Annotated in this window: 52 protein-coding genes and 2 pseudogenes (2 of these 54 cut by a window edge); 19 read left to right on the top strand and 35 right to left on the bottom strand. The window is 60.2% G+C overall.

Going from position 1 to position 57671, the window contains the following annotated elements:
• The 5 genes from secA2 to FME68_RS01550 all read left to right on the top strand — a co-directional run.
• Positions 1-230: the final stretch of an accessory Sec system translocase SecA2 gene (gene secA2, locus FME68_RS01570; protein WP_158395647.1), read on the top strand. It extends 2062 nt beyond the left edge of the window; 230 of the gene's 2292 nt are visible here — the last part of the coding sequence; the start codon falls outside the window, past its left edge; it ends in the stop codon at positions 228-230.
• A gap of 86 nt (positions 231-316) precedes the next feature.
• Positions 317-748: an oxoglutarate dehydrogenase inhibitor Odhl gene (gene odhI / locus FME68_RS01565; RefSeq protein WP_010186533.1), complete on the top strand. Its 432-nt coding sequence runs from the start codon at positions 317-319 to the stop codon at positions 746-748.
• A gap of 118 nt (positions 749-866) precedes the next feature.
• Positions 867-1613 (top strand): transcriptional regulator FtsR, encoded by a 747-nt coding sequence (gene ftsR / locus FME68_RS01560; RefSeq protein ID WP_046649387.1) that lies wholly within the window; start codon positions 867-869, stop codon positions 1611-1613.
• Positions 1614-1673: 60 nt separating this feature from the next.
• Positions 1674-2270, top strand: a complete 597-nt coding sequence (locus tag FME68_RS01555; protein WP_158395526.1) for a bifunctional nuclease domain-containing protein — start codon at positions 1674-1676, stop codon at positions 2268-2270.
• A gap of 314 nt (positions 2271-2584) precedes the next feature.
• Positions 2585-3145: a MerR family transcriptional regulator gene (locus FME68_RS01550; protein WP_158395643.1), complete on the top strand. Its 561-nt coding sequence runs from the start codon at positions 2585-2587 to the stop codon at positions 3143-3145.
• 127 nt (positions 3146-3272) lie between these two features.
• Here the strand turns inward: FME68_RS01550 and FME68_RS01545 are convergent, their stop codons facing one another.
• From FME68_RS01545 to FME68_RS01535, 3 genes are read right to left on the bottom strand one after another with little or no spacing between them, the layout of a single operon-like run.
• Positions 3273-4109 carry a VWA domain-containing protein gene (locus FME68_RS01545; protein ID WP_158395524.1) on the bottom strand — a complete coding sequence of 279 codons (837 nt, stop codon included), beginning with the start codon at positions 4107-4109 and terminating at the stop codon, positions 3273-3275.
• A 56-nt stretch (positions 4110-4165) separates the two neighbouring features.
• Positions 4166-5020, bottom strand: coding sequence for a 3-methyladenine DNA glycosylase (locus FME68_RS01540; RefSeq protein WP_158395522.1), 855 nt, complete (start codon positions 5018-5020; stop codon positions 4166-4168).
• Entirely contained in the window at positions 5017-6330 is a 1314-nt protein-coding gene (locus FME68_RS01535; protein WP_158395520.1) for a DEAD/DEAH box helicase, read from the bottom strand. Before FME68_RS01535 ends, FME68_RS01540 begins: the two co-directional genes overlap by 4 nt.
• A gap of 247 nt (positions 6331-6577) precedes the next feature.
• Here FME68_RS01535 and FME68_RS01530 point away from each other — a divergent pair, with 247 nt between their 5' ends.
• A complete protein-coding gene (locus FME68_RS01530) occupies positions 6578-7249 on the top strand; it encodes a hypothetical protein (protein ID WP_158395518.1) in 672 nt (223 codons plus the stop codon).
• 193 nt (positions 7250-7442) lie between these two features.
• Here the strand turns inward: FME68_RS01530 and FME68_RS01525 are convergent, their stop codons facing one another.
• Positions 7443-8549, bottom strand: a complete 1107-nt coding sequence (locus FME68_RS01525; protein ID WP_158395516.1) for an HNH endonuclease signature motif containing protein — start codon at positions 8547-8549, stop codon at positions 7443-7445.
• A 114-nt stretch (positions 8550-8663) separates the two neighbouring features.
• Positions 8664-10121 carry an NADP-dependent phosphogluconate dehydrogenase gene (gene gnd / locus FME68_RS01520; RefSeq protein WP_158395514.1) on the bottom strand — a complete coding sequence of 486 codons (1458 nt, stop codon included), beginning with the start codon at positions 10119-10121 and terminating at the stop codon, positions 8664-8666.
• A gap of 43 nt (positions 10122-10164) precedes the next feature.
• On the opposite strand from gnd, the gene FME68_RS01515 reads away from it, so the two are divergent.
• Positions 10165-10611, top strand: coding sequence for a PaaI family thioesterase (locus FME68_RS01515; RefSeq protein WP_070517782.1), 447 nt, complete (start codon positions 10165-10167; stop codon positions 10609-10611).
• A 3-nt stretch (positions 10612-10614) separates the two neighbouring features.
• Here the strand turns inward: FME68_RS01515 and corA are convergent, their stop codons facing one another.
• Positions 10615-11688, bottom strand: coding sequence for a magnesium/cobalt transporter CorA (corA, locus tag FME68_RS01510; protein ID WP_070512755.1), 1074 nt, complete (start codon positions 11686-11688; stop codon positions 10615-10617).
• Between the two features lie 83 nt (positions 11689-11771).
• Between corA and FME68_RS01505 the strand changes: the two genes are divergently transcribed.
• Positions 11772-12374, top strand: coding sequence for a class I SAM-dependent methyltransferase (locus FME68_RS01505; RefSeq protein WP_158395512.1), 603 nt, complete (start codon positions 11772-11774; stop codon positions 12372-12374).
• On the opposite strand, the gene thiD is transcribed toward FME68_RS01505, so the two are convergent.
• Both thiD and FME68_RS01495 read right to left on the bottom strand, forming a co-directional pair.
• Positions 12371-13207 carry a bifunctional hydroxymethylpyrimidine kinase/phosphomethylpyrimidine kinase gene (thiD, locus tag FME68_RS01500; protein WP_328287676.1) on the bottom strand — a complete coding sequence of 279 codons (837 nt, stop codon included), beginning with the start codon at positions 13205-13207 and terminating at the stop codon, positions 12371-12373. The two genes, FME68_RS01505 and thiD, sit on opposite strands and share 4 nt — an antisense overlap.
• Before the next feature lie 97 nt (positions 13208-13304).
• Complete coding sequence (locus FME68_RS01495; RefSeq protein ID WP_049154653.1) at positions 13305-14648, bottom strand: NAD(P)/FAD-dependent oxidoreductase; 1344 nt, start codon at positions 14646-14648, stop codon at positions 13305-13307.
• A 186-nt stretch (positions 14649-14834) separates the two neighbouring features.
• On the opposite strand from FME68_RS01495, the gene FME68_RS01490 reads away from it, so the two are divergent.
• The 6 genes from FME68_RS01490 (at position 14835) to FME68_RS01465 (ending at position 21626) form a co-directional block, all read left to right on the top strand.
• Positions 14835-16127, top strand: a complete 1293-nt coding sequence (locus FME68_RS01490; protein ID WP_328287675.1) for a class I SAM-dependent methyltransferase — start codon at positions 14835-14837, stop codon at positions 16125-16127.
• 56 nt (positions 16128-16183) lie between these two features.
• A complete protein-coding gene (locus FME68_RS01485; protein WP_158395510.1) occupies positions 16184-16906 on the top strand; it encodes a glycerophosphodiester phosphodiesterase in 723 nt (240 codons plus the stop codon).
• A gap of 234 nt (positions 16907-17140) precedes the next feature.
• Positions 17141-18115, top strand: coding sequence for a carbohydrate ABC transporter permease (locus FME68_RS01480; protein WP_046649375.1), 975 nt, complete (start codon positions 17141-17143; stop codon positions 18113-18115).
• The gene (locus tag FME68_RS01475) at positions 18116-19087 is read left to right on the top strand and encodes a carbohydrate ABC transporter permease (protein WP_070681336.1); all 972 of its coding nucleotides are present in this window, start codon (positions 18116-18118) and stop codon (positions 19085-19087) included. It begins immediately after the preceding gene.
• 71 nt (positions 19088-19158) lie between these two features.
• Positions 19159-20469, top strand: coding sequence for an ABC transporter substrate-binding protein (locus FME68_RS01470; protein WP_158395508.1), 1311 nt, complete (start codon positions 19159-19161; stop codon positions 20467-20469).
• Positions 20470-20495: 26 nt separating this feature from the next.
• Positions 20496-21626: an ABC transporter ATP-binding protein gene (locus tag FME68_RS01465; protein WP_158395505.1), complete on the top strand. Its 1131-nt coding sequence runs from the start codon at positions 20496-20498 to the stop codon at positions 21624-21626.
• Between the two features lie 70 nt (positions 21627-21696).
• On the opposite strand, the gene FME68_RS01460 is transcribed toward FME68_RS01465, so the two are convergent.
• Entirely contained in the window at positions 21697-24618 is a 2922-nt protein-coding gene (locus FME68_RS01460; RefSeq protein WP_158395503.1) for an FAD-binding and (Fe-S)-binding domain-containing protein, read from the bottom strand.
• 109 nt (positions 24619-24727) lie between these two features.
• On the opposite strand from FME68_RS01460, the gene FME68_RS01455 reads away from it, so the two are divergent.
• On the top strand, positions 24728-25705 hold the full coding sequence (locus FME68_RS01455; RefSeq protein WP_158395501.1) for a bile acid:sodium symporter family protein: 978 nt from the start codon (positions 24728-24730) through the stop codon (positions 25703-25705).
• A 262-nt stretch (positions 25706-25967) separates the two neighbouring features.
• On the opposite strand, the gene FME68_RS01450 is transcribed toward FME68_RS01455, so the two are convergent.
• From FME68_RS01450 to FME68_RS13140, 3 genes are all read right to left on the bottom strand, one after another.
• Positions 25968-27335 (bottom strand): MFS transporter, encoded by a 1368-nt coding sequence (locus FME68_RS01450; protein WP_158395498.1) that lies wholly within the window; start codon positions 27333-27335, stop codon positions 25968-25970.
• 817 nt (positions 27336-28152) lie between these two features.
• Complete coding sequence (locus tag FME68_RS01445; protein WP_158395496.1) at positions 28153-28851, bottom strand: YceI family protein; 699 nt, start codon at positions 28849-28851, stop codon at positions 28153-28155.
• Positions 28852-28854: 3 nt separating this feature from the next.
• Positions 28855-29214: a hypothetical protein gene (locus tag FME68_RS13140; RefSeq protein ID WP_046649171.1), complete on the bottom strand. Its 360-nt coding sequence runs from the start codon at positions 29212-29214 to the stop codon at positions 28855-28857.
• 131 nt (positions 29215-29345) lie between these two features.
• Here FME68_RS13140 and FME68_RS01440 point away from each other — a divergent pair, with 131 nt between their 5' ends.
• Positions 29346-29729, top strand: coding sequence for an RNA polymerase-binding protein RbpA (locus tag FME68_RS01440; RefSeq protein ID WP_158395494.1), 384 nt, complete (start codon positions 29346-29348; stop codon positions 29727-29729).
• Between the two features lie 103 nt (positions 29730-29832).
• On the opposite strand, the gene musI is transcribed toward FME68_RS01440, so the two are convergent.
• From musI to FME68_RS01395, 9 genes and pseudogenes are all read right to left on the bottom strand, one after another.
• Positions 29833-30474 carry an ABC transport system MusEFGK2I component MusI gene (musI, locus tag FME68_RS01435; RefSeq protein WP_071410129.1) on the bottom strand — a complete coding sequence of 214 codons (642 nt, stop codon included), beginning with the start codon at positions 30472-30474 and terminating at the stop codon, positions 29833-29835.
• Between the two features lie 24 nt (positions 30475-30498).
• The gene (locus tag FME68_RS01430; RefSeq protein ID WP_049154663.1) at positions 30499-31413 is read right to left on the bottom strand and encodes a carbohydrate ABC transporter permease; all 915 of its coding nucleotides are present in this window, start codon (positions 31411-31413) and stop codon (positions 30499-30501) included.
• Positions 31414-31416: 3 nt separating this feature from the next.
• Positions 31417-32262 (bottom strand): carbohydrate ABC transporter permease, encoded by an 846-nt coding sequence (locus FME68_RS01425; protein ID WP_144013207.1) that lies wholly within the window; start codon positions 32260-32262, stop codon positions 31417-31419.
• Between the two features lie 80 nt (positions 32263-32342).
• Positions 32343-33674, bottom strand: a complete 1332-nt coding sequence (locus FME68_RS01420; RefSeq protein WP_070517788.1) for an ABC transporter substrate-binding protein — start codon at positions 33672-33674, stop codon at positions 32343-32345.
• Between the two features lie 364 nt (positions 33675-34038).
• Positions 34039-35282 (bottom strand): annotated as a pseudogene (locus FME68_RS01415) (DUF4032 domain-containing protein).
• Positions 35283-35366: 84 nt separating this feature from the next.
• Positions 35367-36497: an ABC transporter ATP-binding protein gene (locus FME68_RS01410; RefSeq protein WP_049157728.1), complete on the bottom strand. Its 1131-nt coding sequence runs from the start codon at positions 36495-36497 to the stop codon at positions 35367-35369.
• A gap of 179 nt (positions 36498-36676) precedes the next feature.
• A complete protein-coding gene (locus tag FME68_RS01405; protein WP_144013203.1) occupies positions 36677-37552 on the bottom strand; it encodes a polyprenol monophosphomannose synthase in 876 nt (291 codons plus the stop codon).
• A gap of 15 nt (positions 37553-37567) precedes the next feature.
• Positions 37568-39067, bottom strand: a complete 1500-nt coding sequence (lnt, locus tag FME68_RS01400; protein WP_328287674.1) for an apolipoprotein N-acyltransferase — start codon at positions 39065-39067, stop codon at positions 37568-37570.
• On the bottom strand, positions 39067-39648 hold the full coding sequence (locus tag FME68_RS01395; protein ID WP_195914074.1) for an FxsA family protein: 582 nt from the start codon (positions 39646-39648) through the stop codon (positions 39067-39069). Before FME68_RS01395 ends, lnt begins: the two co-directional genes overlap by 1 nt.
• 70 nt (positions 39649-39718) lie before the next feature.
• Here FME68_RS01395 and FME68_RS01390 point away from each other — a divergent pair, with 70 nt between their 5' ends.
• A complete protein-coding gene (locus FME68_RS01390) occupies positions 39719-40435 on the top strand; it encodes a ferredoxin-like domain-containing protein (RefSeq protein WP_230308839.1) in 717 nt (238 codons plus the stop codon).
• A 118-nt stretch (positions 40436-40553) separates the two neighbouring features.
• Here the strand turns inward: FME68_RS01390 and FME68_RS01385 are convergent, their stop codons facing one another.
• The gene (locus FME68_RS01385) at positions 40554-41309 is read right to left on the bottom strand and encodes an SDR family oxidoreductase (protein ID WP_158395492.1); all 756 of its coding nucleotides are present in this window, start codon (positions 41307-41309) and stop codon (positions 40554-40556) included.
• The gene (locus FME68_RS01380; RefSeq protein ID WP_049157716.1) at positions 41309-42424 is read right to left on the bottom strand and encodes a M24 family metallopeptidase; all 1116 of its coding nucleotides are present in this window, start codon (positions 42422-42424) and stop codon (positions 41309-41311) included. Before FME68_RS01380 ends, FME68_RS01385 begins: the two co-directional genes overlap by 1 nt.
• A gap of 45 nt (positions 42425-42469) precedes the next feature.
• On the opposite strand from FME68_RS01380, the gene FME68_RS01375 reads away from it, so the two are divergent.
• The gene (locus tag FME68_RS01375) at positions 42470-43099 is read left to right on the top strand and encodes a trypsin-like peptidase domain-containing protein (protein ID WP_328287673.1); all 630 of its coding nucleotides are present in this window, start codon (positions 42470-42472) and stop codon (positions 43097-43099) included.
• A 9-nt stretch (positions 43100-43108) separates the two neighbouring features.
• Here FME68_RS01375 and FME68_RS01370 read toward each other — a convergent pair.
• From FME68_RS01370 to FME68_RS01320, 11 genes and pseudogenes are all read right to left on the bottom strand, one after another.
• A pseudogene (locus FME68_RS01370) lies at positions 43109-45921 on the bottom strand (DEAD/DEAH box helicase).
• A gap of 97 nt (positions 45922-46018) precedes the next feature.
• Positions 46019-47008, bottom strand: a complete 990-nt coding sequence (tatC, locus tag FME68_RS01365; RefSeq protein ID WP_070547434.1) for a twin-arginine translocase subunit TatC — start codon at positions 47006-47008, stop codon at positions 46019-46021.
• A gap of 190 nt (positions 47009-47198) precedes the next feature.
• Positions 47199-47462 (bottom strand): Sec-independent protein translocase subunit TatA, encoded by a 264-nt coding sequence (tatA, locus tag FME68_RS01360; RefSeq protein ID WP_046649155.1) that lies wholly within the window; start codon positions 47460-47462, stop codon positions 47199-47201.
• A gap of 83 nt (positions 47463-47545) precedes the next feature.
• Positions 47546-48511, bottom strand: coding sequence for a helix-turn-helix transcriptional regulator (locus tag FME68_RS01355; RefSeq protein ID WP_158395489.1), 966 nt, complete (start codon positions 48509-48511; stop codon positions 47546-47548).
• Positions 48504-49520, bottom strand: a complete 1017-nt coding sequence (locus FME68_RS01350) for a helix-turn-helix transcriptional regulator (RefSeq protein WP_158395487.1) — start codon at positions 49518-49520, stop codon at positions 48504-48506. The genes FME68_RS01355 and FME68_RS01350 overlap by 8 nt, the downstream gene beginning before the upstream one ends.
• A gap of 31 nt (positions 49521-49551) precedes the next feature.
• A complete protein-coding gene (pafA, locus tag FME68_RS01345) occupies positions 49552-50934 on the bottom strand; it encodes a Pup--protein ligase (RefSeq protein ID WP_158395628.1) in 1383 nt (460 codons plus the stop codon).
• 47 nt (positions 50935-50981) lie between these two features.
• On the bottom strand, positions 50982-51173 hold the full coding sequence (locus FME68_RS01340; protein WP_010186632.1) for a ubiquitin-like protein Pup: 192 nt from the start codon (positions 51171-51173) through the stop codon (positions 50982-50984).
• Between the two features lie 36 nt (positions 51174-51209).
• A complete protein-coding gene (gene dop, locus FME68_RS01335) occupies positions 51210-52754 on the bottom strand; it encodes a depupylase/deamidase Dop (protein ID WP_158395484.1) in 1545 nt (514 codons plus the stop codon).
• A 2-nt stretch (positions 52755-52756) separates the two neighbouring features.
• Positions 52757-54325 (bottom strand): proteasome ATPase, encoded by a 1569-nt coding sequence (gene arc, locus FME68_RS01330; protein WP_158395482.1) that lies wholly within the window; start codon positions 54323-54325, stop codon positions 52757-52759.
• A 46-nt stretch (positions 54326-54371) separates the two neighbouring features.
• On the bottom strand, positions 54372-55208 hold the full coding sequence (locus FME68_RS01325; protein WP_049157698.1) for a tRNA (adenine-N1)-methyltransferase: 837 nt from the start codon (positions 55206-55208) through the stop codon (positions 54372-54374).
• A gap of 37 nt (positions 55209-55245) precedes the next feature.
• Positions 55246-56508, bottom strand: a complete 1263-nt coding sequence (locus FME68_RS01320; protein WP_070511860.1) for a M18 family aminopeptidase — start codon at positions 56506-56508, stop codon at positions 55246-55248.
• 75 nt (positions 56509-56583) lie between these two features.
• Here FME68_RS01320 and FME68_RS01315 point away from each other — a divergent pair, with 75 nt between their 5' ends.
• Complete coding sequence (locus FME68_RS01315; RefSeq protein ID WP_046649148.1) at positions 56584-57387, top strand: RecB family exonuclease; 804 nt, start codon at positions 56584-56586, stop codon at positions 57385-57387.
• 27 nt (positions 57388-57414) lie between these two features.
• Here FME68_RS01315 and FME68_RS01310 read toward each other — a convergent pair whose 3' ends face one another.
• Positions 57415-57671 carry the 3' end of a formate--tetrahydrofolate ligase gene (locus tag FME68_RS01310; protein ID WP_158395480.1) on the bottom strand. Its footprint extends 1411 nt past the window's final position, so 257 of the gene's 1668 nt are visible here — the last part of the coding sequence; its start codon lies beyond the right edge, outside the window — the gene reads right to left on this strand; it ends in the stop codon at positions 57415-57417.

Genomic DNA, 57671 nt, shown 5'->3' with positions numbered 1-57671 from the left:
TCGATGAATACCATCGCATCGCGGTACGCGAATTCAAGGATTTGGCGCAGCGCGCGGTTGATGATGCCGTCGATACTTTTAAGACCGTGCTTGTTGATGCCGATGGTGCGCACCTAGAGGATCATGGACTGTCCCGCCCGAGTGCTACCTGGACTTATATGGTTTCCGATAATCCATTGTCTGGCGGGGGAAATTCCGTGCTCAAGGGGATAGGAAACATTTTCCGTTAATGTATTTGTGGAGAGGCGACTCGCGCGCGCAGCGGAGTCGCTAATATGGAATGAGTCAACATCGATCCGACCCTTCGGAGGTAAAAATGAGCGAGAATACCGGAACGCCGGAACCGCAGGCAGAGACTACTTCTGTCTTCCGCGCTGATCTTCTTAAGGAGATGGAAAACGGCACCGCGGCGGGTTCCGACGCCTCCGTTGCTGGTGCTGAGAACCTGGCTGAAGGCCAGGCCCTGCTCGTCGTGAAGCGAGGCCCGAATGCTGGCGCGCGCTTCTTGCTTGATCAGCCGACCACCACCGCCGGCCGCCACCCGGAAGCGGACATCTTCCTCGATGACGTCACCGTCTCCCGCCGCCACGCAGAATTCCGCGCCAAGGACGGCCAGTTCGAGGTCGTGGACGTCGGATCGCTCAATGGCACCTACGTCAATCGCGAGCCGCGCAATGCGCAGGTACTGGAAGTAGGCGACGAAATCCAGATTGGTAAGTTCCGCCTCGTCTTCATCGCCCCTAAATAGGGCAGTACCCGTCAGCAAGGACGAAGCGGGGGTACGAGGGGAGCAGCCGGTCTTGCTTCCTCACTGTGCCTGCCCTTTGTCAAAGTGAATCCGCGTAGAAAGCAGTAGTAGTCCCATCGTGAGCGCTCAGAAGTCCACCGCAGCTGCAGCAACAGCATCTTCGGCGGCCAAGAAGACCAAGCAAAAGCCCATGTCTATTGGCGTAACGCTGAAGCACGTGCAGAAGCAGTTCCCGGACGTGACGGTGTCGAAGATTCGCTTTTTGGAATCTGAGGGTCTGATTACTCCGGAACGCACCGCGAAGGGCTACCGCCGCTACTACCAGAAGGATCTTGACCGTCTGCGCTACATTCTGACCGCGCAGCGCGACCACTACACGCCGCTCAAGGTTATTCGTGAGCAGCTGGAGGCGATGGATTCGGGGCAAGTCACCGCCATTGTCTCCTCCCAGGCTGAGGCACTGATCAGTGCCGAGCAGCTGCGAGCACCAGTGGTGACAAGGCTTACCGACGCCGACGTGGCCGACCAAGCCGGGACCACGCAGGAAAACATTGCGGAGCTGGTCTCGGTGGGGCTCATTAAGCCGGATCCGGCGGGATTCTTTGACACGGATGACGTGTCTATCGTGTCGGCGGCTGTCGCCTTAGAGTCCTTCGGCTTTGAGGCACGGCAATTGAAGTCGCTGCGCAATGCCGCCCGCCGGCAGGCAGACATGATTTCACAGGTGGCTTCACCGGTGGCGCATTCGAAGTCTGATACGGCCCCGCAGCAGGCAGAAGAGCTCTCGCAGCAGATGGCGGCGCTTGTTCTGTCCCTTCATGGAACGCTGGTCAAGACTGAGCTGCGGGACGAGTTCCGCCCTTAGCGGATTAGAGGCTGCTCTGTTAATCGCCACGCGTGAGGAAAGTGTGGAAAAGTGGGTGCCATGACTGCAGAAGTATTGAAATTTTTAGGAATCCACCCCGTCGGCCCCGAGAATAACCTGTGCGCCCTCTTTTACTGGGAAGAGGCAGACCGGCACGTACCTGTGTGGGTCTCGCCTATTGATGGAGCCCGCGTTCTCCAGGTGCTGGAGAGCCATTACAACGCGCGGCCTAGTACCTATGAACTCTTGATTGCCTTCGCCGACCAGCTTGACGGGATCGAGCATATTTGTGTCTCCGAGTACCACAAGGGCGCTTTCATGGTCGACGTGGTCGACGGAACAGGTGAGGAACACGACGCCCGCATCTGTGACGCCCTCGTCCTAGCAGATCACTACGGGGTGCCCATCCGGTTTGAGAAGGAGGTGCTCGAGGAGGTCGCTGTTTACATTAGCGATGAAGACCTTAAGGAGTACTACGGTCTCGAGCGCGAGGCTAAGTCCCCAGAGACCTTCCCGGAGAAGAGGTCGCGCGATTTTCAAGAGATGGCGGCCCGGCAGAAAGCTCAGGAAGACGATGACTTTGAGCAGATGATGCGTGATTCCGGCATTTCCGAAGAAGATTTGCTTGGGGGCGACTCGCCGGAAGATGAAGACTAAGGCCCGCGCATCCGGCTGAACGACGTACGTAGAAAGGTAGCGGTCGGCTCGGCATACTTACCAGCACAACAGACTAGACACAGCGGCTCCGTTTCTGGGTGCCGCTTTTCTTGTCATCAGCGATTTTTTAATGACACGCGTGTGACTAATGATGACAAAGTGACCAAAGAAGTCTAAAGTTCTACTAGAGGTTTACGAAGGGCGACCCTTGACGTGGTCGCTGACGTGGCCTTTAATAGAAAAATAGAACTCCCCTCAAACATCACTGGAGTAATTACGTGAGCAGTAAAAACAACCGCACCGAGTCCCGCGCCCTGCCGCTCGATGACGCCGCATCGAACGGCTACGTCCAGGAATCCCTCTTCGACGTCGGACCGGACGAGGAGCTGGGTTACCGCGTGCCCATCGCGTGTCAGGTAGCCGGCATTACCTACCGTCAGCTGGATTACTGGGCACGCACCGACCTGGTCAAGCCCTCTATCCGCACCGCGCGTGGTTCTGGCTCCCAGCGTCTGTACTCTTTTAAGGACGTATTGGTGCTCAAGATTGTCAAGCGCCTTCTAGACACCGGTATTTCTCTGCAGAACATTCGCCTCGCCGTGGAATCCCTGCGGGATCGCGGCGTTAATGACTTGGCGGAGCTCACGCTTGTCTCCGACGGCACCACGGTCTATGAGTGCCGGTCCAACGATGAAGTCATCGACCTCCTCGCCGGAGGCCAAGGCGTATTCGGTATCGCCGTACCTGGCATCCTTAAGGAGCTCTCCGGTACCATCACGTCCTTCCCGGCCGAGCGCGTCGTGGAGGAAGAAGAGACTGACATCGTTATTGGCCTCGACGAGCTCGCTGCTCGCCGCAAGCGCAAGAGCTCTTAAACTCGCGCCACTCGCCGCCGCGTCTTTCCTGCACTGCTGCTCACGTCAGTGTCCTGGGGAAAGATGCGGCGGCTTTCTGCGCTCTGGGAGTGCACCCCGCGGACTCGCTTTACACGAGAGCCCGCGTCTAGCGTGCGCCGACTGCGGCCGAGATGGCCGTTGCATTGTCCTGGGCATCGGATGGATCTGCGACCGTGCTGTAGGAATCAGCCAGCTTTTCGAGTTCAGCATCCTTCTCGCCGTTACCCACGTGCACCACGCTCAAGCTCACTCCTTCGCCGCGGGCATTCTTTACGGCTTCGGCGAAGGCAGCATCATCCATATCTTGCTGCGTGCCGGTGGTCACGAGCACGACGCGCGTGTCCTTGCCGCTTTCAGCCACTTGGTCGGTGGCGTTATCCAGCGCGGCAACCACAGCGCTGCGGGTTTGCGGAACGCCACCCGTGCCAAACATACCTACGGCATAGGCAACGTTATCGGCATCCCCATACGACAGGTTTTGGCGGTAACCCACGGTTGCCGAGGCGGAAAGAGGAGAGGAGTAGTTCCAAAGGCCCACCTGGCTTCCCTCCCTGTCGGCTGCCGACGCCGCCTCAGCTACACCCTGGCTTACCGCATCGAAATATGGCGTGAGGTTCTCGGACGTATCCAAGAGGAACAAAGTATTCGGCGCAACCTGTGCCTCTGCGGCCTTTTCCTCCGAGCTGGGGGCGGCCGACGTCGATTCGGTGTCCTTCGCCGTTTCCGACGACGCAGGCGCGGCCGAGGTTGTCGCCTCTGCAGTAGAGGTCTCCTCCGTCTTAGCTGTAGTTGATTCTGCCGCCACCGTTTCACCGGAATCGGAATCGTTTCCGCGGAAGAGGAAGAACCCTCCGATAACCAGCGCCAGCACCGCTAAAACGGCCACGATGATGACCCACGGTGCAAATGCGTAGTTATTCTTTCCATCCGAGTGCCGGGCCATCTCTTTCCTTCCGCGCTGGGTTCGCGGGGCGGCACAGCGCGCCCCGACGGGTCACATCAATGGTTCTTCATTGTAGCGGGCAGTGCGGCGCGAATTTGGGAGACAAGCCGCGCGCGCAGGGGCTCGGCGACGTCGGCAAGCGCGCGTTGGCGACGCACGTACTCGGACTTTCCTTCCGCCGTTTCGATGGGGACGACCCCAAACCCCCACTCGCGGCAATCGTAGGGTGAAGCTTCCATATCAAGTGTGCGTGCTGCCACGGCTAGCCGGAAGGTGTCGAGGAACAAATCACCCGGTACCAATGGCCCCAATTTCCACGCCCATTTATACAAATCCATAGTCGCATGGACGCAGCCAGCCTGGTCGTTCTCCGGTTGCCCTTCGCGAGTCAGCACCGTGAGGTTGAGCGGGCGCGCGGGCTCAGTGAAGAAGCGGAAAGCATCGTAATGCGTGCACTTGATGCGGTGCCTATCGACGACCTCATTCGTCCCCTCCGCCCCTAACCGCAGCGGCAAGTCATGGCGAGGAGAATCGGTGTGGTAGACCATGGCCCATTCGTGCAGGCCAAAGCAATCGAATTGGGTAGGGTTATGCGCGGTCTTTTCTAGCAGATTCAGGATGTAACGAACGGTGCTACCGCGGCGTGCGAGGAAGGCCTCAGTGTCCACCGTGACGCCCTCATCAGTGCGGTGGTAGTAGTTCCACTCAACATGCGGGGCCTCGCCGGCCAGAGTCACACCGACGCCTGGGTGCCAACGGCGCAGGTGTGACGGGCGGACGGGGTAGTACTCGAAAAGGAAGTCGTAGACAGGGTGATACGAGCCCGGGTGGCGGTAGCGGGTGAGATACTCGTTGGCCGCCTCCTCGTGCATGGTCATCCGGGTTTGCCAGGTTTTAGGCTGGAGAATCATCTCTGACCTGCGTTGCCCCGTCGGCGGCGCTGGTTACGGCTACCCGATCGCCGCCGCGAAGGCTGCCGTTCGGACTGACTCTGTGGCTTCTTCTTTGATGGTTGCTGGTGTGGTGGGCCGAGCGGCTCGCCCTTGGGCTTGCGAGCTCCCGTCATCTGGGCAAGCTCGGGACTGCTGGCTGGGTTGGCGCGGTCACTGATGTCGAGGTCGGTGTGCGCAACCCCGGCCTTCGCGATGAGCTTTGCCACCTCATCGCGTTGCTCGTCGGTGACGAGCGTGACTACGGTGCCGGAGTCGCCTCCGCGTGCAGTACGGCCCGAGCGGTGCAGATAGGCCTTGTGTTCAGCTGGCGGATCGACGTGGACGACAAGGGAGACGTCGGCGATGTCGATACCGCGGGCAGCGATATCGGTGGCGACGAGTACCGGAACGCTGCCGTCTGCGAAGCCCTCGATGGCCTTGGTACGTGAGCCCTGGCCCTTATCGCCGTGCAAGGGCAGCGCGTTGATTCCGACGCGGCGCAGCTTTTTGGCCTGCCTGTCGACGCCATGTTTAGTGCGCATAAACATGATGGTCTTGCCTTTGCGGGCACCCAGGCGCAGGACGACATCGTTGCGGGCCTCGCGGGTGCCGATGAAGATAAGGTGGTGTTCCATCGTGTCGACGGCTGCCTCGACGGGGGCGGTGGAGTGGGTGACGGGGGCGTGCATGAACTGGTTGACCAGCTTGTTGACTTCGCCGTCGAGGGTGGCGGAGAAGAGCAAACGTTGACCATCGACCGGCGTGAGCTTGAGCAGCTTGCGTACCTGGGGGAGGAAACCCATGTCCGCCATCTGGTCCGCCTCGTCGAGGGCGGTGATAGTGACGTGGTTGAAGAAGAGCTTGCCCTGGTCGATGAGGTCCTGGGCGCGTCCCGGTGTGGCAACGAGCAGGTCAACCGGGCGGGCAAGCGAGCGAATGTGGTTGTTGATGTTGACGCCCCCGACGACTGCCAGTACCCGCAGCCCCAATGCCGCCGCGGGTTCGTCTAAGCGCTGCTGGATCTGGGTTGCCAGCTCGCGCGTCGGTGCTAGGACCAGCCCGCGCGGGTGGGCCGGGCGCGACACCCCGGACTCCGCCAATCGGGCCAGCATAGGGAGACCAAACGTAAAGGTCTTTCCCGAGCCTGTGGGGCCACGTCCGAGGACGTCCTTGCCAGCGAGGGCGTCGGGAATAGCGGCTTCTTGGATAGGGAAGGGGGTCGTGATGCCCTGTTTGTCTAAGATACGAACAACATCGCGGGGGAGGCCGAGTTCGGCGAAAGTAGTCATCGGGTAAAAAGTCTAGTGCTCGGGCCTGCCAGACCGAAAAGCATCACAGTTACCGGTGGGGATTAGGCCTCGCATCCTGCATTTTTAGGGTTTGTGTGACGTGGTTCTCTGTTAAATTGAGCGACATGACGAATCCATTCGACAACTCTCAATCTCAGTCTCCTCCCCGCGGTTTGGCCAGAACCCGCACCACGTTCAACCTGGGCACAACCAAGCGCCTCCCGGTTTTAATGGGCAAGGCCAAGGGATGCCGCAACCGCCACAGAAGAAGCCCGGTTCGAAGAAAGTGTTGTGGATTGTTCTAGTAATAATCCTCGGTCTTATTCTGGTTACAGGGCTCGCTCTTGTGGCGGCGTTTTCTGCTTTTAAGGACTTTGCCGCTGGATTGGAAGATGGGCCAGGAGAGGTCGCTGCCTCTGATGCCGGCTATTGGGAGCGCACGATTGACGTCGATGATGTTGACGCTATCCGAGAGTCCGAGGTGCCAGCGTCTGTTCCTACACCTCTGGCTGAGCTGACGTCCGAGTGTTACGAAGATTCGTCCTATTTCGGTGTGTCAGCAGATCAGGGCTACGACGCGCAGTGGGTCCCGACGATTTCCTGCCTCTATGGGGCCGACGGTGAGTTTGTGGCTCAGTACACCGAGAATCAGGGAGCGATTCAGGACGCGGAGCGCGTGGGGCTGCAGGAGTCCGTTGTGGATTACACATCCGCGCGCGGTTCCCAGATCGCAATTTTTGGCCAGGATGAGGAATTCGTCATGGTGGAAGTGCTCGAGGGTCGTAACGCGGTCATTGAGTACGTGATGGGTGGTTACGACCCGGACGAGGTGGTGACCAACTACGGCGACCTTGCCAGCTATCTGGTAAACGCGGGGATCCTCGACGAGACTCCGGGGCCACCGCCGGTCGACGCCTAGTTATACGCCTATGCTTGACGACGTCCCCGCCTCACACTCACCCAGAATCGCCGCTGTGCCTAATGGGCGGCCGTCGTTGTGTGGGATCGCCGATGTCCCCGTCAGCATGTTTTGTCTGACGGGGTCTTCTATCGGGAGCGCCTTTGTTGCAGGTTACCGGCGCTTTTACTCGTTTGTGTTTGGTGGCTGAGTGTTAGCTGCTGTCGGGTGGTGGGTCCGGTGGCTGGGCTGGCGCTGTGGCTGCTTTTTCGGCGTTGAGTCTGGCGACTGCTTCTTGGTATTCCGGCATTTCCGTGATTGGTGTACCCCAGGGTGGGATGAAACTAACCCCGGTATTCAGTCGGTACATGTAGCCGCGCCCGGTGGGTTTTAAAGGGTCATCATCGTTAATACCGTTGTGGTAGGCGCACAAGAAGGTCAAGTTCTTAATGTTGGTGTAGCCACCAGCCTGCCAGGGGATGAGGTGATGGATTTGGCAGTAATCAGCTGGCTTATTACACCCAGGCCTAGAACACGTCTGAAACTCAGCGTGCAGGGTAAGGCGTTGGTTGAAGTTTGCCCCGCGGGATAGCCGCCAGGTGTTAATAGGCCCTTCGACAGGGTGGACGATGGTGGCGTAGCCTATTTCGGCAAACTTGTGGGTTAAGAATTCTGCCCCGGTCATGCGCGCACCGTTGGTGAGGTTGAGTTCTATTTCGTCGCCGTCACCGTTGATGATCTGGTCCAACTCATTCAGTGTGACGATGACTTGGGTGCGCACCGCTGGCTTAGTACCGGTGGCTTGGTTGAAGAAGACGTCGTTGGCGGCTTGAAGTAGGTCGGTGTTGGTGGATTCTAGGACTGCGCGCATGTTGGCAATCGTGGTGGCATCGTCAGTAATGGAGAGCGTGTTGGGCCCTTCGGATCTGTAGGTGATGCGCACGCCTGGTTTGGCGGTTCTTTTGCGTTTGAGTTCTTTAAGCCGTGCGGTGGCGACCTGGCGGATGCGGTGTGCGGGTGTGGCGGCGAGTTTTGCGCGGAGGTTCCAGGCGTCGAGGGTTTTCTTGATTTTTGAAACGTAGGTTTCAATCAGTGTGAGGGTGCTCAGGCTGTGGCGTTGTTTGAGTGCGGACGCGCGGGCTTTGCGTTGTTTGCCGGTGTAGCGGGTGGGGCCGAAGTACACCTGGTGCAGGCCTGCGAGTTCGGTGGCGTCGGCTGGGTCGGCGCCGAGCGTGCGGAGCTCGTCGGGTGTGCCAGGTATGTTTTCCACCAGCGCAATCCCCGAGTTGCGGAGGCGGAGGTAGGTTTCGATATCCCCCATGGGCACGAAGATTAAACCAGCACTCCCGACCCCGCAACCGGAGGAACAAAACTCCTGGTTAGAGGGGTAGTGGGGCTGGTACGAGAAAAGCCCCTCAGGTGAGGGGCTTGGCAACTACATCTCGGTGAGTGAGCGGTCACCCGACCATTCGATGTGGAAGGTGCCCTCGCGGTCCACGCGCTTGAAGGTGTGGGCGCCGAAGAAATCGCGCTGGCCCTGAATCAAGGCCGCAGGGAGGCGCTCGGCGCGCAGGCTGTCGTAGTAGGACAAAGAAGAAGCAAACACGGGTACCGGCAGCCCCAGCTGGGTGGCAGCCACAACGACGCGACGCCACGGGTCAATCAGGTTTTCCAGCTCACCCTTGAAATACGGGTCCAGAATGAGGGCCGGCAGGTCGGCGTCATTGTCATAAGCCTCACGGATACGGTCGAGGAACTTCGCGCGAATGATGCAGCCGCCACGCCAGATGGTGGCCAAGTCGCGTGGGTCGACGTTCCAGCCGAACTCGTCCGAACCAGCCTTGATCTCATCAAAGCCCTGAGAATAGGCAATGAGCTTTGCGGCATAGAGTGCACGGCGAACGTCCTCGACGAACTCCGCCTTGTCCACGTTGAGCTCGGTGATCGTACCGGAGGGCAGCTGCCCCTCTTGGGCGGCAGCGCGCTGCGCGGTGGCCGAGGAGAGCGCACGCGCGAACACGGATTCCGCAATGCCGGTGATGGGGACGCCAAGATCGAGGCCGTTAATGGCGGTCCAGCGGCCGGTGCCCTTCTGGCCGGCGGCGTCCACGATGACGTCGACAAGCGGGGCGCCAGTGTCAGGATCGGTTTGCGCCAGCACCTCGGCGGTGATCTCAATGAGGTAGGAGTCCAGGTCGCCGGCATTCCACTCGCGGAAGACCTCAGCGATTTCAGCCGGTTCCATGCCCGCGCCATAGCGAAGGAGCTGGTAGGCCTCGCCGATGACCTGCATGTCGGCGTACTCAATGCCGTTGTGCACCATCTTCACGAAGTGCCCCGCACCATCCGGGCCGATGTGAGTGACACACGGCGTGCCGTCCACCTCAGCAGCGATGGACTCCAGGATCGGCCCCAGAGTTTCCCAGGACTCGGCCGGGCCGCCGGGCATGATGGATGGGCCGTTGAGCGCGCCCTCCTCGCCACCGGAGATACCAGCGCCGACGAAGTGACGACCCTTAGCTGCGACCTCCTTCTCGCGGCGAATGGTGTCCGTGAACAAGGCATTGCCACCGTCGATGATGATGTCGCCCTCATCCATGGCCTCGGTGAGCTGGTTAATGACGGCGTCGGTAGCCGCGCCCGCCTGCACCATGATGATTGCCTTACGCGGGCGCTCCAGGGAGGCCACGAAGTCCTCAACGGTCTCGGAAGGGATGAAGGCTCCTTCATCGCCATGCTCGCTGATGAGCGCGCGCGTCTTCTCCGGACTGCGGTTGTAGACCGCGACGGTATTTCCGTTGCGGGCAAAGTTGCGCGCGAGGTTGGAGCCCATGACGGCCAGGCCCACAACACCAATCTGAGCGAGATCTGTCTTTTCAGCAGTTTGAGTCATGTCAACCATCCTACGTCACCGAAATCCACTAACCTGGTGTGGTATGAAACACTCTGAAATCTTCGAAAAGCTCGTCGCAGTATCCCAAACACGGCCGCTTAACGCCGAGGAACTGCAGCTCATCAATTCTCACCCGCAGGGCCTAGCCGGGCTCATCGGTTTGCGTTTCACGCGCATTTCCGCTGATGAGATTCGCTCCGAGGTTGACGTTGTTCCGGATCACCACCAGCCCTGGGGCGTGGCGAATGGAGGGCTTTTCTGCACGATTACGGAGTCCACCGCATCTGTGGGCAGCCTCATCCTCGCGGGCAAGCCGGTTGTGGGCGTGAACAACAACACAGATTTCCTCAAGCCCGTTGCCGAAGGCACCGTCACGGCTGTCGCTACGCCGCTGTACAAGGGCCGCCGCACGCAGCTGTGGGAAGTGAAAATCAGCCAGGGCGATGTACTCCTCGCTGCTTCCACGTTGCGCACCATGGTGGTGCAATAATCCCTACAACCAGTTGTTGCGCCGGAACCACCACCACATTCCGGCCACCACCAAGATCATGAGGCCAATTGCCCCGTAATAGCCCCATGCGAAATGCAGCTCCGGCATGATGTCGAAGTTCATTCCATAGATACCTGCTACAAGTGTTGGCGCTGCCCACATGCCAACCACCGCGGAGATCGTGCGCATGTCGGAGTTCTGCTGCATGCTGATCTTGGCCACGGAGGCGTCGATAAGCGAGGTCAAGCGCTCATCGAACCCCGACACGTGGTCCTGGACCACCAGCTGGTGGTCGTTGACGTCGCGGATATAGGAGCGAATCGTCTTCGGAATGAGATCCTTGTGGTCCGCTACCATCGCCCGCAACGCTGGGGAAAGCGGCACGATCGCGTGCTTCATCTCCAAGATTTCGCGCTTGAACATGTAGATACGGTCGATGTTGGGCAGCGAATTCGGAGTGAAGATTTCTTCTTCTAATTCGTCGACCTCGATGGCGATGAGGCGGCAAATCTCCGAATAGCGGTCCACCATCATGTCCAGGATCTTCCACGCCAGCGAAATAGGACCCTGCTCGACGAGGTCTTGCTCATCCTGGATCACATAGGCGAGATTGGGCAGCTTGGCGGAGTGGCGCACCGTGATAATGAACGTGGCGCCAATGATCATCTGGATTTCACCAGTGGAGATGATTTGGCGCTTATCGGCGACCTCGTCGTGGTCGCGGTAGTTCACCGACCGTGCCACCACGAAGAGCTGGTCGTCGTAGCGCTCCAGCTTGGGACGCTGGTGCGCCTGGACGACGTCCTCGACGATGAGCTCGTGGATGCGGAATTCAGCCGCTACCTTCGTCATCTGAGATTCGAGCGGCTCGTGCAGGCCTACCCACACGAAGCCGCGGCCGTATTCTTCCACGGTTTGCAGCGCGCTGTGCGGGGTAAACTCACCGGGCAGCGCCTCGCCGTCGATGAACACTCGGCAGTGCTCAATGGCACGCTCGACAGGCACGGAAAAACTCGGCGTATTATTGTCCGAAGTGTTTTTCTTGCGTGGCTTGAATGGTGACGGTACAGATGGCATCGTGTCTCAGCCTCCTTCGCTTCGTATAGGCGTTTTATCAGAGCGGCTAAATCTTACACCTCTAAAGGCCTATACTCGTTGTCATGCCTACCTGGAAAGAAGTTACTGCTGCGAACCCCGCCCATTCCCACAACTTTGCACGGAAATGGAAGACGCTTCGCGCCCAGGGCAAGGATATCGACGGGGAAGCCCGGCTTATCGACGCCATGAGTGAACGCCACTCCCGCGTCCTCGACGCCGGCTGCGGTTCCGGACGGCTCGGCGGCGAGTTGGCCAAGCGCGGGCATACCGTAGTGGGCGTGGACGTCGACCCGATTTTGATTGAGCACGCGGTGAATGATTATCCGGAGGCCCGCTGGGAGGTAGGTGACCTTTCGGAAGAGGAAATCCCGGAGGGCAACTTCGACATCGCCGTGGCTGCGGGCAACGTCATGACTTTTATCGCCAACGAAGGGCGCGAGGCGGCCCTGCGCAACGTGTTTAACGCGCTTCGCCCCGGCGGCCGCTTCGTCGTCGGTTTCGGCGAGGGCCGCGGCTGGGGTTTCGAGGAGTTCCTCGAACTGGCCCGCGTGGTGGGCTACCGAGTGGACTTCATTTTCTCCTCGTGGGACATGAAGGTCTTTAAGGAGAACTCCACCTTCATGGTGGCCGTGTTGACTCGTCCTGGCGCGGATCTGCTGGGCTAGCTTTGTGCCTCCGCGGCTAGGCGCCGGAGCCGGTGGCCGTGGTCAACGGGCCCGTGCCCGTGTCCGACGTGAAGCGCATCGGCATGTTTAATCGCCTCGTGGAGCCACTCGGTGGCCCATACCAGTGCCTCGTCGAGGGATTCGCCCGCGCCTAAACGCGCCGCTAGGGCTGAGGACAGGGAACAGCCGGTGCCGTGCGTGTTCTTTGTATCAATCCGCGGGCAGGGCACGCGCGTGATATCGCCGGAGGGACTTACGGTCGCGTTATCGGCCTGGGCACCATCGAGGTGACCGCCCTTGACTACGACCCACGTGTCGTTTTCGTGGGCCCATTTAGTTGCGACAGAGAGAGCATCATCAAAGGTGCGCGGCTCTGCTACTCCAGCGAGGACCGCTAGCTCAGGTAGGTTCGGCGTGACCACGGTCGCGCGGCGCGCCAGCTCCCGTACGGCGCGCTCCGCTTCCGGCTCGAGCAGGCGGTCACCGCTGGAGGCGACCATGACCGGATCACAGACAACCGGCACTCCCGCGGGGAGGGAAGCGATGAAGTCGCTCACCGTTTCGGTGATAGCGACGGATCCCAGCATGCCGATCTTGACGGCGTCGATAGTCACGTCGTCCTTGACGCTTGCCAGCTGCTCACGCAGAAAATCCACCGGTGGGGTGTGGATAGCCCGCACGCCCTGCGTATTCTGCGCAACCAGGGCGGTCACCACGGCCATTCCATAGGCCCCAGCGGCCTCGAAGGACTTGAGGTCGGCGTGAATACCAGCGCCGCCCGTCGGATCGGTGCCGGCGATGCTGAGGACACGGGGCAGCGCAGGTTGGCTCACGGTTTCTCCTTAAGCTTGGCTATTCTTTCGTCCACCGTACATGGCAAAAGAAAAAGGAGAGAGGAAATTTCCTCTCTCCTTTTAAGACGCGTAAGACCTAGTGGAGGTCGCGGTCAATCACGTTGCGAGCAACGCGCTGCTGCTGGGTGATTTCCAGGTTACCGCGGTCGCGCGAGAAGGCGTTGAGCAGCCAGTGCAGCGCCACGAGGGTACGGCTGCGGAAGCCAACGATGTAGAAGATGTGCAGTCCGAGCCAGGAAATCCAGGCCGGGAAGCCAGCGAACTCGGTCTTGCCCAGCTTGACCACTGCGTTGAAGCGGGAAATGACGGCCATGGAGCCCTTGTCGAAGTACTCAAACGGCTCGGCCTCGTTAGCGGTGGACTCCTCATCAATCTTGGCCTCGATGAGCTTGCCCACGTGGTTGCCACCCTGGATGGCCACCTGGGCCACACCCGGAAGGCGGTTGAGGGAAATCATGTCGCCGACAATGTAGACGTTCTTGTACTCACCAACCGTGAGGTCCTCGTTTACGGAGACGCGACCGGCCCGGTCTGCCTCCACGCCTGCCTGGTCGGCAATAAGCTTGCCCAGCGGGGAAGCGGCGACACCTGCAGACCAGATCTTGGTCGCAGCCTCGATGGTGACCTCTTCCTCGGTCTTCATGTTCTTGTAGGTGACGGCGTCAGCGGTGACGTCGGTAACCATGGCGTTGAGGCGCACGTCAACGCCCAGCTTCTCCAGGGTGCGCTGAGCCTTGCGGCCGAGGCGCTTGCCAAACGGAGGAAGCACCTGCGGCGCACCATCCAGGAGGTAAATCTTGGCGGAGGAGGAACCAAAGTTGGAGTAGGTGCCAGCGAAGGTGCGCTGGGCCAGCTCCGCGATCTGGCCGGTGAGCTCAACGCCAGTCGGGCCGGCGCCGACGATGACGAAGGTCAGCAGCTTTTCACGCTTGGCAGGATCCTCTTCCAACTCAGCCTTCTCGAAGGCGGAGATGATGCGGGAGCGGATCTCGAGGGCGTCGTCAAGCGTCTTCATGCCCGGCGCGTGCTCGGCAAAGTGGTCGTTGCCGAAGTAGGACTGGCCAGCGCCGGCGGCGACGATGAGGGAGTCGTAGCCGTAGGTGCGAACAGCGCCGTCAAGTTCTGCGGAGACGGTCTGTTCCTTGATATTGATGTCAGTGACTTCGCCGTTGACGAAGTTGACGTTGTCCTGATGGCGCAGGAGCTGACGCGTGGACGGGGCGATTTCGCCGGCGGAAATGACGCCGGTGGCTACCTGGTAGAGCATCGGCTGGAAGAGGTGGTGGTTCTTCTTGTCGATGAGGGTGATCTCAACATCCGCGTTCTTGAGCTTCTTAACGGCGTTGATGCCGCCGAAGCCGGCACCGATAACAACGACGTGGTGGCGGCCGTTACTAGGACGGTGGGGAGTTTGCGCCATGGTGATTGAATACCTTCCTGAAGAAAGCTTGATTATTTTACCCGAGTCAGTCTAAACCTTTCTAGCGGTACATGCATACTTTATGGGTTATTAACTGGCTTTTTGGGCCGCGCCTCCACCTCTTCGTGGCCCGCTCGTTTTAGTCTAAGAAAATACGTGTGTGCGATGAGGAAGGCTGGCTAGAGCGTGTATTCCCACTTGGCATCGATTGACGCTGCGACGTGGCCCGGCGTAGCAACCGTGCCCTCACCGCGTTTGCTGCGCTTTACGGGCGGCCGGACTGAAGCGGAGTTTGCGCAGGCCTGCGCCAAAGCAGGGGTGGAGCTGGAAGGCGAGGAGCCGGATCTGGCTGTGCTTCACGACGCCCTCTTTTCCCGCATCGCCGACTCGGGCTGGCTGGGCCTGGCTGAGTCTTATATGGCAGGGGAGTGGACGACGCCCGATTCCGATCGCTTGGTCAAGGTTCTCCTGCGGCTGTTGGGGGTGGGGTATCGGCCGAAAGCGAAGGAACTGGCGGTCGAGGCGTCGAGCCCCGGCGAGCTGCCCCTCGACGTGGTGAAGCTGTACGCGGGTGACTCCTTGAGCCATTCGGGCGGAATTTTCGCTAGCGGCGTTCCCACCACGGTGCGCGAGGCGGTCCGCAGCTATAGCGCGCGGGTGGGGAGCAAGGAACCCAAGGAGCACTTCGTCGATGTGACGAGCGTGACCGAGCCGACGCATACGGACCGCGAGGACTTGGGTGATGCACAGCGCCGCGCTGCACAGTGGCTTCTCGATGCCACCCGCACGGGCGCCGGCACACATCTTCTGGTGTACCCGGCGACTGGTCTGCAGGTAGCAGTACAAGCCGTAGCCCGGCGCGCCACAGTTGACGTCCTTACAGGCGACACAGAGCAGCAGGCGCTGTTCGACGAACAACTGCTTCTCGAAGGCGCCGCCGACTCTGTCCATGTGCAGGGCATCGAAACGGCGTTGCCCAATCCGAAGAAGTGGCGCGGGCGCTATGACGCGATTGTCAGCGTAGAGAAGTTAGAGACGCTATCGCCCCCCGAGCGCCGCCGCTACGTGCAGATGCTGGATCGCTCGCTGGTCAGCGGTGGGCGTGTGGCTGTGGCCTCGTTGTTCGCCACCGACGCGTTGACCCCGGCCGCTCGGTCCGCGATTCAGGTTTTGCGCGCCTATATTTGGCCCGGATTGGACTATCCGACGATCGAGGAGACACACCGACTCTTCGATAGGCGTTCCAACCTGCGCATCATCGCTCAGACCCACACCGGAAGCCACTACCTGGAAACGCTTCGCTACCAGCGCAGTTTCTTCGATGGGCGGCACCGCGAAGCTGCGGCAGCGGGCTTCGACCAGGTTTTCCGCCGCCTCTGGACTTTCCAGTTTGCGCTCCGTGAGGCGCTGCTCACCTTAGGAATGCTGGATGCCGTGCACGTGGTGGCGACGCACCGCAACCGCGGGGGCCGCCGTTAGCGGTCTACACTGGGCGGCGCCAAAAGCACAACCACTTTGCGGCCCGGAGGAAAAACATGGCAGACCGCACAGGAATTATCGCGCACCGAGGATATAACGGGTGGTTCCCGGAGAACACGTATCGTGCCTTCAAGGAGGCTCTCAAGCTTGATGTGGCCGGTGTGGAGTGCGACGTCAACCTGACCAAGGACGGGGAGGTAGTGGTTATCCACGACCAGACTGTGGACAGGACGTCGGATGGCACCGGCTCTGTCGGTGACATGACGTTGGAGGAGCTGCGCACACTCAACTTTGGTACCCACGAGGAGCCCCAACGCATCCTGCTTCTCGACGAACTTGTGGACCTCATCGAGTCATACCCCGGAAAGCAGCTGCTTATCGAGACGAAGCACCCGTCTCCTTTCGGGGCGCGACTCGAAGAGTCGGTGGCCGAAGTCCTGCGCAACCGACATCTCGATGCCGATCCACGGTTCAGCCTGATTTCCTTTAACCCTGAAGCAATTGCGCGATTCCGAAACCTATTGCCATCCCTGCGATCCTTTCTTCTTCTGGAACCGGATGCGGGGCTACCAGATTCTCTCGAGGACGCTTCGGGCTTCGGGCCTTCCATTCGCCAGGCGCGGTTGGACGCTGACTTCTTTGCAGGCGTCGACAGTCAGTCCTACGTATGGACGGTGAATTTACCGAAGGACATGGAGTGGTGCCTTAACAACGGGGTAGAGCTCATGGCAACGGACTTGCCAGAGCTAGCACTCGACGTTGTGCGCCCAGCGAGTTAGCGCCCAACTACGCCCGTAGCCGTAGTGTTCATGCCCGAAAAGGTCTAGCTGGAAAGATGGTGGCGCTTTCTTGCCCGGGAGTTTCTATGGAGTTCTTTCTCCCGTGCTTTGTGTGACGTTCCCCACGCACAGGGAGCGCTTTTGGGGGCTAGGCCCCTGGAATTTTCTTTTTGTTTATTCAATCAAAACGTTGAGTAAACCTTCTGTTTACCGCCTTGGTCTAGTTTCTTCTGCATGGCAAAAACCATCCCCGCGAGCGGGCGAACGGCTGCGATCCCTCCTGTCAACGAGAAGCCGATCGTCTCCGAGGAGTACGCGCGCCACCCACGCAAGCGAAAGCTTGACTGGCGCCAGATCGGCCTAGCGGCATTGCTGATTGGCCCGAACCTTCTCCTTCTCATTCTTTTCACCTATCGACCACTGGTCGATAACATCCGCATCTCTTTCTTTAACTGGAATATTTCATCGCCGACGATGACTTTCGTCGGCCTGCAGAACTACATCGACTGGTTCCAGGCGCCAGATACTGGACGCGTGGTGTTCAACACTGTCGTCTTCACCTTCTTCGCGGTGGTCGGTTCGATGGTTCTGGGGCTAGCGCTGGCATTGCTTCTGGATCAGAAACTGTTTGGCCGTGCGGCTGTGCGTTCAATGGTTTTCGCGCCCTATGTCATCGCTGGCGCGGCGATTGGCGTTGCCTTTCAGTTCGTCTTCGATCCTAACTACGGGCTCATTCAATACTTTTTGGGTCTTATCGGGGTCGATGTGCCGAACTTCTACCAGCAGCAGAACTGGGCACTGTTCATGATTACGGTGACCTACGTGTGGAAGAACGTGGGCTACGTTTTCGTCATTTATCTTGCTGCCTTGCAGGGGCGCCGCCGCGATCTCGATGAGGCCTCTGAGATTGACGGCACCCCGGCCGTGCGACATTTCTTCCGCGTGGTCCTGCCACAGCTTCGCGGTACCACGTTTTTCCTGTTAATCACTGTGCTGCTCAATTCCTTCCAGGTCTTCGACATCATCAACGCGATGACCGGCGGTGGACCATTTGGTTACGGAACCTCAACGATGGTTTTCCAGGTGTACCAAGAGACGTTCATCAACAACCGTGCCGGCTATGGCGCTGCCGTGGCCACCATCATGTTCCTCGTCGTGCTTGTCATTACGGTGCTGCAGATCAAGTTGCAGGAAAGGATGGATAAGTAAATGTCCGAAAAACGCGCGATTCCGGCTTCCATCAAGGTAGGGCTCCCGCAAGCAAAAGGAGAGCTGCCACCGGTTCCTGGTTCGCAGTCCCTCGCAGCACCAGTCATCACCGAGACCCAGCGCAAGCGTAAAGGTGAGCCGGTTGATCACGGTCATCCAGCAACGAAGGTCGTCGGCTACATTGCCTTGGTATTGACAGTGCTGATGATTATGGTTCCGCTGTACTTCATCTTCATCACCAGCTTTAAGTCTTTCCAGGATGTGTATTCGGATCCGATTTCCTTCTGGCCTAATCCTTTTAAGGCAGAAAACTATTCCTATGTCTGGCAGACTTCTGGCTTTTCGAGCTACCTGAGAAACTCCATCATCATCACGCTGATTCTCACGGTGGTGGAGGTAGTCCTCGGAGTGCTGACTGCCTATGCCTTCGCATTCATTCGCTTCCCCGGCCGGAATCTGCTGTTCTTGCTCATCATCGCCTCGTTGATGGTGCCCAACCAGATCACCATTATTTCCAATTACTCGCTGGTTGCGTCATGGGGTTGGAGAGACACCTACGCTGGAGTCATCATCCCGTTGGCGGGCGTGGCGTTCGGTGCCTTCCTCATGCGCAATCACTTCCAATCATTGCCGCCGGAGATTCTCGAGGCCGCGCGCATGGACGGGGCAGGATTCTTCACAACCTTGTTCCGAGTGGTCCTGCCCATGTCGTGGCCAACGCTGTCCGCGTTCGTCCTGATCACCGTGGTCAATGAGTGGAACCAATACCTGTGGCCTTTCCTGATTACGGATACACCGGCTGCAGCCACCCTTCCGGTGGGCCTGACCCGCTTGCAGGATGCGGAAGGCGTGACCAACTGGGCGCCGGTGATGGCCGGCACAGTGCTGACAACCCTGCCCATGATCATCATCTTCCTCATACTCCAGAAGCCGATGATTAAGGGCCTGACTGCTGGAGCAGTCAAGGGCTAGCCTGCCTGCTATCCCGACGCCCAACTCGAACAAGTCCCCTGAACTCTTCACTTCTCAAGGAGAACCTCCCCATGTCTCGTAAGATTTCTACTCGCATTGTTGCCGCTTGCGCGGCACTTCTCACAACTATGTCCTTGACCGCCTGTGCAGGTGGTTCGACCACCGCAGGGAACGACTCAAAGGACGGCGGAGACGCCAACACCATCACCTTCTGGTCCAACCACCCGGGTTCTTCCCGTGACATAGAGCAAGAGCTCATTGATGAGTTCGAGAAGGAGAACCCAGATCTGAAGGTCGAACTGGTTACCGCAGGTTCCAACTACGAGGAAGTTGCACAGCGCTTCAACGCTGCCCTCGCAGGTGGCGACCTTCCCGACGTCCTCGTTGCTTCTGACGTCACGTGGTTCAACTTCGCGCTGAATGAGGCCACGACGCCGCTCGATGAGCTGTGGGAGATGAACGACATTGACTATGAGAGCTACGTCGACACCCTGCGCGAAGACTACAACTACAAGGACAAGCACTACGGCGTTCCGTACTCCCGATCCACGAACCTGATGTACTGGAACACCGATGACCTCAAGGCAGCTGGACTTCCTACCGACCGTGGCCCGAAGGACTGGGAAGAATTCGACGAGTGGGCCACCAAGATCAAGGACAAGCTCGACAAGCCGGCCGTCACCGTTCCGGATGGATCCAACTACCTCGACTGGTACTTCCAAGGCATGATTTGGGCCTTCGGTGGCTCTTACTCTGATGAGTGGGAACCGAACTTTACGTCGAAGGAGTCCATCGAGGCTGGCAAGTTCTTGCAGGACCAGGTCAAGGCCGGTCACATCGAAATCTCCACTGACCCGACCGTAGCCTTCGGCTCTGGCAAGGCCTCTGGACTGCTGGAGTCCACCGGTTCCCTGGGCGGGCTGAAGGAGACGGCGACGATTCCATTCATCACCACCTACCTGCCAGGTCCTGGTCCTTCGGCAGCCACCGGTGGTGCTGGTCTGGCAGTGCCGGCTGGAATCTCTGACGAGCGCAAGGTTAACGCGGTCAAGTTCATTGACTTCCTGACGAACACCGAGAACACGATCAAGTTCTCCCAGAAGACGGGCTACATGCCGGTGCGCAAGGACGCCCTGGATGATCCGGAGGAGAAGAAGTTCTTGGAGGAGAACCCGAACGCCCAGACGGCAATCGAGCAGCTCAACGAGAACACCAAGCCGCAGGATTACGCTCGTGTCTTCGTGCCGGGCGGCGGACAGCGCATCGGTGGCGTTCTTGACCGCATCACTGTGGGCAATGAGGATGTGGAGTCCGCATTCGGCGACCTGCAGAAGGAGACGCAGAGCGTTATCGACCGCGACATCACCCCGAAGCTCAAGTAACACTTCGGATCGTTTGAAAGGACACCATGGCTACTGTTGAATTCCGTCAGGCTTCCAGGATTTATGACCCGAAGAAGCCACCGGCGGTCAGCCGCATTAACCTCGATATCAAGGACGGCGAGTTTCTCGTACTCGTCGGACCGTCTGGTTGCGGCAAGTCCACGACATTGCGCATGCTTGCTGGCCTTGAGCCAATCGACGAAGGCCAGATCTTCATCGACGGGGCCGACGTTACCGAGACCCGCTCGCGGGACCGCGATGTAGCCATGGTGTTCCAGTCCTATGCGCTGTACCCCAACATGACAGCACGTCAGAATATGGCGTTTGCATTGCAAAATGCCAAGGTGGATAAGGCAACCATCGAAGAGCGCGTGAGCTTCGCTGCGAAAATGCTGGAGCTGGAGGACCTTATCGATCGCAAGCCCTCCGCAATGTCGGGTGGCCAGCGCCAGCGTGTGGCCATGGGGCGGGCTATCGTGCGCCAGCCCAAAGTCTTTCTCATGGATGAGCCCCTCTCCAACCTGGATGCGAAGCTCCGCGTATCCACGCGTGCGCAGATCCTTCAACTGCAGCGCGAGCTCAACGCCACCACGGTCTATGTCACCCACGACCAAACTGAGGCAATGACCATGGGTGATCGCGTGTGTGTCCTCAAACAGGGCATTATTCAGCAAGTCGCCCCGCCTAAAACACTGTATGAGAACCCCGGTAACTCCTTCGTCGCGACGTTCATCGGTTCGCCGGCTATGACTCTCATCGACAACGTCCCCTTCGTTGACGGTCGCGTTGTCAGCGGCAAAGACCAGGCGCTGGACTACTACATGCCACAGGAACAGGCCGCGAAGGTGGGAGCGGATCACGTCCTCGTTGGTGTGCGCCCAGAGAACTGGGAAATCATCGGCGTCAACCAACGAGGTGAAGAGTATGGGATACCGGTTAGGGTCGATATTGTGGAGCACTTAGGCTCCGAGCTGTACGTTTATGGTGGCCGCGAAGAGTCGGCCAATGACGGGACCGTGGTCCGCGGTGACCGCATCACGGTGAAGGTGCCGCGCGGCATTGACGTGCACCAGGGCGACACGATCTACCTTCGCCCGATGAAGGGCGGGTGCGTGTTTTTCGCCCCGGACACCGAAATCAATTACGACTATCTCTAACCCGGCTCCACCACATCTGTTGCGCCGGTGGCAGAGCTCTCGCCGAGGAGTATTGCCACCGGCGCGTTGCTTATGGAGTGACGACCGGACGGGAGGCCCGCTCCAACAGCACTGCGATTGATTCATAGGTCCGCCCGGAGATCATCTCCAGGCCCATCTCGCAGGTGCGGTTATCGGAGACGAAGGCGTCGAAGTGCTCCGCGTCGAGAGAAGCGCGTTCTTCGCGCGTGGCGGACTCGACGAGCTCCGGGTGCAGCATGACGCGGTCACCGGCGGAGCCACAGCACATCGCGCCCTCCGGCACCTTCGCTGTGCCGCAGAGGTTCGCCAGGTCAACCAGGGCCTGGCTCATGCCCATGTGGTCAGTCGAGCAAGTTGGGTGGACTGCGATGGAGCCCATGTTTTTCACGATGGGCAGGTGCGGGGCGATTTCATCACGGAGCCATTCCACGACATCGAGGATGCGCAGATCCTCCCAAAGCTTGCGGTCGGCAGGGGAGATCACCTCAGGAACCGAATCGAGCAACCCGTGGGTGCAGCTGGCAGCATCAACCACGATGGGCAGCTGGCCATGCTCCGACCAGTGCCAGAGGTCGCGCACAATCTTTTGAGCTTGGTACTCAAACCCTTCCTTGTAGCCCTTGGAGGACCACGGTGTGCCACAGCAATCGCCGGCGACATCCTCGGGGATCCACACCGGCTGGCCAGCCCGGCGTCCGAGTTCCACGATGGCGCGCGGGAGGTCGACCGAATCCTTAGCCGCACCGGCTGGGCGGCCGAAGATGCGGTTGATGCAGGCAGGGAAGTAGAGCGCGCCAGCGCCCTCGCGCGGGGTTTCCGGCAGACGCGATGCGGCCTGCGGAAGCGGCCCCGGGACGGTGGGCAGCAAGTCGGGTGCTACCACGTTACGTGCCATGTTGGCGCCCAGCTCAAGGGGCTTGTGGGGAATCTTGTTGGCGGAGATGATGCCAGCGCGGGCAAGCTTTTCCACCAACTCCCAACGCTGTGCCGTCGTCAGTGCCACCTTCTCGCGGGCCGGGGTGGCCTGCTGGACGCGCAGCTGCTTCATCACTGCGCCGGTGTCGATGCTAATCGGGCAGGGGATAGAGCAGGTGCCGTCGGCGGCGCACATGTCGACGGCGTCGTACTGATACTCCTTCTGCAGCTGCGCCAAGACCTCCGAGCCTTCTTCCTGCCGGGCCATCTCGCGGCGCAGCACGATGCGCTGGCGCGGGGTCACCGTGGCGTGGCGGGAGGGGCAGACAGGCTCACAGAAACCGCATTCCACACACGGGTTGATCTCTTCCTCGACCTTGGGGAAAGACTTGAAGTTTCGCAGGTGGATGGTCCGGTCCCGGGTGAGCTTCACGTTCGGTGCCAGGATGCCCTTGGGATCAATCATGTTCTTGACCTCCCAGAACAGCTCGAAGGCCTCCGTGCCCCACTCGTGCTCCAGGAAGGGGGCCATGTTCACGCCGGTACCGTGCTCGGCCTTCATCGAGCCCTGGTACTTATCAATGACCAGCTCGGCTAAATCATCCAAGAACGCGGCATAGGATTCGCGCTCCTCCTCAACATCGAAGCGCGGGGTAAAGAAGAAGTGCAGGTTGCCAAAAGCAGCGTGACCCATAACCGATTCCGGGTAACCATACTTGGCCTGCAAGTCCAACAGGTCCGCTGCGGCTTCGCCAACCTGAGAAGGCGGGAAGCAGACATCCTCGGTGATGTACGCCGTGCCGTTCGGACGGTCCGCGCCCAGCAGGCCGTAGAGACCATTGCGTAGCTCCCACGCTCCGCGCATACCTTCTGCGGTGGTGAGGAATTCGAGGGGGCGCAGTAGTGGGGCGTCGGCAAGCACGGTGCGTAGGCGATCCATGGCCTTGTCCAAGTCTGCCTCGTCGCTGCCGCCGACCTCGACGAGGAGTGCTGCGGCGTCATCATCGAGGTTGCGCCAGGACTCGGGGGCGTGGGAGTAGTGCTCGGCCGAGCGGCGCATGACCGGGGCAACCAGAAGCTCGCAGGCTTCCGCGCCGGTCTCCATGATGGGGTGCACGTAGTTTGCGGCATCGCGGAGGTTGGGCAGCTCGACCCAGGTCGTGGCCTTCACGCGCGGAAGCTTCACCGTGCGGATGACGGATTCCGTGATGGCACCGAAGATGCCCTCGGAGCCGATGAGGAGGCGCTTGAGAATGTGCACGGGTTCGTCTTCATCGAGGAAGGCATCAATTCGCAGTCCATTGGTGTTGCGAATAGAGAACTTAGTGCGCAGGAACTTCACCATCTCGGTGTTGGCGCGCAGCTTATCGCGGAAGGCCAGCAGATCGGCGTGGAGCTTCGGCTCCTGCTTGCGGAAGGCCTCGTCCCCACGAGACGTATCCACGATGGTGCCAGAAGGCAAGACGAAGATCAGCTCTTCGATGCTGTGGTAGCTATCGCGTTCCAAGGAGCAGCGCATGCCGCCGGAGTTATCGGCCAGCACGCCACCGATGGTGCACACGGACGTGGATCCCGGGTCTGGCCCCAGCATGAAGCCATGGCGGGAGAGTACTGCTTGGGCATCGCCCAAGATGACGCCGGGGCGCGACCACAGCTTGCGGCCTTCCTCGCGCACTTCCATGCCGCCGAAGTGGGTTTTGACATCGACGAGGATGTCATCGCCCATGGCCTGGCCGTTCAGCGACGTTCCTGCTGCGCGGAAAGTCATGTGGCGATCGTGGGTATCGCAGTACTTCATGAGCGCAGCGAGGTCCGCTGCGTTGCGCGGGGAAACCACGATGTTCGGGATGGATCGGTAGGGACCGGCATCGGAGGAGAAGCGCACGAGGTCGCTGAGTCGGCCGTGCACGTTTTCTGCGCCGACGATGGCTTCCATGTCCGCAACCAGCTCGGCGGGGGAGCCGTGGCGGTAGCGCTCGGAAACGGCGTCGGCCTGGCTGGTAGCGCCGGCCGGGCGTGAGAAACGAGAGGAATCGGGGCTTAGTAGCTTGGACATATATCTAATCTATCGCTTGACAGTAAATCTCGACCAAACCGGGTACGTGAGGTTCATCATATGGGATACTCAATTCATATAGTGAGACACATTTTGGAAAGGAAACACTATGACGAACCCGCGCACAGAAGGGGAGACCGGCGAGAAACTCGCCGTCTACATATTCCCCATCGTTATTGTTGCCTGCGCCATTGTCGCCTTTTTGAGCCCCAGCACCTTCGATCCGGTGGGGCAGTACACCTCGCAATTGCTCATGGTCATCATGTTTTCCATGGGGCTTACCCTGACGATTCCGGACCTGGCCCTGGTGGCGAAGCGCCCATTGCCCATCTTTTTGGGCGTTATCTGTCAATTTGCCATCATGCCGACGAGCGCCGTGCTCGTGGCTAAACTGCTAGGGCTTTCCGACGCCGCCACCGTCGGCCTCATCCTTCTCGGGTCTGTGCCCGGCGGTACGGCCTCCAACGTGATGGCCTACCTGGCCAAGGGCGATGTGGCGCTGTCGGTGGCGATGACCTCGGTATCCACGCTGGTCTCGCCGATCATGACGCCGTTGCTCATGCTGTGGCTGGCGGGGCAAACCGCGGAGGTCGACGGCGCCGGCATGATGTGGTCGCTGGTTCAGACGGTGCTTATCCCCGTGGGCCTGGGACTTCTCTTGCGCGTTATTGCCAGCAAGGCGGTGGACAAGATTCTTCCGGCTTTGCCGTGGGTAGCCATCGCCGGCATTGGCGGTGTGGTCATGGCGGTGGTGTCGAAATCTCAGGATAAGTTGGTCACCGTTGGTCTCGTGGTCTTTATCGGCGTGGCTATCCAGAACCTCATCGGCTTCCTTTTTGGCTACTACTTAGCCAAGCTGGCGCGTGAGCGCGAGGCTGCGGCGCGAACTACGGCAATCGAGGTGGCAACGCAGAACTCTGGCCTTGCCTCCGCACTGGCGCTGCAATTCTTCACTCCGGAGGCGGCGCTGCCGGGCGTCGTGGCCGCGGTGTGGGCAAACGTCACTGGTGCACTCTTCTCCGCCATCGTGCGTCGCAAGCCCATCGACGACGCGGTGGAATCCGGTAAAACGGCCGTTTCTGTGTAGCAGGTTACCCATCCGGGCAACGAGCTCCGTATAGGTGGTTGGCACATGTTTGCCGGCCACCTGTTTTTTATTTGTGCATCCCTGGAAGTGCATTCATGCAGGTGGTCGTCGTCAAGCGCCCAGGCAGTGCTTTGCGACGACCAGCGAGTCTGTACTTCTAGGTCTGCACTTTTGGAAGTAACGGGGCACGGCGCGACAAAAATCTCCCCGCCCCTCGGTGAGCAGCACCGGGGGAGACGGGGAGATGCTTGTGTCTGAAAACCTAAACCTGGGAAAGCTCCTGGTCCTTCAGCTCCTGCATCATGAGGATAGCGATGAGGGAGATGAAGCAGACAAGGATGAGGTAATAGCCCACGTAGCTCACGTTAAAGGCGCTGACCAGCCACGTAGCGATGAACGGGGCCACGGCGGCACCTAGGATAGAGGAGACGTTGTACGCGATGCCGGAACCGGTGTAGCGGACGTTAGTGGGGAAGAGCTCTGGCAAGACAGCCGACATGGGGCCGAAGATGAGGCCCATGATGAACATGCCGACGAGCAAGAAGCCGAGGACCGAGTTGCGGTCAGCGTGTTCGATGCCGAGGAAGAAGGGGAAGCTGAAACCGAAGGCAATCATGATGAGTGAAGTCACGACCAAGATCGGCTTGCGGCCATACCTATCCGACAGCATGGAAGAAACAGGAATGCCGATGATGAACATGAAGATGGAGATCAGCTGGATCTCCAGGAATTCCAGGTAGGGGATTCCCAACCCCAGCCCCTGGGATTTATCGCCGATACCGTAGGAGAGAATCCAGGTGGTGACTAGGTAGAACAGCGTGTAGCAGGAGACCATGACGAAGGTACCGATGATCATCGGCTTCCAGGCAGTGCGGAAAGCCTCCACCATGGGGGTCTTGACCTTCTTGCCTTCGTCTACTGCCTGCTGGAAGACAGGGGTTTCCTCCAAGCGCAGGCGGACGTAGAGGCCAATGAGGACCATGACAGCGGAGGCGAGGAAGGGCAAGCGCCAGCCCCATTCCATGAAGGTGCCGGTCGTGTCGCCGCGGGAGTAATCCATGGTGGCAACCAGGGTCAGGAAGAAGCCATTGGCGAGCAAGAACCCGAAAGGTGCGCCGAACTGCGGCCACATGGCGGCGGAAGCGCGCTTGCCTTCCTCGGCGGTCTCGGAAGCCAGCAAAGCTGCACCGGACCATTCGCCGCCCAAGCCCAAACCCTGGCAGAAGCGCATCAGGGCCAACAGGGCCGGTGCGATAATGCCCGCGGTCTGGTACGTGGGGAGGACGCCGATGATGAAGGTAGCAATGCCCATCGTCAGGAGTGCACCCACGAGGGTGGCCTTGCGGCCGATGCGATCGCCAAAGTGTCCAAAGAGCACTGAGCCCAGTGGCCGGGCGATGAAAGCCAGGCCGAAGGTGGCAAAGGACTGGAGCAAAGCAACGGTGGGGTCCTCGGTCTTCGGGAAGAAGAGGAAAGGAAAGACGGCTACGGCTGCCGTGGCATAAATATAGAAGTCATAGAACTCAATGGTCGTGCCAATAGTCGATGCCACGGCCACACGCACGCGGTCACGTTTTGTGAGTTTTGGGGTTGCGCCCGGTGTCGGCGGCTTGGTTTTGACTGCGGTCATGTGGGAAGCGCCCTCCTTGATGATTTCAATAGATTGATTGGTTGTGCGGGAAACATTACCGTCCCATAGATTGAAATCCAACTCTCACCACATGATAAATTCGCGAAAACTAGGGAGGGGTTGACATGTTGTGGTGCTGTGGCCGTGACAATTGGGCGGGGAGGGTGCGCAAATACACTCTGACATAATGTACATTATCGGACAACAACCTATGCTGCGGGAAGATATGACTTAGCATCTCCCATCTCTGGGCTCGCATGGATCTACGCTCAGGCCTTGACGGCGCGACCCGTGCTGAGCCATGGGCGCCGGCGGAGTCATGCGTGCGTTGCGCGTACTCGACAGGCCTTTGATGCTTTGCTCCGAGTTGCCTGTCCCGTCCGCATCGCCGTTCCGAAAGTTCGAGCCTTCAGCTTATTTGGCGACTTCTTGGTTTGCCGCCTTCCGGGCGCTTTCCTGTGTGCCATGCGTTGCCTGAGGGTCGCTATGCGTGCGGGTGGGGATATTTGTGATGGCGCCTTTAGATCTGGGCTGATCTGCATCTCCCCAGCCGCCTTTGGAGCAACCCCTTTTAAGGCGCTATATAGTCACTGTTGCGTAATTGTGCTGCATTTAGGGAGCTCATCGGAAAGCTCTTTTAGCGCCGTTGGTAAGCCATCACCAGCTGCACGACGGTGAGAGCTACAAGCACTACAGAAAACGCTGCCAGAAGCTTCGTCCCCTGAAACCAGATGAAAATGCCGAACCCTGCGAGCACTACAAGACGCACCCACAGGACAGGAATAAGATACCGATAATTCATGACTAACCGTGCGCGCTACTTCTCGAGGGTAACGCGAACGTTAACGTCGCCGACCTCAGAGATCTTCGCGGCGATCATCTCCGGTGCCTCGACGCCGAAATCGAGGCGATTTATCGGAATATCGCCGCCCAAGATAATGGTGTCACCATCGCGGACCACCTGGAAGTCCTGCGTCACGCTCTTGGTCTCGCCGTGGATGGTCAGGTCACCAGTCAGCGGGACGGTGACCAGTGAGCCGTCGTCAGGCACGGCGGAGACATCTGCCGGCTCGGTCAACGTGAAGGTCGACTCTGGGTACTTTGTTACCTCAAAGAGCTTCGACTTCATGTTCTGATCGCGCACCTTCTTGTCCGTGGTCAGGCTCGCCATGTCCACGGTGATGCTGGCTTCCTCAACGACGCCGCCCTTGATGGTTGCCTGGCCTGTGACATGCTTGGTGGAGCCAGACGTCGTGCGCTTATCCGCCGGCAGGATTTCGTCGATGGTAAACCCGGCTGAGGTGTAGTTATAGGCCGAACCTTGCACCACGTGCCATTCGCCATCAACGTCCGTCGTTGCGGGATGGACCTTATCCGCGTTGATCGGCTCGGTTTTTACACCGCGACCCATGATCACCGAAAACGCTAGCGGCCCTAGGGCCAGTGCAGACGAGGCCAGAATCAGGACCACGAAGATACTGACAACCAGTTTGCGGTTACCTAATACGGATTTCATGTACTATCTCAATTCCTCAAGCTTACGAGCTAGTGCGACCAGTTCGGCACACAGCTGTTCCATCTCTTCAGCACTGGCGCTTTCCGACGCCGCCGTGGCCACGTCCTCGGCACAGCACCGGAGCTCAAAGAGACCGTCGCGGAGACGGTCCGCCTTGTCTGGAGTTAGGATGACAGCGTCCACGGGAATGGATGTCCCGACCACGTTGTGGCGCTGCTCGTATGCTCGTTGCTTGCACGAGGGCGAACAGAACTTGCGTGGCCTTCCCCGCCCGCCTTGTGCGATCTCTTTGCCGCACCACTGGCAGGTTGCCGTCCGGTGCCTCGAGGGCTTGCCGGGCTGCGGATCCTGTGTACCAATCACCTCACTCACCTTAGCCCATTAACCCGAGGGTGGGAACAAAGGCCGTGGGCCATTCGTTATAATGATAGAACTTTGGGTGATATAGGTCGACCCTGATCCCTTCCCTCAACGCTTGAAAAGGATGATGTTGCATGGCAGATCGCGTACTCCGTGGCAGCCGCATGGGCGCAGTGAGCTACGAAACCGACCGCGACCACGACTTGGCCCCGCGCCAGATGGTGAAATACCGCACCGAGGACGGCGACATCTACGAGGTGCCCTTCGCCGATGACGCGGAAATTCCCGAGGAGTGGATGTGCAAGAACGGTAAGCTCGGCACCCTTGTTGAGGGCGAGGGCGTTGAGTCCAAGCCGGCGAAGCCGCCGCGGACCCACTGGGATATGCTGCGCGAGCGCCGCTCCATTGAGGAGCTGGATGAACTGCTGACTGAACGCATCGAAAGCCTGCGTTCGCGTCGTCGGGCGGCAGCCCGCCTGCTCAAGGAGCAGAAGGAACAGGAAGAAAACGAAGGCTAAAAAGCCTGCCGCGCGCCGGTCCCACGGTCAAGGGGTAGTAGCTCCACGAAAGTGGAAGCCACTACCCTATTCGTCGTTTTGGGCCCTAAAGGCGAACGTCGCGCTAAGCACTGGCGCCTTCGTGCGGCGCTGAATTAAGTTCCGGCCACTGGAGAACCAGCTCGGCAAGATAGACCGCTAGGGCCGGGCCCAATACCGCGAGGAAGAACGCATAGCCTCCCCACTGCGCCGGGAAAAAGAGCGGGAACAGCACCAAGAGTGCCGCCGGAGATACCGCCACTAGAGTACGCGGTAGGTGCGCTACCGCCTTCGTCATGGCGCCCGTGCACCGCTGGCTAAAGCTCAGCCCCGGGGCATCGAGGTGGAAGAACCACACGCTGATGCAGCCCAGCACGAGGAGCCCAGAAACCAGCGCGGCACGCAGAACGACGCCCATTGTCCCGAAACCGGCCTTCGCGATGATGGCGAATTCATAGGCAGCTAAGGCGCCCAGTGCCAGGCAGATAAGCCACCAGGCGGTATTTGTTCCGGGGCGGGTCAAAAGGCCCCGAACGAAGGCCGCGCCGCGGCGTGAACCTTCTTCGCGGACCATCTGTCCGGTCACCGCGTGGGCGGTGCGCAGAGACATTCCCCCAGTCACCACGGGAAAGCACGTGATAACGAGGAGAACGTTGACGATGACAAGGTCAGCGAAAAGGCTCAGGGCGGCGTAGAACTTCGATTCGGGGCCGAGCAAGCGATTCATGGTTCTTTAACCTATCGCACTTGATTAGCCCTTCACGGCACCGGCAGCCACACCTTCGATGATGTGCTTCTGCGTGGAGAAGTAGAAGATGACGATGGGGATGATGGCAAGGACCAACATGGCCATCATGGCACCCATGTCGCGGTTACCGTTGGAGCCGACGAAGGACTGGATGACCACCGGGATGGTCTTGTACCGAGTCGACAGACCAATGACCAAGTACGGCAGCAGGTAGTCGTTCCAAACCCACATGGCGTTGAGAATGGCCACGGTAATGGCCGTCGGCTTGAGCATGGGCCAGACGACGCGGAAGTAGTTTTGTAGCGGACCGCAGCCGTCGATCATCGCGGCTTCCTCGACATCCAAGGGGATCGACTTGACGAAGCCCGCAAACATAAACACCGACAGACCAGAACCGAAACCGAGGTAGAGCACCACGATGCCGATCGGGTTGTTGAGGTGGAGCATGTCTGCAATCTTGACCGTCGGGAACATGACCATCTGGAACGGGATAATCATGGACACCACGAAGAGGTAGTACAGAAGGTTTGTCCACCACGTCTTGACGCGCGTGATGTAGTAGGCGGTCATCGCGGAGAAGAACACGATGACGATGACGGACAGAATCGTGATGACGAAAGACCACAGGGTGGCTTCCAAGAAGCCCTGCTTGGTCAAGCCCACCATGAAGTTCTCGAAGCCGACCCAGGTTTCACCGATGGGAAGAGAGAAAGGATCGGAGGAGATAGCGAACTTGGACTTAAAGGAGTTAATGAAGATGAAGAGGATCGGCCCAAGGAAGACGATGGTGAAGAACACCAAGATGGCGTAGACCACGAACTTGGCGCCGCCAGACATCCGGGTCTTATTGTCCGAGGGAAGCTGGTGATCCTTCTTCTTCGAGGCCGGGACGGCCTGCGCTGAAGTGCTGGTAGTCATGACTTATGCCTCGATTTCCTTGGAGCGGGTCGCGCGCAGCTGGAAGTACGCGATGACGACCACGACGACGACGAAGATGACGGCCTTGGCCTGACCCACGCCCTCGACGTTCATACGGTTGAACAGCGTGTTAACGATGTTGAGCGCGACCATCTCAGTTTGTCCGCCGGGCGCGCCGTTGGTGAGCGCAAGGTTCTGGTCGAAGAGCTTGAACGAGTTCGACAAAGTCAGGAAGAGGCAGATAGTGATGGACGGCATGACCATCGGGATGGTGACATGGCGAAGCATCTCCCACTTGTTGACGCCGTCGAGCTCGGCTGCCTCGATGAGCTCAGGTGGGACATTCTGTAAGCCAGCGATGTAAATAATCATCATGTAGCCGATGAGCTGCCAGTTAAGCAGCATGATGAGGCCGGCGTATCCGAACTTCCAGTCCGCGCTGATGGTCGTGGCATAGTGCGAGAGCACGGCGTTGATCATGGTCTGCCAGGTATAGCCCAGCACGATGCCGCCGATGAGGTTCGGCATAAAGAAGACCGTGCGGAAAAAATTGGTTCCGCGAAGTTTGCGGGTCAGCATCCACGCCAAGAGGAAGGCGAAGACGTTGACGGTGATCACAGAAACGATGACCACGAGGACGGTGAAACCGAAGGCCGAGATGAAACCTTCGCGTTGGGAGAAAGCTTTGACGTAGTTGTCGATGCCAACCCACTTGGCGTTGGTGATGGTGGTGAACTTCGTAAAAGAGAGGAAGAATCCCACGATGAACGGCACCAAGAAGGCAATCATGAATGCCAGAAGGGTGGGCAAGACAAAGACTGGGAAGTACTTCTTCAGCGTTGCTTGCATGGTGGTGAAACCTTAATTTCAAGTGGTGCCACACGCTTCCTAGCGGGAAGGCGTGTGGCGAGGGGGTGGGGACTTAAGGCCTAGCCCCAGTTGGATTCCTTCTCAGCAGCCCAGTTGTCCTTGAACTGCTTGACGACGTCCTCCCACTTCAGAGTGCCGGAGGCGTACTGCGACAGGGCCTGGCCGAAGTCATCCTTGAACTGCTGGGACGGGAAGTACTGGAAGTTCCACGGGTAGGTGGTCAGATCCTTGTTAGCAATAGCTTCCGCGACCTGCTCAGCGAGGGGATCATTCGGGGTGTCCTCGGCGGTGTAGCTTTCGAACGGTGCGATGAAGCCAAGGTCCTTAACCACGTGCTCCTTGCCAGTCTCGGAGGTAAACAACCAGTCCACGAAGTCCTTGGTGGCCTTCTGGTCGACCTCGGAGGCCTCAGAGTTCACACCCAGGTAGTTCTCGGTACCGACGTTGATGCCGTAGTTTTCTTCGTCCGGCAGGCCCATGTACATCGGCAGGAACTTGATCTTGTCTTCCTTGACCACGTTTCCGGAGGTCTCAGCGATCTGGGACCATGCCCAGTTACCGTTCTGGACCATGGCGGCCTTGCCCTGCGCAAACTCAGCCATGGAGTCAGACACGGTCTTGGAGGGGGCCAGGGTCTTCGCCACGGTGGAATTATCCAGGTAGAGGTCGAAGAGGTTCTTGAATTCCTTGTTGTAGGAGAAGTCGATTTCGTTGGTGTCCTCGACATTCTTGTCCTGGTACTCCTGCCAGATAGGAGCATTAGCCAGGTGAGTCTGCCAACGCCAGTCTTCGCCGGAAGTCAGCGAGGTGGAGGCGAAGGCGCCCTCGATGCCAAGCTCATCCTTCTTGGCCTGCATGTCCTCGGCGACTTCCTTGAGCTTCTGGTAGCTCTTGATTTCGTCGGTGGACTTGATCTTCGCGCCGGAGGTGGCGATGTACTTGTCGAAGATCTCGTCGTTGTAGATGATGCCGAAGCCCTCGACGGCGAATGGAACGCCACGCACCTCGCCATCTTCGGTGGTCAGCGGCGGAATATCGTCGGTGAGCTGCTTGGCTACCTCAGTATCCGACATATCTGCCATGTAATCCTGCCAGGTGATGAAGCCAGCGGGGCCGTTGACCTGGAAGAGGGTCGGGGCTTCGTCCTTGCCAATTTCTGCCTTGAGGGTCTGCTCATAGGAGCCGGAGGCGGCAGTGACGACCTTGACCTTGACGCCGGTCTCTTCAGTGTAGGCCTTTGCGATCTCCTGGTATGCGGCGTCCTGTTCGGGCTTGAAGTTCAGGAAGTAAACATCGCCTTCCTCGTCGGTAGAGCCGGAGCACGCGACGAGACTAGCGGCGGCGAGCATAGAAGCCATGCTGATGGATGCGATGCGAGTAAGACGCTTCATGAGGTCCTCATCTTTCTTGATGAAAAGCGGGATGATGAGCCGAGATGGATATCCGGCTCGTATTCGGTTGTGTCTGGGATGCCTTCCGCGACGAAGGATTCTTCCCAGCGCCACCAAGTGCTTCATAGCGGTTTACAATCCAACTATGAACTGGTTAGCCTGTCTCCTACCTTAGTGAGGTATTCCACATAATCAAAAGAAAACGGGCTTAAAGCGCCCGATTGTGACTATATCCATATTCGGACATGAAATCTTTCCCCATTTAAGGGGCAATCGGGCTTAAACCATACAAATCAATATAATAATCAGCTGAGAGCCGCGTTTTCGATCTGTGGTTTTGGAGGCCACTGGGGCACGCAGGCGGTTATGACAAGTCTCCGTTTGCGGGCTGTGTGTGGAGAAGCCGCGCCTCGTCTCGGCGGGCGGGCAGCACGGACTCAAGGTAGGATGCCGTCGCCTCCGGAAGGGACACGTCCTCTCCCCTCTCTTGGGCAAGGAACCAGCGGTGGTCCACGATTTCGTGAAAAATCTGCGCGGGTTCGAGCTTCTGCAACATCTCTACGGGGACAGCGGCGATGGTCGGCTCGTACTCTTGCGTCATCCACAGGTGCGCGGCCTGGGTAAGCCCCACGTGGGCCCACATTCGACGGCTTGGTAGGCCTGGATGGAACCCAAGAGGCGCTGGGCCTGGTGCTCCTCGACGCTTAATCCCGTCAAACTCAATAACTGCGCGCGGTAGTGGCCGGGATCGACCACCACTGGGCGAATCCGCACCACGTGTTTCGAATCGTCCTTCGTGACCTTGAGCTCGCCTACATCGAAACCCAGCTGATTGAGGCGGTCAATCCGCTCGGAGACGCGCCAATACTCGCTGGCGTCCACGGATTCTTCTGCGGTCAGTTCCGTCCACAGCTCGAGGTAAGAGCTCTCGACCAGGCTGCCTAGGGCGATGACATCGATGGAGGAATCCAAGCATTCTCCTGCTTGCAGGTCCATGAGTTCACCGATGATGTTGACGCGGGCGATGTCGACGTCGTAAAGCCTGCGCGACTCGGAGAGATTGGGCTGGAACTCCCCCGTTTCGGCGTCGACAAGATAGGCCGAATAGGTCTCGGCGTCCCGCCGGAATAGGGTGTTCGACAGCGATACATCGCCCCAATAGAAGTTCAGCAGATGCATGCGCACGAGCAGCACTGACAGGGCCCGGATTAGCTTTTCTGCCTCGACTACCGTGAGGTGTCGCGAGAAGATCTCGCGGTACGGTAGGGAAAACTCCAGGTGCTCAGTGACCAGCGCTGCGGTGAGCTCTCCGTAGCTCTCTTTGGCTGGGTGTCTGCCGGTAATCACGGCAACGGGGCGCACACTGGGTGCGCCAAGACGCTGCAGTTCGCGCAGCATCTTGTACTCGTGGTGGGCGGTGCGCGCGCCGATTTCTTTGACCGCGACGATGCCGCGGTTAATCCCCACGAAACGCACGATGTGCCGGGAAATACCCCTAGGCAGGGCCGCGATGAGTTCAGCGGGCCACTGTTCCAGGGGCGTATCCCACGGCAGCGTCAGAAGTGCCGACGCGTACGTCGAGGAGGTGATACTCATAGACTCTTTCACGTCGAGTCACTCCACCTTCGTAGCTGAATTAATCCTGGCTCTATGCCTATCCGTACTGCTTGGCTCGCAGTAGCCGGGCGCGGGCTACGGCAGGCGCTTTCCAGTCGAGGCTGAGAAGTTGTGCTGGCCGCCTTCGACGATGCGTGCATAGAAAACGCTGCCCGGGGCGGGTGCGGTGTTCGGTGCGGAACGAACGACGATTTGGCCGGATTCGGGGACATCCTCGCTCGAGGAGCCGAGGTCACCTTCGCCCACCAACTTGCCGTAGAGGAAGGAATCAGAGCCAAGTTCCTCTACGAAGTCGAGCTTGATGGGAATGGAGTGGTCGGTGGATTCGCCCTCCGGAATGATCTCTAGGGCCTCCGGGCGGAAACCGATGGTGATGCGATCATTGTCCTCCGGGGTCATGGCCGCGATGGTTTCCGGGGACAGCTTGATGCGGGCGTGCCCCGAGGTAGCGTCACCATCCTTGACCGTAAAGGTACCGAGGTTCATGGCTGGGGAACCGATGAAGCCGGCGACGAAGACGTTGGCTGGGCGGTCGTAGAGCTCGCGGGGTGCGCCGACCTGCTGTAGGTAGCCGTCCTTGAGTACCGCGATGCGGTCACCCATGGTCAGTGCCTCGGTTTGGTCGTGGGTGACGTAGACGGTGGTGACCCCGAGCTTGCGCTGCAAAGCCGCGATCTGGGTACGCGTCTGCACACGCAGCTTGGCGTCGAGGTTGGACAGTGGCTCATCCATGAGGAAGACCTGGGGATTACGAACGATGGCGCGGCCCATGGCTACGCGCTGGCGCTGACCACCGGACAGGGCCTTCGGCTTGCGCTCCAAGAATTCGGTCAGACCCAAGGTAGCGGCGGCTTCATCGACGCGCTTGTTGATCTCGTCCTGGGATTTGCCTGCGATCTTCAGCGCAAAACCCATGTTCTCGCGCACGGTCATGTGCGGGTAGAGAGCATAGTTCTGGAAGACCATAGCGATGTCTCGGTCACGCGGTGCGACGTGGGTGACGTCCTTGTCGCCGATGAAGATGGCGCCGTCCGTGACGTTTTCCAAGCCGGCCAGCATGCGCAGCGTAGTGGATTTACCACAGCCGGATGGGCCGACCAAGACGAGGAACTCGCCGTCAGCGATTTCCAGGTTGAACTTCTTGACGGTGGGTTCTGTAGCTCCCGGATAGGTTAGGGATGCATCTTTGAACGTTACGGTTGCCATAGCAAACTCTCCTCCATCGGCAGGTACGTGCCGAACGATCCGTAGTGTGAGAATGAAGTGAAGCAAGTCACTGTGCACCGGATAAAGTGCCACTTACGACATTAGCACTGATGGTGGTTATTACCACAAAAGCCCGAAAGCCATGACAGGCCTTCGGGCTCGTGGTGAGGAAAGCAGTTTTAGCGGTTGAGTGTGCCCTTCACCAAGCTGGATACCTCGGAGACAAAGTCGGAAACAGCAGTCTTAGCGTTGCTGAACTTGGGGCCAAGCTCCATGTCCTTTACCGTCCGTGAGGTGATCTTGGATACCTCAGAGGTAAAGTCGCTGACCTGCTCGGAGCGGTGCGCAACGCCCCACTTGGTGACCTCCAGCAGGGAATCCTTGACAAAGGAGCCGTCAAGCTTCGACTCACCCAGCTCGCGCTCGGTAAAGGTAATCGGTACCTCGCGGACATCGAAGCCATCCTTGATGGCGCGGAAGGCAACGTCAACCTGGAAAATGTAGCCGGCGTTAGAGAGCTCATCGAAGTCTAGGTGCTCGAGTAGCTCGCGACGGAAGGCACGGTAACCGGCGGTCATGTCGTTGATGCCGGCGCCCAAGGCGACCGAGATGTACTTGTTGCCCAGGCGGGAGAGCAGCTCGCGGTTGGCCGGCCAATTGACGGTCTCACCGCCCGGAACATAGCGAGAGCCGATGACCAAGTCAGCACCCTTGTCAATTTCCTCGAGCAGCAGGTGCAGCTGCTCCGGCGCGTGGGAGCCGTCTGCATCCATCTCGCACAGCACCTGGTAGTCCTTCTCGAGGCCCCACTTGAAACCGGCGATGTACGCGCCGAGAAGTCCGCCCTTGCCCTCACGGTGGAGAACGTGCAGGTGGGAGTCCTCAGCGGCCAGCTTATCCGCCGCGTCACCGGTGCCGTCCGGGGAGTTATCGTCCACAATCAGGATGTGAACCTCCGGCGTTGCCTTGCGCACGCGCCCGGTAATGAGCGGTAGGTTCTCAATCTCGTTGTAAGTAGGGATGATGACCAGGGTAGATTCGCGGGTCGAGCTCACTAGTTCCTTGCTCCTTTAGATTTCTTTTTCAGGCGCGCTGCGTCGTCCGGACAAGCGGGTGGAATAGATCGCATACAGCGCACAGACCGTTCCAATAATAGCCATGAGCCATTGCAGGAGCGAACCATAACGCACCGCAAATGTGCGCCCTTCTCGCAGCGGAAGCTCTTCTTCGAGATATGCCGGTTCAAAGATACCGCTGGCTTGGCTCACTGAGCCATCCGGGTAGACGATCGCCGAGACCCCGGACGTAGCCGCCACAACGACGGCCCGATCCGCTTCGATCGCGCGCAAGCGGCTCATGGCCAACTGCTGGTAGGTCATGTCGGAGTCACTAAAGGTGGCATTGTTCGTCGGTGTCGTGAGGATCTGCGCCCCGTTGTTGATGGCGGTTCGGAACGCCTGGGCAAAGCTGACCTCATAACACGTGGCAACGCCCACCGCGGTCCCAGCCATGGTGACCACGCCCGGACCGTCACCGGGCTTCATGTCGCCCGCCAGATCCACCAGATCGGTGATCTTCCTAAAGAAATCACGCATCGGCATCGTCTCACCAAAAGGCTGCAGGTACTTCTTGTGGTGGTACTCCCCTGCCGAGCCATCCGGATTAAACACCTGCATGGTGTTCCGTGCGCCAACCTCATCCTGGGTCAGCGTTCCGACGAGGATTGGGGCATCGATGTCGCGGGCGGCGCCGTCGATAAGCTCCCGAGCGTCCTCATTGGCAAAAGGATTGATATCGGAGGAGTTCTCCGGCCAAATGACGATATCCGGTCTGGACCCATCCTGCGCGGCCTGCTCGGTCACGCGGACGTGGTTATCCAGCACCGCGCGGCGTTGGGCGGCAAAGTCAAGGCCCAGCCGTGGAACGTTTCCTTGCACCGCGGCGACCGTCACCGTGCCTGTTGTGCGGCCCGGGAGGTCCACGCTCTGTGCCGCTAGCAAGCCAGCTAGCAGTGGCACCGCCAAGAACGCACATGCCAGGCGCGGTGAGCGGGCAAGCCCCACCAATCCTGCGCCTACGCAGACCACCGCGCAGGTAATGAGTGCCGGCCCGCCCCACGAGGCAAGGTTGGCGAGTGGGCCCTCTATTTGCCCCCAGGCGAGGCGCACCCACGCAAAACCGCCAAAGGGCACTGAGGAGCGCAGCATTTCTACCGCCACGTAGAAGAACGGGAAGAGAGCGAAACCGTAGTTTAAGCGCAGCAGCGCCGCCCCGCCGATACCAAGGAGGATGCTGTACAGAGACAGGAATAAAGCGAGCGCAATATAGGGCATGTTGCCCACTAACTCACCAATCCATGGCAGCGTGAACAAGTACAACACCGCGCTATGTACACAAGCGACGAGGGCCGCCCACCCCAGACCGAGGGGTTTTCTCCACGGTGAGAGCGCTGCCACGAGCATCGCCATGCCGATTATGCCGGCGGCCCACCAGCCGCGTGGCTCAACGGCAAGGTAGGTCACCGCGCCCGACGCAGCAGCGAGAGCGAGCCGGGCCACAAGTACCAGCACTACTTCTTTCCGTCCTCAAAGTCTTCGGGCTTGACGTGTTGGGTCCACGTGCGGATTTCATCTTCATCCAAGACCTCATGCGACTGGCCAGTTTGATCCATGCCCCCCATTCCATCACCGGCGGCGCCTGCGCCAAACGTGCCGAAGGAACCATAGGAATCGCGGTGCTGGGCCATGGGTGAGGCTTCGTACACGCGCACGCCCATGTTTTCGATCTTCCGGAACATCGATGCCGCAAGTAGCGTGCGGATGATGGACCGCGTGGGCGCAAAGATAAGCAGCGCTCCGAAGACCGTCGAGACAAATCCGGGCAGCGACAGCAGGATTCCGCCCACCATGGTCAGGCCAACGTTGCCTGCCGTCTTGCCCGGGGTGGGATCCTCCATGACGTACACACCGTCTTCGGTCTGACGGATGCGGCTGACCATCATGCGGCGGACTTCCCAGCTGGCGATGGTCATGCCGAAGAGCATGGTCAGCGCCAAGGCAAGCAGCGCCCACAGCACACCAATCCACTCGGCAACGGCCCAAAAGGCCATAGTTTCTAGGAGGATGTACGCGATGAAGAGAACAAACGGCATGTCGCCCACCATACTTGCTGGGTTTGGCGCTTCGCAGGAGACCCTCCCGGAGCGACTAGACTGTCCCACCATGTCCCTCCCTGAGTCGAAGCATCCCGAATCCGATACCTTGCGCTTCCATCCCGCTGGCGGCGTTGTCACCCCCGAGCAGTGGCTCGCTCTGGGCCAGGCCGCCAGAGAACATGGCGATGGCAATGTGTACCTAGAGCAGCACAGCGTCATCGGCCTGCGAGGCGTTGACAATGCGCAGGTGCTTGGCGACGTCCCCCTGCCCACCACCGCCGCTCACGTGCTGGCCTCTCCCCTCTCGCTGCGCGCCCGTCAGGTAGCGCAGCGGATCGCGGAAGCCTTAGCCGACGTCGATCAGGATGCCCCTGCGATAGCCCGTGCCGCGCTTTTTGGTGTGGATAGCGGTGCCGGTGATCTCCTCTCGCACGGGGTGTCGGCTGGCCTTCAGCTCTCTGGTGATGAGGCGGAAGACGATGAAGATACCGCCACCGCGCGCCTGATCCGCGACGGTGAGCCCACCGGGCCGCTGCTGGGGCTTGCGGATGCCATTTCCCAACTCGTGGACTTTGCGGAAAAGGTCTCTGCAGATCACCTGCAGGACTTGGAACGTGGCTCGGATGCGGCAGGGTCAGCTCCCACTTCGCCTGCGCTGCCCATCGGCTGGCTGACTGAGCACACGAAGCCCGGCCGCGTCGATCTGGGCGCGGGCCTGCAGGATGGCGTGCTGCCCGGAGAATACGCTGGGCTTATCGCCAGCTGGGCGCTTCCATCTCGGTAACCCCCTGGCGCGGATTGGTCATCCACGATCTAGCCGAGGGAGATGCTGACGTTGTGTTGCGCGTCCTTGCACCGCGTGGATTCATCTTCGATGCGAATTCTACTGCCCTCGGGCACCGCTAGCGCGGCATGTGCCGCCAGATGGGACGCGGTACCAGCTTCATCACCCACGCTAAGAGCTGAAGAGGCCGTGGAATCCATAGCGTGCGGGAAGCCGGCCGCGAACCTGCCGAGGACTCAATGGCCTTGACCACCGCTTGGGCCACAACGTCAGGGGTAACGGACAAAGGCGCGGGTGTCATGCCTTTAGTCATCGACCCAATGACGAAGCCGGGGCGCGCGGTGATCAGCGCTAGGCCGCTGCCCTGCAATCGATCCGCTAAGCCTTGGCAGAAGGCATCTAGGCCCGCCTTGGTCGAGCCATAGACATAGTTGGCCCGGCGGGCCCGCCACCCAGCGATGGAGGAAAAGGCCACGATGTGCCCTCTCGCCATGACGTCGGCAAGCACGGTGAGCATGGATACCTGCGCTGCATAGTCCACAAGCGCTATGTCGAAGGCGTGGGCTTCGTCGTGCTCCGCGCGCTCCTGATCGCCCAGAATTCCGAAGGCGACGACGGCCGTGGTGATCTCTGCTCCTGCGAGTGCTGCGGCTTGGTCGATGACCGCGCGGTGGGAGGAAACTTCCGCAGCGTCGAAGGACAGCGTGTGAACGGACGACGCCCCGCTGCTCAGGAGTTCGGAGTGCAGCCTGTCCATACCGTGTTCGCCCCGCGCGGCGAGAACCACTGGGCGACCCTCACACAGCCGACGTGCAAGCTCCCCACCGATATCGCTGCGCCCGCCAAGGATCAGTAGCGCGCCAGTGTCTCCCATTAGCGCAACCCCCTCGGTGCCTGGTTCAGGGACTCATAGCCGGACTCGGTGGTCACCACGATGTCTTCAAGACGCATGCCCCACTTGCCCGGCACGTAGATACCCGGCTCGATCGAGAAGGCCATGGACTCGGCAAGCTCCAGCTCGTTTCCTTCCATGATGAAGGGCTCCTCGTGCGTCGACAAGCCAATGCCGTGTCCGGTCCGGTGCGTGAAGAACTCACCCCAACCGGCGTCTTCGATCACGCTGCGCGTGGCGCGGTCGATCTCCTGGGCGGTTGTGCCCGGGCGCGCAGCAGCTCGGCCGGCAGCCTGGGCCTTCTCTAGGACCGCGTAAGCCTCGCGAAACTCTGCCGGCGCGGCAGCAGGATCGGCGCCAACGACGTAGGTGCGGGTGCAGTCGGAATGATAGCCCGAGGGCAGCGTACCGCCAATATCCACCACCACGGGATCGCCGGCGGCGAGTACTCGGTCCCCAAAGTCATAGTGTGGATTGGCTCCATTCGGACCGGAGCCCACGATGATGAAATCCACCTCGCGGTGCTCGCGCAGAATGAGCTCCCGCACATCTGCGGCTACGTCGGCCTCGGTGCGCCCCGGCTGCAGGAGGCGCGGCACCTCGGCGTGGACAGCGTCGATAGCCGCCGCTGCAGCGCGTAGCTCTGCCACCTCATCTGGATCCTTGCGGGTAAAAAGCTCGGCGAGGGCCTCGGTGGCCAGAACATACTTTGCGGGGTGCTGTTCCTTCGCAGTACTAGCTTCGAGGTTGCCAATTGCGGACTGAAAGCGCAGCACGTGATCGGCGGTGAGTGAGGATCCCAAGGCAACGGTGGTAGGGCGCGCACCTTCCAAGGCCAGCGCATAGGGATCCTGCCCATCGCTCCATCCCACCAGCTGGGTCGCAACGCCCTGAAGCGACTCAATGTCGGTGCTGGGGGCGACGATTACCGGTTCGGCATCGGGACGGATAACCAAGCAGGTCAGGCGCTCGTGGGAGGAGACCCACGAACCGGTGAGGTACGCGAATTCGGCACCTGTACCCACTAACAGGATGTCGATGCCTTTAGCAGCTGCGATAGCGCGGGAACGGCTCAGTCGGGACGCATAATCAGTCATGACAGTTAGCCTACCGCCCGCCTTTGTCCAGTTAAGCTGGGAGGCGTGAATTCCTATCCCGCTGCCGTCAAGCTCCGGACTCGCTCAAGCTATTGCTCGGGAGTGCTCATCGATGCGTCCTTAAGACCCCGCTCCCAACAGGCAACCCGGTTGGTTCTGACCTGCGCGCACTTCTTCCGCGACGGCCTTGATAAGGGGGATCACTACAGGGTGAGTGGCGGGTTCAACCGGCGCGTGGCCGCCGTGCGCACGATCGATGGGACCGACATGGCGCTGTGCTTGCTCGACCGGCCGGCCCCGCCCCGGGACCTTCCTGGGCTTGCGGAAAACACCCCGCCATTCCGTGCTCCAGTAACCACCTGGGGATATGGCGGGAAAGCTCGCCGTGCCCAACAACGCAGTGGGCTTTTTCTCCTTCCCTTCTTCCGCACCTGGTCCATTGACTTCCGCACCACCGTCTCCCCCGCCGGTTTAGTCTTCAACACGATTCCGGCAGTCAAAGGTGACTCGGGCGGTCCAGCTTTAGTCGATGACGCTGTTATCGGTACACAAGCTCTCATCCTTAACCCGCTGGGGCGCAACCTCAAGCTCGCCACCGTGGCGCTCGTTGCGCCCCACCGCCAAGCACTCGCGGCGGCAGCCACGGCGCTGCTTCGCGGTGGCTCCGAAGACTAGGCGCTAAGCCTAGGCGCCGATGGCGACGACGCCGCGCTGGATCGCGTCGATGGCGCGCCGGGCATTGCGACGAATTTCGTCCTCGTAGCCCGTCTTCGCCACCTGCTGGAGCAGGTCGATGACCTGGCGGCACCAGCGGACAAAGTCACCGGGAGTCAGCTCCGCGCCGGAATCGTTGGCAGCAGCCATGCAATAGGCCAGAGGCGCGCCCGCCGTCCACTGGTGGATAGCTAGCGCGAACGACGGCTCCGGCTCCCTCGTTTGCGGCAGGTTATGGCGTTTCTCATCGGCGACGAGCTCGCTATAAATGCGCCATGTAGCGTCCATGGCGTTAGCCATTGCGTCGGTAGCCGCACCGGGTTCCCCGCGAGTGGTCTTGCGGTTTTCAAAGACACAGAGGGAGGCCACACCGGCCAGCTCCGCCGGGTCGAGGTCGTTCCAGATACCGCGCTTGAGGCATTGCGCCACCAGTAGGTCCGACTCGGAGTGGATTTTGGCCAGACGCTCGCCCTCATCCGTGATGACCGGCTCGCGGTTTTCGCCGTAACCATCAAACTCCACGTAGTCCATCTCCGCCAGAAGATCCACGATGCGCTCGAAGGTGCGGCCAAGAGTATCCGTGGCGCGCTCGACCTTATCCTCAAGCCTGGCTAGCTCGCGTTCGCGGCGCGCCAGCTTCTGCGCCACCCCGGCCAGCTGCTCGCGGTCGGTCGCGGGCCAAAGGTGCACCGGATGTTCGCGGAGGGCATCGCGCAACTGCGCGATCTTCTTGTTGGGGCGATTACGCGGCTCAGTGCGCATCTTCTTCGGACGCTTGTAGTAGTCGCGCTTGAAGGACTCCTGGACAAATCGGGTATGGCGGCGCGGGTTCTTCTGCGCTGCGCGCGGGAGCTTCATGTGCCCAACGACGATCGGCGGATTATCGATACCGGCGGAATCGATGCGTCCAGACCATCCCGTTTCAGTGGTTACCCAGGGGCGTGGATCAGCAGTCTGGTTGGCCGGAGTAATAACGACAGCCAACGTTGGCCGCTTCTTGGTTGCGATGGCGATGACCTCGCCCACCTGCAAGCGAGCCAGTACTGCGGCAACTTCCTTGTTTCTCTCCTCCTTCTTGGATGCCCGCGCTGACTTCTCCTCCTCGGTCAGCGCTCGGCGCAGCCGCATATAGTCCATGAGGATCTCCGCCGGATCTTCACCATCAATTGTCGGCGGAGCCAAGTTATCCACGGCTTGATCCAATTGTTCCCGTAGCTCGCGGACGCGGTGCTCAGCGCGCTCAATCTCTCGGGTTTCCTCCACAACGGATCCATCCGCCTGGAACTGGGCGAAAGACTTCTCCAGCAATCGGAGCGAGTCATCAAAGCCAAGCATGCCCAGCAGGTTGATAGCCATGTTGTAGCCGGGCTCGAAAGTGGAAATGAGCGGATAGGTACGAGTTGACGCAAGCCCCGCCACCGCGGTGGGATCCATAGCGGGTGCCCACTGAACGACGGCATTGCCCAAGGTATCGATGCCTCGCCTACCGGCGCGGCCGGTGAGCTGTGTGTACTGGCCCGGTGTCAGGTCCACGTGTGCCTCGCCGTTAAATTTCACCAGCTTCTCCAGCACCACGGTGCGCGCCGGCATGTTGATTCCTAGGGCCAACGTTTCGGTGGCGAAGACTGCCCGCACGAGGCCCTTGACGAACAGTTCCTCCACGATGTGCCTAAAGGCCGGCAGCATACCTGCGTGGTGGGCAGCAAAGCCCCGCGAGAGTGCTTCGCGCCAACGTTTGAAATCAAGGACCTTGAGGTCTTCTTCCGGAATGCCTTCCACGCCCTTATCGACGATGGCCTTGATCTCAACAGCCTCCTCCTGGGAGGTCAGCACCATGCGGGAGCGCAAGCACTGATACAGAGCACCGTCGCAGCCGCGCGGGAGAAGATGAAGGTAATTGCCGGCAGCATCTCCATTGATTGCAGCTCTTTGAGAACCTCCGGGCGGCCAAGCGGACGGTAACGGTCCTGCGCACGAGGCGCGCCGCTGCGCCGATCACTGTGCCGGTCATGGCGCCCGCCACCTTTGTGACGGGCGCGGGCGCGGAAGCTCGCACGGTTCTGGGCATAGTCTGTGCGGCCATTATCGGTATCGCCCGCCTCCAGGCGTTGGATGCGCCGCGCCAGTTCAGCGTTGACCTGGCCGCCTGAGTCGGGTTCAAAGAGCGGATAGATTTTGCGGCCGACCATCATCCACTGATCCAGCGGAACGGGGCGCTTTTCGGTGACGATGACCTTGGTATCCCCACGCACGGTGGTCAGCCACCGGCCGAATTCCTCGGAGTTGGACACCGTTGCCGACAAACCAATGATGGAGACGTGCTCCTCAAGATTGAGGATGACCTCTTCCCACACTGCGCCGCGGGAGGCATCCGCGAGAAAGTGGATCTCATCCATCACCACATGGGTCAAGCGATCCAATGCGCCTGAGCCTGCATAAATCATGTTGCGCAGGACCTCAGTGGTCATCACGAGGATGTCCGCGGAGGAGTTAATGGAGACATCACCGGTCAGCAGCCCGACCGCATCCTCACCATGCGCGTCAACTAGGTCGTGGTACTTCTGGTTACTCAGCGCCTTGATGGGTGTGGTGTAGAAACAGCGGGTCCCTTGGCGCAGCGCCAAGGACACGGCGAACTCACCCACCACGGTTTTACCCGCGCCGGTGGGCGCACAGACCAGAACACCGTGGCCAGCTTCGACGGCTTGGCATCCTTGGATCTGGAATTCATCCAGTGAGTACGGAAGCGCTTGGGTGAACTCGTCCAGATGCGTCAGTGTCATAAGTCCCCAGGGTACCTGTCAGGGACGGCGTACTAGTGCGCCGGTCCCCGGCGCCAAGCAGAACGATTGAACAAGTTCGCTAAGAAGGCTGACGAGGTTAGAGAACGTCGTCGAAGAAGCCGCTCTGCGGGGGCTGAGTATTCGTCTGTTGAGGCTGCGGTACCCGAGCGTCAGGAGTCGAAGCCGGGGCGACAGGCCCGGAAGATACCGGCCGCGACGACGCAGAAACGCTCGTGGATGCAGACACCGGAGTCGGTGCGCCAATGGCACCCGGACCTTCATCCAGCGACGAGGCAGTTTCATCGTCCAAGTCCATCCAGTCTGGGCGCTGGCGCTTCTGGCGCTTGTCGTTGATGCGGCAGAACTGGAAAGCTATCTCCACAAGAACCACGAGAGCACCGGCCAAAACCAACATTGAGAAGGGTTCTTGGCCCGGTGTAACAACCGCGGCGAAGATCATGATGACGACAATGATGATGCGGCGCTTATCTTTGACGTGGTCATATTCCAAGACACCGATCAGGTTGAGGCAAACCACGAGTAGTGGGATCTCAAAGCTGACGCCAAAGATGAGGAGCAACGCCAGCAGGAAGTAGAAGTAACGTTCACCTGTCAGTGCTGCGGTCTGGTACTCCGAGCCCATGCCCATGAGGAACTCCAGACCCACGGAAAGGATGACGTAGGCGAGAACCGCGCCGAGCACGAAGAGCAGGACCGCAGTCGAGACGAACAAGAAGGTAAAGCGGCGTTCGTTCTTGTGCAGGCCGGGCACGATGAAGGCCCATATCTGGTAGAGCCAGACCGGTGAGGACAATACGGTGCCGGCTAACGCGCCAACCTTGAGTCGGAGCATCAGCATTTCGAAGGGGCTGGTTGCGAGCAGACGGCATTCGCCGTCCGCGGAGAAGGAAACACGGCTCTCTTCAGGGAGTGAGCAATAGGGACCGCGCAAAATCTCACCTAGCGGTGACATGCCAAACGGGGCGTGTTGGTACCAGATGAATCCGATGATGGCACCCACAACGAGGGCGAGAAGGGAAATGACGATGCGTCGGCGCAGCTCCTGGAGGTGCTGAACTAAGGTCATCTCCCCCGTTGGGTTCTTGGGCTTGCGGCGTAGCTTTGAGCTCCATTTTTGCTTCGGCGCGTTAGAAGCAGGATTCGACGGTGTACTCGCGGTACTCAAAGCAAGACCTCCACAGAAAAGCCCACGACGGCAGGCGAGGCCTCAGCACGCCGAGGGACTCGGAGTGTGGTCTGCCTGCCGGGAAAGATTATTAGTTCTGGTTTCCGTCAGCCGGCTTGGAAGTGCGCGGCTGCATCTCCGGGCTGTTCCAGAAGTCCTCGTCGGACTGCTTGGAGCCCGCGATCTGGCCCTGCTGCTCAGAGGTGTTGTTCTCCTCTTTCATCTCCTTGACTTCGGACTTGAAGATGCGCATAGACCGGCCCATGGAGCGAGCCAGCTCCGGCAGCTTCTTAGCGCCGAACAACAGCACGATCACGAGAACAACAAGGCCGATTTCCAAAGGTCCCACGGTCATTGAGGGTGCCCCTTCTTTCTTGGTCGATGAAGCGTGCTTGTTCACACAGCGCGACGCTGAGCGACGTGCACGCGGGAGAGCTCTTAGTCTGGCAGTTGAGTATAACGCTCCAGTGCTCGTTTTCTATGCTCCGAAATGGCGTCAACGAGCTTCTGCGGCCCCACAACCCGCATGCGATCAGCTTGGCCGAGCGCGAAACGGCTAAACCACGCCTCCGAGCCGACCGGCATCGTTGCAGCTATGAGGCCATTTTCTAGGGTCTCGCCAAGGGTGATGTCGTAGTGTTCCGCTAGCCAGGTGAATTCTTGGTGAATCTCCAGCTCGGCGGTGAGAGTGTGATCTAGACCAAACGGGGAGTCCGGGTCGAAATCCAGTTCGCGCACATGTGGGGTGGCGGTTGCGTCAAGCACCTCAACATCACTCATGCGGTCGAGGCGGAACGTTCGGTGCTCCCCCACCGACTCGTCCCAGGCCACCAAATAGGGTTCGCCGTCCACGATAAAGATGCGGGCCGGGTGCACGGTGCGCTCGCTGGTGCGGTTGGAGGACATACTCCAGTAGGTAAAACGCACTTGCCGGCGCTTGTCGACGGCCCCCGCCAACGCCGCTTGCACCTCGGACTCCTCGGGATCGGTCGTGGCCAGGGAATCATAGATGGCGGCTGTCTTTTCATCCATGATCTCGCGCAGCTTCGCGGCGGCAGAGTGGACCGCGGAGACGTCGACAAGCCCCGGCATTGCCTCAAGGGACTCGAGCGTCAGCAACAATGCGCCGGCCTCAGTTGGGGTCAGGCGCAATGCCTGGGTCAGGCCCTGGTCGTTGTAAATTTCGATGCCATCGCGGTAGCTAAAGCTTAAGTCAATGAGGTCCTCAGTATTGCGGCCTACACCGGAGCAGAAGAGACGGTCGATAGCATCCTTAAGCTCAGCAGGGGTCATCCCTAAATCCTCGGCAGCCTCCATCGGGGTCAAGCCCGGGTGGTTGCGCAGGTAAGGAATGAGGTTGAGGGAGCGAACAAGGGACTGCAGCTTGCGTGGTTGATCAACCATGGCGGGCCTCCTCGCCAGACGCTGATGATGGGGCATCACCGACACTTAGGAGTGCGATGATGTCGGCACGAACCTCGGGTGGCTCGATAACCACGACATCTGGTGCATAGCCAGCAGCGGTACGCACCAACCAATCGCGGTGTACGTTGGTGAGTTCTAGGAGTCCATCCTCGCGCCTGCGTCCGGCGTCGACAAGCTCGGCGGCCTGACCCCCGGGAACCTCGAGGACAGCATTTACCGTTTCGCCCCGCTCCAGCGCCTCTACAACGAGATCCTGCAGTGGTGCAGTGGGCTCGAGGTGCGTGGCCGCAGCGCGCGAGCGCCTGACGTTGTCCACGCGGGTAGCGCGAAAAGTTCGGGGAGCCTCGCGGTCCACATCCCAACCGACGAGATAAACACGATCCCGGTGGTTGACCAGCCCCCAGGGATCCATATGGCGGCGAACCGCCTCGGCAGAGGGCGTGGCGTAGTAATCGAAGGAAATGCGCAGCCCAGCACGCACTGCGGTGATGACTCCAGTGACGAGCTCTGGGCTCAACCTGGTCATGTCGTTGACTGCGGTGTACACCGGCGCTCCGCTCAAGTCGCGGGAGGCGCCTGAGGCTGCGATCTTGGTCCACGCGGAGAGACTGAAATCGCTTAAGCCTCCCGGAGTGCCGATGCCGCCGGCTACGCCGAGAACCATGGCCTCCTCCGGCGTGAAATCGACGGGAGGTAGCTGGTAGTTTTCGGGATCGAGCCGGTACAGCGAACCTTCCGCGCCGCTGCTGTGTACTACTGGCACACCGGCGCGCTGCAGGGTCACGATGTCGCGGGAAAGCTGCTTGTGAAAGGCTTCATCGCTGCGTGACTGGTAGCCCTCGACGTGGCTGCGGATCCACGCCGCGCTGCGGTCCGGAACCCCGCCTTGGTGCGCTGCCCCATGCAGGGCAAAGGTGAGGTTGGTGAGCCTTTCGATAGCGCGGTCTCTGACCGGCGTCCGGGCTGCAGTGCGATCTGCTGAAGGCATAGTGGCAGGTTCCTTGATCAGCTCTACGGCTCTACGAGCCTGGGTGCGAACGCATGTAGTCTAACAACCCATCTAGGCGCGGGTCCTCGGACACAAAGGGGTCGGAGAACTCCTCGGTCATCGGTTCAGGCCGGTTGACCTTCATCCGCGTCCAATCCACCGTTACCGCGGCATCGAGCTCGCGGGCAACAGCGAGAAACTCCCCGCGCAGCTTGGCACGGGTGGTCTGCGGGGCGGTGTCGATTGCGGCGTTGATTGCAGCATCGTCGATCCAGCGTTTCACCATGCCGCGCTGCTCCAATACGCTGTAGAGGCCGCGACCTGGACGGATGTCATGGTAGGTCAGGTCAATCTGTGCCAGCTTGGGGTGCGACCAATCCCCGCCCAGGCGCTCGCGGTAGCGGTTCAGCAGGCTGCGCTTGATGACCCAATCGATCTCGCGGTCAACGCCGGAGAAATCCTGAGTATCGATGGCCTGGAGGGTGCGCTTCCACAAGTCCACGACACGGGCTAACTCAACCGTCGGAGTGCCTGCGTCCTCGCGGTGATCCAGCCAGCGCTCGGCAGCGGTACAGAGCTCCTGCTGTACGGCGAGCGCGGTGGTGCTGCCGCCTCCCTCAAGCGGAAGCTCGGTGCGGCCGGTGGGGTCGAGCGCGATGGCCCTAATGTGTTTAATTGGCTCGAGTACCGAGAATGCCGGCACCTCAAAACCGGCTTCCAGCATCTCCAGCATGAGCAGCGTGGAGCCAACTTTGAGGGCCATCGTGGGTTCGGCCATGTTGGAGTCGCCAACGATAACGTGCATTCGGCGGAAACGCTTGGAATCACCGTGCGGTTCATCGCGAGTATTGATCATGGGGCGCGAGCGAGTCGTCGCGGAGGACACACCTTCCCAGACTTGATCGGCGCGCTGCGAGAGCACGAAACGCGCCGGTTCCTCTCCCCTGGCAGGTCTAATCATTCCTGCTCCACAGATGAGCTGGCGGGTGATCATGAATGGCAGCAGAGCTTTGCCAAGGTCCTTGAGCACCACGTGGCGGCCGATGAGGTAGTTCTCGTGGCAGCCGTAGGAATTGCCCGCAGAGTCCACATTGTTCTTGAACAAGTAGACAGCGCGCTTCTCCCCCTCCGCCGCCAGTGTTTCCTCCGCCTGCACGGCCATGCGGTTGACCATGGCATCGCCGGCGCGCTCATAGGCAATGAGCTGGCTTAAGCTATCGCACTCCGCGGTAGCGATCTCCGGGTGGGAACCCACGTCGAGGTAGAGGCGGGAGGCGTTGGGGCTGAAGATATTGGAGGAGGAGTACTTCGACACGATGGGCCGGAAAAGCACGCGGGCGATCTCATCCGGGGACATCACCCGCTGTCCATCGCTTGTGCTCGCAGTAATGCCGTACTCGGTTTCGATGCCCATAATCCGCCGTGCATAAACGGGGGCGTTATCGGAGGGCTGCTCCACCTTTATTCGCCGCCCTTTTGGACGTAGGAGCGCACGAACTCCTCGGCATTGGACTCCAAAAGGCCGTCAATCTCATCGAGGAGGTCATCGGTACCCGCGCTGTTGATGCTGACTTGTCCGGCGTCGAACTCCGGAGTGTCGCCTCCTTGACCGTTGCCGCCACCGGCGTTGATCTGAGATTGCTGTCCGCTCATTCTTAAGAGCTCCTTTCGCGAGTGGAAAATGCTGCGCTAATACAGTGTAGGGTACTCGATTCGCACCCCGAGCTGGCGCAAACTATTAACGAAGTCGGCGGCGCTGTCCGCAGATTCCAGCAGAGCGCCCACCTCGTCCTGCCCGAGTCTTTTTGTGTCGTCGAGTGCCACGCAGGCAGTACCAGAGTTGGCTCCCTCGGCCTCACCGATGCGGAAGGTCAGCGACTGCCAGGACGCCGCCAAGACATCCTCCCCGAACTTTCGGGTGGCGTGGCCGCGCAGGTAGGCGCGGGTATCCGCGGGCGGCGTTTCCGCTGCAGCAGCAATCTCTTCCTCGCTGACCAAGGTCCTCATCTGCCCCTTGCGTACGAGCGCATGGTAGAGGGACTTTGCCGGATCGATGTCGGTGTACTGCAAGTCGATGAGCGCCAGCTTCGGGTCATCGGCCGCCACGCCGCGGTCCAGGTAGCCCTTAATCAAGCGGTATTTTGCTACCCAATCCAGCAGGTGGGCGGCCTTGAGCGGGTTGTCGGCCAGAAGCACGACAACCTCGTCCCAGGCGGTGAGTACCTTTTCATCCGCTTCGGAGGTGGCGGTAACCCTTTCGCGGTAGACGGCGAGGATGTCGAGGGCGGTGAGGCGGCGGCCGTCGCGAAGCGCCAGCTGGTGTGTCAAGGTGAGGTCGCGGCTCACCCGCTGCACCTCCGCCACCGGCTCTGCTAGGCGCAGATCACTAAAATCCACGCCGCTCTCGATGGCATCGAGTACTAGCGAGGTCATGCCTAGCTTGAGCAGCGTCGAGGTGTGGGACATCGTGGCGTCACCGATGATGACGTGCAGGCGGCCGAAGTCCTCGGCCACCGCGTGTGGCTCGTCGCGGGTGTTAATGATGCCGCGGTTAAGGGTGGTTTCTAGGGAGATTTCCTGCTCGATGTAGTCCGCGCGCTGCGAAATTTGGAAACCTGGCTCCTCTCCATCGACGCCCACACCCATGCGGCCGGCACCGGTGACCACTTGGCGGGCAACGAAGAAAGGAATCAGCCCCTGGGCAATATCATCGAAGTCGGTGTCCCGAGAGTACTGGTAATTCTCGTGGCTGCCATAGGAAGCCCCCTTGCCGTCCACATTGTTCTTGTAAAACTTCAGCGGCGGGCAGGGATCGTGTGTGGCCAACACGGACGTGCCCTGCGCGGTCAGCGATGCTACGGCCTCCCCTGCACGGCGCAGGATGAGGTCGCCGGCGGCATCGTAAAGCATCGCATCCCAGGCATTCGTGCACTCCGGTGAGGAGTATTCGGGGTGGGCGTGGTCGACGTAGAAACGCGCGCCATTGGCGGTCACCACGTTGGCCACACCCAGCGCGTTCGGGTCCACCACCGGCACGGTGTGGTAGCGCTTGAGATCGAAGCCGCGGCTATCGCGCAGCGGGTGCTCCTCCCGAAAATCCCAGCGGGAGCGCGCACCGGTATGCAGGGCGGCATAAGCCACAACAGCATGGGTGGAGGTCACGATCGGTGACAGCGCCGGGTTGGACGGCGTGGAGATTCCATACTCAGTTTCGGTTCCTAGAACACGGCTCATGGCTACACTCCCATCAATTCGACCTGGGTGACATATGCGCCAGCAGAGGTACCGGCAACGATCTTTGCCCACTCTTCCGGGTTGGCGGAGGTGGGGACGTATTCCGATTCAGCCTGTTCCGCGGCGATAGCCTCGTGGAGGTGCGCTGCGGTTATGCCGGTGGTCTTCGCGCCATCGGCGGTAGTGGCTGCGTCCAACGCCTCCTTGATAGCCAGCTTCTTCGCGCGGGAGACGATGTTGGCGATCATTGCGCCGGACACGAAGTCCCGGTAATGCAGCACGCGCGGATCCGCGTTAGCGAAGTGGAGTTTGACGAACGGCCGCTCGGCGTAGAGATCGTCGACCGCGGTATCGATGAGCTGGGAAAGGTCACCCTCGTGCGGGACTGATTCCGGAAAGTGGCGCGCAAAGATTTCCCGCGCGCCCTGCTTGGTCGGGCGGTTGACGCGAATCTTGATATCGAGGCGCCCCGGGCGCATGATGGCGGGGTCGATGAGTTCCTCGCGGTTGGTGGCGCCGATGACGATGACGTTGCTGAGCTTCTCCACACCGTCCAGCTCCGTCAGCAGCTGCGGGACGACGGTGGTCTCCATATCGGAGGACACACCGGAGCCACGCGTGCGGAAGATGGATTCCATCTCATCGAAAAAGATGATGACCGGGCGCTGGCTGCCATCCTCGGTGGGCTCGGAAGCAAGCTCGCGGGCGCGTTCGAAGATGAGGCGGATGCGGCGCTCAGTCTCGCCTACGAATTTATTGAGCAGTTCTGGGCCCTTCACATTGAGGAAGTAGCTGGGGGCACTAGCTCCCAGCGACGCGGACAGCGAATGCGCTACCGCCTTGGCGATGAGCGTCTTTCCGCAGCCTGGCGGGCCGTAGAGCAGCACGCCCTTGGGCGGCTGGAGATCGTACTGGCGGTAGAGCTCCGGGTGCAGGAAAGGCAGCTCGACGGAGTCACGGATGAGGGAGATCTGCTCGTCCAAACCGCCGATGTCTTCGTAGGAGACGTCAGGAACCTCCTCCAGCGTGAGCTGCGCTACCTCAGTCTTGTGCACGCGCTCGGTGGCAACACCAGATTTGGGCTCGACCAAGAGGGTATCGCCGGCGCGCACGGTATCCCGCAACGCTGCGGCGAGGAGAATAACCTGCTCTTCACCAGAGGAATTAATGACCACGGCGCGGTCGGTGCCGAGACGCTCCTGTAGCGTGGCCAACGCGCCCGTATTTACCGGTGCGCAGGCCTCCACGACGACGAAGCCCTCGCCCAAGCGCACCTGCTGCCCTACTTTCAGGGAGCCGGGCTCGAGGTTCGGCGAAATCTTGACCCGCATGGCTCGGCCATTGGTATAAACCTCAGCGTCGCGGCGCGAATCGTGCGCACGCCCGGAATAGCCCAGAAAGACACCGTATGTGGAGGCGGGCTCCGCAAGGGCGTCAACCTCCGCGAGCATCTGCTGAAGCTTCGTGCGAGCATCCTTCAACAGGGCAGCAAGCTTGGCATTGCGTTCAGCGAGCTGCTCTATCTGGCGACGCTGCTGGCCAAGTTCCTGGGAATGAGTGGCATCGTTCATAGATCCCACCCTAGCGCGCAGCAACCCACGATTAGTGTGAAAGGGTTTACTTTCGGGCGCGGCGCTGCGGGCGGGGTGGCGTGACGCCGTCGGCAAGCCGGCGTGTCCAGATCAGAAACGCTGTGTGCGCGTTCATGCGGTGCTCCGGGCGGGTGGCCAAGCCCTCCACCTTCCATTCGCGCACGAGGGACTCCCAGGCCCGCGGCTCCGTAAAGCACTTGAGCTCGCGGATGCCCTCCATCACCTTCATCAGCTGCGGCACGGTGGCGACATAGGTCATGAAAACGCCGCCCGGGATGAGGATATCGCGCACCTTCTCGAGGTGCTCCCAGGGCTCGAGCATGTCTAAGATGACGCGGTCCACCGGGCCACCCAGATCCTCGACGGTGACATCGGCCAAGTCTCCGAGACGCGGGCTCCACCATTCGGGCTGCTTACCGAAGTATTCGGTGACGTTGTCCACGGCGTATTCCAGATGATCATCGCGGACCTCATAGGAGAAAACGTGGCCTTCGGGCCCTACGGCGCGCAACAGCGTCATCGAGAGAGCGCCGGAACCGGCGCCGGCCTCGAGCACGCGTGCGCCCATGAAGATGTCGCCTTCGACCAGAATCTGCGCGGAGTCTTTGGGATAAATCACCGCGGCACCCCGTGGCATCGACAGGACATGGTCCACCATGAGGTGGCGGAACAAGAGGAAGGAGCTACCTAGTGTCGAGTCGATGACGGAGCCTTCATCCATGCCGACGACATCATCGTGGTTGATGATTCCCTTGTGCGAATGGAACTGGCCTCCCTCCTCGAGGACGATGGTGTAGTGACGCCGCTTGGCATCGGTGAGCTGCACGCGGTCGCCGTAGCGGAAGGGGCCAGAATAAGCCATGGCGTGGGAACCTTTCACATAGTTTGGGTGGCTAGGATTAACCCACCAAGTATGCCTCAAGGGCGTTACCAAGCCATAGTTGGTCGCGCTCGCCCACCAGCTCGCGGGCTGAGTGCATCGAGAGCATCGGCACTCCCACGTCGACGGTGGGAATACCCAAGCGGGTGGCGGAAATCGGCCCGATAGTGGAGCCGCAGGGCACGTCGTTATTGCCTACGAAGCGCTGGTAGGGCACCTCGGCGCGGCGGCAGGCAGATTCCCACAGGGCCACAGTGTTGGCGTCGGAAGCGTAGCGCTGGTTGCCGTTGATCTTGGTCACCGGCCCCTGGCCGATGATCGGGTGGTGGGTGGGATCGTGCTTTTCCGCGTAGTTCGGGTGCACGGAGTGGGCGGCATCGGCTGACACACAGCTGGAGCGCGCGAACATTTGGAAGCGCTGCTCCTCATTGGCACCAAGCGCCCGAGCGGTGCGGGTAAGGATATCCCCCAGAATCGGCCCACCCGCGCCATAGCGCGAAGAGGAGCCAACTTCTTCATGGTCGAAGGCCGCCATGACGAGGATGTCCTTGTGCTCAATCGAGTCGGCGTTGCGGGCAGCGGCGAGAAGGGCACGCAGGGAGGCGTGGACGGAAGAGAGGTTATCCATGCGTCCAGCAGCGATGAGCTTTTCGCCGGCGCCAAAGACTTCACCGCGCTGGGCATCGGCGGTAATGAGGTTGAAGGAAGCGATGTCTTCTGGGGCAACGCCGAGTTGCTTGCCGACGACCCCCATCACCGACGTCTCCGGTGTACCTACGGAGAGCACCGGCTGCATGTGGCGCTGGCGATCCGGCTTGAACTCATCCTTGCGGTAGAGGTGGATAGCCAGCGAAGGCAAGCGCAGCAAAGGCCCGGTATTGACCAAGTGGCGTGTGCCATCGTTCAGAATTACTTGGCCGCCGACGGTGAGCTCACGGTCGAACCAGCTGTGGAGAAGCACACCGCCATAGACTTCCACGGCCACCTGCTGCCAACCGGCGGAGTCGAAATCTGGGGTGGGCTTGAGAGCAAGACCGGGCGAATCAGTATGGGAGCCGATAATCCGGAAGCCGGAGTCCGGGCTCGCGCCCTCGGGGACAAACCATGCCATGACCGCACCACCCCGGACCATGACGTGGCCGCCCGGTTCGGCTGACCACTCGGCGGACTCATCCTGGCGGCTAAAACCCGCCTCAACGAGTCTGCGCGCTACCTCCTCAGCCGCGTGGTAGGAGGACGGGCTGGCGGCGATGAAATCGAGAAAATCTTGCGTAGTGCTCATGCTTCCAGCTTGCCACGGACTGCCGGGTGATGCCGGAAGGACTGTGTGTGCCTATGCGCTAGGCTGAGAAACATTATGCCGAAACGACTAGCCCTCTCCCCTTCCCGCGCCTCCGATTACAAGCAGTGCCCGCTGCTCTATCGCTTCCGGGCCATCGACAAGCTCCCCGAGCCCAAGACGAAGGCACAGGTCAAGGGAACGCTGGTCCACGCCGTCCTGGAAAAGATGCACCAGCTACCCCGCGAGGAGCGGGAGTACCCGGTGGCGGTGAAGATGATTAAGCCCGAATGGGCAGTGATGATTGAATCCGATCCCGAGCTACGCGAATTAGTCCCAGAACAGGAAGAACTCGACTTCTTCGTCGAAGCACGTGAGCTCATCAAGGGCTACTTCCAGATGGAAAACCCGCAAGGTTTCGACGCCCACGAGTGCGAAATGTACGTCGACACCGTGCTGCCCAACGGCGTGCCGGTGCGCGGGTTTATCGACCGCGTCGACGTCGCCCCCACCGGCGAGGTGCGTGTGGTCGACTATAAGACCGGAAAGAAGCCGCTCCCCCGTTATTCCCAGGACGCGCAGTTCCAAATGAATTTCTACGCGCTGGTGTACTGGCGGCTACTCGGCACCATCCCTACGCAGCTGCGGCTGATGTACCTCAAGGTTCTGGACTCTATGTTCCTCACGCCGGGACCGGAGGAACTGGAGTATTTCGAGCGCGACCTAGGCGAGCTCTGGGCCAGAATCGAAGGCGATGGCAAGGCCGGAGACTTTAGGCCGAAGACTTCAAAGCTGTGCGGTTGGTGCTCGTTCCAAGACCTCTGCCCGGCTTTTGGTGGAACGCCACCCGAGTATCCCGGGTGGCCCGACCAGACCGCGTAGATTGCGCTGCGTAGACCGCACGGAGGCTTAGAACAAGCCGGAGATCGATCCGTCAGCGGCAACGTCGATGTTGTTCGCCGCGGGCTTCTTTGGCAGGCCCGGCATGGTCATGACGTCACCGGTTAGGGCAACGATGAAACCAGCGCCGGTGCGCGGCTGAAGTTCGCGGACGTGGAGGACGTGGCCTTCCGGAGCGCCGAGCTGGCTGGGATCATCGGAGAAGGAGTACTGGGTCTTAGAGATAACGACGGGGAACTTCTCCCAGCCGTTGTCCTTGATGTACT

This window comes from Corynebacterium hiratae (assembly GCF_009708045.1).
In the GTDB taxonomy this organism is placed as follows: Bacteria; Actinomycetota; Actinomycetes; order Mycobacteriales; family Mycobacteriaceae; genus Corynebacterium; species Corynebacterium hiratae.
This window is presented reverse-complemented; position numbering and strand designations above follow the sequence as displayed.

What these genes read in the sequence shown, in the direction of transcription:
- tatC (WP_070547434.1), bottom strand. Translation starts at nt 47,008, where the DNA reads ATGACCTTAGTTCAGCACCTCCAGGAGCTGCGCCGACGCATCGTCATT.
- FME68_RS01475 (WP_070681336.1), top strand. Translation starts at nt 18,116, where the DNA reads ATGTCCGAAAAACGCGCGATTCCGGCTTCCATCAAGGTAGGGCTCCCG.
- FME68_RS01470 (WP_158395508.1), top strand. Translation starts at nt 19,159, where the DNA reads ATGTCTCGTAAGATTTCTACTCGCATTGTTGCCGCTTGCGCGGCACTT.
- FME68_RS01410 (WP_049157728.1), bottom strand. Translation starts at nt 36,497, where the DNA reads ATGGCAACCGTAACGTTCAAAGATGCATCCCTAACCTATCCGGGAGCT.
- tatA (WP_046649155.1), bottom strand. Translation starts at nt 47,462, where the DNA reads ATGACCGTGGGACCTTTGGAAATCGGCCTTGTTGTTCTCGTGATCGTG.
- FME68_RS01445 (WP_158395496.1), bottom strand. Translation starts at nt 28,851, where the DNA reads ATGAAATCCGTATTAGGTAACCGCAAACTGGTTGTCAGTATCTTCGTG.
- gnd (WP_158395514.1), bottom strand. Translation starts at nt 10,121, where the DNA reads ATGACTCAAACTGCTGAAAAGACAGATCTCGCTCAGATTGGTGTTGTG.
- FME68_RS01515 (WP_070517782.1), top strand. Translation starts at nt 10,165, where the DNA reads ATGAAACACTCTGAAATCTTCGAAAAGCTCGTCGCAGTATCCCAAACA.
- dop (WP_158395484.1), bottom strand. Translation starts at nt 52,754, where the DNA reads ATGAGCCGTGTTCTAGGAACCGAAACTGAGTATGGAATCTCCACGCCG.
- FME68_RS01380 (WP_049157716.1), bottom strand. Translation starts at nt 42,424, where the DNA reads ATGACTGATTATGCGTCCCGACTGAGCCGTTCCCGCGCTATCGCAGCT.
- odhI (WP_010186533.1), top strand. Translation starts at nt 317, where the DNA reads ATGAGCGAGAATACCGGAACGCCGGAACCGCAGGCAGAGACTACTTCT.
- FME68_RS01450 (WP_158395498.1), bottom strand. Translation starts at nt 27,335, where the DNA reads ATGACCGCAGTCAAAACCAAGCCGCCGACACCGGGCGCAACCCCAAAA.
- FME68_RS01425 (WP_144013207.1), bottom strand. Translation starts at nt 32,262, where the DNA reads ATGCAAGCAACGCTGAAGAAGTACTTCCCAGTCTTTGTCTTGCCCACC.
- FME68_RS01495 (WP_049154653.1), bottom strand. Translation starts at nt 14,648, where the DNA reads ATGGCGCAAACTCCCCACCGTCCTAGTAACGGCCGCCACCACGTCGTT.
- FME68_RS01440 (WP_158395494.1), top strand. Translation starts at nt 29,346, where the DNA reads ATGGCAGATCGCGTACTCCGTGGCAGCCGCATGGGCGCAGTGAGCTAC.
- FME68_RS01390 (WP_230308839.1), top strand. Translation starts at nt 39,719, where the DNA reads ATGTCCCTCCCTGAGTCGAAGCATCCCGAATCCGATACCTTGCGCTTC.
- corA (WP_070512755.1), bottom strand. Translation starts at nt 11,688, where the DNA reads ATGCCATCTGTACCGTCACCATTCAAGCCACGCAAGAAAAACACTTCG.
- FME68_RS01430 (WP_049154663.1), bottom strand. Translation starts at nt 31,413, where the DNA reads ATGACTACCAGCACTTCAGCGCAGGCCGTCCCGGCCTCGAAGAAGAAG.
- musI (WP_071410129.1), bottom strand. Translation starts at nt 30,474, where the DNA reads ATGAATCGCTTGCTCGGCCCCGAATCGAAGTTCTACGCCGCCCTGAGC.
- FME68_RS01320 (WP_070511860.1), bottom strand. Translation starts at nt 56,508, where the DNA reads ATGAGCACTACGCAAGATTTTCTCGATTTCATCGCCGCCAGCCCGTCC.
- FME68_RS01455 (WP_158395501.1), top strand. Translation starts at nt 24,728, where the DNA reads ATGACGAACCCGCGCACAGAAGGGGAGACCGGCGAGAAACTCGCCGTC.
- FME68_RS01460 (WP_158395503.1), bottom strand. Translation starts at nt 24,618, where the DNA reads ATGTCCAAGCTACTAAGCCCCGATTCCTCTCGTTTCTCACGCCCGGCC.
- FME68_RS01530 (WP_158395518.1), top strand. Translation starts at nt 6,578, where the DNA reads ATGCCGCAACCGCCACAGAAGAAGCCCGGTTCGAAGAAAGTGTTGTGG.
- FME68_RS01315 (WP_046649148.1), top strand. Translation starts at nt 56,584, where the DNA reads ATGCCGAAACGACTAGCCCTCTCCCCTTCCCGCGCCTCCGATTACAAG.
- FME68_RS01465 (WP_158395505.1), top strand. Translation starts at nt 20,496, where the DNA reads ATGGCTACTGTTGAATTCCGTCAGGCTTCCAGGATTTATGACCCGAAG.
- FME68_RS01350 (WP_158395487.1), bottom strand. Translation starts at nt 49,520, where the DNA reads ATGCCTTCAGCAGATCGCACTGCAGCCCGGACGCCGGTCAGAGACCGC.
- arc (WP_158395482.1), bottom strand. Translation starts at nt 54,325, where the DNA reads ATGAACGATGCCACTCATTCCCAGGAACTTGGCCAGCAGCGTCGCCAG.
- FME68_RS01485 (WP_158395510.1), top strand. Translation starts at nt 16,184, where the DNA reads ATGGCAGACCGCACAGGAATTATCGCGCACCGAGGATATAACGGGTGG.
- FME68_RS01480 (WP_046649375.1), top strand. Translation starts at nt 17,141, where the DNA reads ATGGCAAAAACCATCCCCGCGAGCGGGCGAACGGCTGCGATCCCTCCT.
- FME68_RS01545 (WP_158395524.1), bottom strand. Translation starts at nt 4,109, where the DNA reads ATGGCCCGGCACTCGGATGGAAAGAATAACTACGCATTTGCACCGTGG.
- FME68_RS01535 (WP_158395520.1), bottom strand. Translation starts at nt 6,330, where the DNA reads ATGACTACTTTCGCCGAACTCGGCCTCCCCCGCGATGTTGTTCGTATC.
- FME68_RS01325 (WP_049157698.1), bottom strand. Translation starts at nt 55,208, where the DNA reads ATGGCTTATTCTGGCCCCTTCCGCTACGGCGACCGCGTGCAGCTCACC.
- FME68_RS01355 (WP_158395489.1), bottom strand. Translation starts at nt 48,511, where the DNA reads ATGGTTGATCAACCACGCAAGCTGCAGTCCCTTGTTCGCTCCCTCAAC.
- FME68_RS01540 (WP_158395522.1), bottom strand. Translation starts at nt 5,020, where the DNA reads ATGATTCTCCAGCCTAAAACCTGGCAAACCCGGATGACCATGCACGAG.
- FME68_RS01385 (WP_158395492.1), bottom strand. Translation starts at nt 41,309, where the DNA reads ATGGGAGACACTGGCGCGCTACTGATCCTTGGCGGGCGCAGCGATATC.
- FME68_RS01505 (WP_158395512.1), top strand. Translation starts at nt 11,772, where the DNA reads ATGCCTACCTGGAAAGAAGTTACTGCTGCGAACCCCGCCCATTCCCAC.
- FME68_RS01420 (WP_070517788.1), bottom strand. Translation starts at nt 33,674, where the DNA reads ATGAAGCGTCTTACTCGCATCGCATCCATCAGCATGGCTTCTATGCTC.
- pafA (WP_158395628.1), bottom strand. Translation starts at nt 50,934, where the DNA reads ATGGGCATCGAAACCGAGTACGGCATTACTGCGAGCACAAGCGATGGA.
- FME68_RS01395 (WP_195914074.1), bottom strand. Translation starts at nt 39,648, where the DNA reads ATGCCGTTTGTTCTCTTCATCGCGTACATCCTCCTAGAAACTATGGCC.
- FME68_RS01340 (WP_010186632.1), bottom strand. Translation starts at nt 51,173, where the DNA reads ATGAGCGGACAGCAATCTCAGATCAACGCCGGTGGCGGCAACGGTCAA.
- FME68_RS01525 (WP_158395516.1), bottom strand. Translation starts at nt 8,549, where the DNA reads ATGGGGGATATCGAAACCTACCTCCGCCTCCGCAACTCGGGGATTGCG.
- FME68_RS01555 (WP_158395526.1), top strand. Translation starts at nt 1,674, where the DNA reads ATGACTGCAGAAGTATTGAAATTTTTAGGAATCCACCCCGTCGGCCCC.